Here is a 54,588-nt window from a genome sequence, read left to right as displayed (position 1 = left end):
GGCTGCGGTTGGGTATGGGGCCCGGAAGGCTACTTCCGTGACCGCGGCAGCGATTACCTGGAAGCGCAAGCAACCAAACCGATGCAACTGCCGCCTGATGTCAATGTCGCCAAGCGCCTTGACCCATTGTTGCCGATTCCACGCAACGTCGCCGACGACACGGTCAAGGGTGAGTACGTAGTGCCACGCCCACAGCCGATCATGGCCGTGGCCGATGCCAGCGACTACAGCCTGCAGAAAAGCGGCGACAACCGCTGGATCGTGGCTCAGCGTCCGCCTGCCGAAGTCTGGCCGGTGGCGGTGCAGTTCTTCCAGGACAACGGTTTCCGCCTCGACCAGCAACGCCCGCAGACTGGTGAGTTCACCACCGCATGGCAGCAAGGTCGCGAGCTGTCCGCCAACATGGCCCAGCGCCTGCTGGCGGGCGGTGTAGCCGCCGACAGCGAAGCCCGTGTGCGTGTGCGCATCGAGCCCGGCGTGCAGCGCAATACCAGCGAAGTCTATGTCGTCAGCGCCGAGCGGCCTGCCGGCAGCACGGCTGACGTCGACTTCACGCCGCGCTCGGTTAACACCGGCGTCGACGCCGCGCTGGTCGACGAGATGCTGGCCAGCATGAGCCGTATCTCCGAGAAGGGCGGTTCCGTTTCCCTGCTCGCCGCCCGTGATTACGACACCCCTAGCCGCGTCAGCCTCACCGAAGACGGCAGCGGTAACGTCGTGCTGAACCTGGGTGAAGACCTCGACCGTGCCTGGGCCAGTGTTGGCCGTGCGTTGGAGCAGGGCCCTTGGCGCGTTGAAGACATCAACCGCAGCCTGGGCCTGTACTACATCAACGTGGCTGAAAAGGCCGAGAAGAAAGACGATGAGCCAGGTTTCTTCGGCAAATTGTTCGGCAGCGCGCCGACCAAGGAAGAGATCGAAACCCGTGCCGAGCGTTATCAGGTTCGTTTGAGCAAGGTGGGCGACAGCGTGCAAGTCACCGTCGAGAAGAACATCAACACCGTCGCGCCAGCTGAAACAGCGCGCAAAGTGTTGGGCGTGATTCAAGACAACCTGGGCTGATCCTATGCGTTTTGCCGTTCTCGGCAGCGGTAGCCAAGGGAACGGTACGCTGGTCGCCCATGATGACACGTACGTGCTGGTCGATTGTGGTTTCTCCCTGCGGGAAACCGAGCGGCGCCTGTTGCGCCTGGGGGTTCACCCCACGCAACTGAGCGCGATTCTGGTAACCCACGAGCATGCCGACCATGTGCATGGCGTGGGTTTGCTGTCTCGGCGCTACAATCTGCCGGTGTACTTGAGTCGTGGCACGTTGCGCGGGATGCGCAAACCCATTGAGCCGGCAGGTTTTCTGGCCGGTGGCGAGCAACTGCAAATCGGTGCCCTGAGCATCAATGTCGTCGCGGTTGCCCACGATGCCCAGGAGCCCACGCAATACGTATTCAGTGACGGCCAGCGGCGTTTCGGCGTGCTGACCGACCTGGGTTCCTATTGCGCCAGGGTGCTGGACGGATACCGGGACCTCGATGCCTTGATGATCGAGTCCAACCACTGCAGGGATCTACTGGCACGCGGTCACTACCCTTACTTTCTCAAGCAACGGGTGGGCGGCGAGCTGGGACATTTGAACAACCACCAGGCCGCATACCTGGTGTATGAGTTGGGCTGGCAAGACCTGCAACACCTGGTCCTGGCTCACCTCAGCAGCAAGAACAACCTGCCGACGCTTGCCCGGCAATGTTTTGTCGACACCCTAGGGTGCGACCCGGACTGGCTGCAACTGGCCGATCAAGATTCAGGGCTCGACTGGCGACACATCGCCTAGCCCACCTTACTCAAAGCGGAGCCCATCATGGAAAAACGTGAAGAACTCTACCGCGGCAAAGCCAAGTCGGTGTACAAGACCGACGACGCCAACCGCCTGATCCTGCTGTTTCGCAACGACACCTCGGCGTTCGACGGCAAGCGCATCGAACAGCTGGATCGCAAAGGCATGGTGAACAACAAGTTCAACGCCTTCATCATGCAGAAACTCGAAGCGGCCGGTATCCCGACGCAATTCGACAAACTGCTGGGCGACAACGAGTGCCTGGTCAAGAAGCTCGACATGATCCCGGTGGAATGCGTCGTGCGTAACTACGCCGCCGGCAGCCTGGTCAAGCGTTTGGGCGTGGAAGAGGGCCTCAAGCTCAACCCTTACACCTTCGAACTGTTCCTGAAGGACGACGCCAAGGGCGACCCGTTCATCAACGAATCCCACGTCGTGGCGTTCGGCTGGGGCACCGCTGAGCAACTGGCGCGCATGAAGGAGTTGTCCCTCAAGGTCAACGACGTGCTGAGCAAGCTGTTCGACGACGCCGGCCTGTTGCTGGTGGACTTCAAGCTCGAATTCGGCGTGTTCCACGACGGCTCCATCGTCCTGGGCGACGAGTTCAGCCCGGATGGTTGCCGCCTGTGGGACAAGGACACCAAGAAGAAGATGGACAAAGACCGCTTCCGCCAAGGCCTCGGTGACGTGATCGAAGCCTACGAAGAAGTCGCCAAGCGCCTCGGCGTACCGCTGTAATCGACGCAAGCATCTGATAGCACGGAAAAAAATCGCTTCGGCGCTTTGCATCCATCAATCATGCTGTTATGATGCGCGCCGTTGGAGAGATGCCAGAGTGGCCGAATGGGACGGATTCGAAATCCGTTGTACCTTCACCGGTACCTAGGGTTCGAATCCCTATCTCTCCGCCATTATTGAATAAGACTAAGCCCCTGTAATCGTTAAAGATTACAGGGGCTTTTTCGTTTTTTCCGCTAGCGCTAGGGCATCTTTAGGGCATTTTTTTGCTCCTATATGCCGCTCAAGGACGCTCAGTGCCAATGGACGTCCGTATATAAAGCCATTACACATCACTCCAATGGCGTTTTTAGTGATGAGTGATAAAAAAATGCAATGGCGTATCACGTGGCCATCAGCTAAATTCTGGATGCGGGCAAAAAGTGGAATGTTTGCCGAATCATTCATGATCCGAAAGCTGGAACCATTCGTCGTAGCAATCGTCGGATAATATGAAGAATGTACGTTCGGTGCTTCAAATGCTTGTAGCCATTTGCTAGCATCGCGTACCAAATTTTTGGGCTCGTATGGATACGAGACTTAACAGGAGCTGCATATGCAAACAAATCGTACTGATTTCGAGGCTGGTTTCGCACTACTAGGGTTGAATCCTTCCCCTGGCGCTGCTTATCAGGGCGCACATAGCTACGCTCGTCAGTTCAAGAAATGTTCGATTCTGACTGAGGCTAGCGTGGGTTACGCTGCCACGTCTGCAGGCAGCTCGGCGAAAGTCATTTCCAAAAAGTAATCAAGATTCTTCTCAAAAGCCCGGTGTCATGCCGGGCTTTTTTATGGACGTTTATATGCCGAATTGGACTCAGGTTTTAGAAGAGATCGTTTTCAAAGCCCAGACGAGCACGAACGCTGTCGATGAAGTGCGTAAAAAGTACCTGGGGCTTTTGCATCAAAAAACAGGCCGCAATGTTATTGCTTACTACTCCGGCTTCCTTCAGAAGCCTGGGTATGCATTCGGTCAGGTCAATGATGATGATAAGAATGGATTTATGAATGCGGTTCATAGCCTAGATCGTAGCCAGGGATTGGATTTGATATTGCACACTCCAGGTGGTGACTTGTCGGCTGCGGAATCGATCGTTCATTACCTGCGGCAGATGTATGGTACCGACATTCGTGCCGTGATCCCGCAACTCGCGATGTCTGCGGGCACAATGATTGCTTGCGCTTGTTCTGAAATCGTAATGGGCAAGCAGTCGAATATCGGTCCTTTTGATCCTCAATTTGGCGGCATTCCCGCGCACGGTGTACTTGAGGAGTTTGAAAACGCCATCGAGTCAGTTAAGCGGGATCCGCTGTCCACGCCAATCTGGCAAGCAATCATCAATAAATATCATCCTACTTTCCTTGGTGAGTGCGAAAAAGCAATTGAGCTTGCAGATCTTATTGTAAAAAATTGGCTCGTGAGCGGCATGTTTAAGGGGGATGCGGATGCTGTTCAGAGAGCCGACAACATCGTGCTTGCATTGAATGACCACGCCGGTACCAAAACTCACTCAAGGCACCTGCATATTGAAGATGCAATAGGTTTTGGACTGAAGGTGGTGCAGTTAGAAGACGACCCAGATCTTCAGGATCTGGTGCTGACGGTACATCACGCTTACATGCATACATTTGCTAACTCACATGCAGGTAAGATCATTGAGAATCATAACGGCAGCGCGATCGTTCTCTTTTCTCAATGATTAGATCACGGACGGAATCCCAGCATGGTAGAGACCATACCTGCCATGCTCCTGGTGTCTCTTGGTATCCACCTACCATAGTGTTTTCTAACCATCGTTGTGTCAGCGTGGCCAAGCTGTCGGGCTACCCACTCAATTGGGACGTAGCTCGATAGCATCTGGCTGGCGAAGGTATGGCGACATTGGTTAGCACCTCGGTGTCGGACTTCCGCCTTTTTCAGGTGTGCGGTGAACCAGTTGCTCAGTGTCTTGCCGTTCCAGAGTAACCCGCTGGTCGAGCTGCGGAAAAGGAACCTGACTTTCATCTTCTTGGACGTGATGTTGTCGCGCTGGATAACGGTGATTTCCTCGGCCACCGCGTCCTTGGCGGCGGCAACTATCTCCCGCATCAGTGCTAGGGCCGGGTCTATAAGCTCGATGACTCGAACCCTGGAGCGCTCTTTGGGGACTTTGAACTCGCCCACGACCAATGCGCGGCGTACGTGCACCAAGCCGGCATCCAGGTCTACATCTTCAACGGCAAGCCCAATGAGCTCCGAAAGGGACATCCCGGCCCAGCAGTTGAACTCAATCATCCTGGTATCAGGTCGGCGGTCGGGGTCCGTCTTGCCGATCAATTCGATTTCGTTGCGACTGAAGGGGTCGGCATGCTCCAGGTCGACATCCGATCCGACGTTGCTGATCCTGTCTAGTGGGTTGGCCTTCAGGATGCCGTCGCCGAAGGCGTCCGCCCACACACCACGAACGACGGTGAAAATGTCGTTTACTGTCTTCGGGGCGAGGCCCTGCTTGAGCAGTTGTGCTTGAAACAACTCAATGTCGCTCTTGCTGATGTCGACGATTCGACGTTTGCCGAACTTCTTTTCTACGTGCACAGCCTTGCTCACGTAGTTGATGACAGTGCTCGACGCTTTAAGCGCGCGCTGAACCTCCAGCCAGCGCTCAATGCCTTCCTTTACAGTGCGCTTGAGCGAAGGGCCGCCGGTTCCAGTGAACATGACGGCCCTTGGCGAGTTGGGAAAGTGAGCCGCATAGTCGAAGCGGCCCTCTTTGATTTCCGCGAGAATGGTGCGCCGCTTGTTGTCGGCATAGGCGATCGCTGCCTTGTTTACTTTCGAGATCCCTTCCAGGGGTTCCCGGCACCGTTGGCCGTTGAAGATGAACCAGATGCGTAGCTGCTTGCCGTTCATCTCAACGCCTGTCGGCATCTTGTCGATCATGGCTGTCCTTCCATCCAGCGCTCGATGGCGGCACGGTTGTAGACGATTACGTTGGCCGGGTCATAACGCCAGTGCTTTCCTTCTAGCCACAGACCCCGTGTGCGGTATTTGCGAACCGCCTCGGTGGATAGTCCGAAGACCGGATATAACAGATCCTGCCGAAACCAGGCGCCTGGTGTGATGTGGAAGTCGAGTTTCTCTGCTGCGCTCATTGTGCTATCTCCCCAGCGCGCCGAGCGATGCTTTCGGCTTGACGCTGCTTGCTGCATTTTTGGTGGTTGCCATGGGCTCGTGACTTGTTGCACTTGTCACATATGGTGCATAGGTCGAGTGGGGCCATCTGTCCTTGGCGGATTCGGACTGTTCGGTGAAGGGCTGTCATGCGGCCTCCAGCTGTTCGGTGACGGTCTCGCTCATGTTTGCCCGAATCAGTGCTGCCATCGGCTGAGGTGAGACGGAGTTGCCGACCATCCGCACCTGGGCGCGCTTGGTGAACTTGCGGCCGTCGTGCCCCACGTCGATGACGTAGTTATCGGGGAAGCCTTGGGCGCGATACAGCTCGCGTGGGGTGAGCATTCGCATGCCGATATCGACGATCACATAAGGGGTGCCCTTGATCGTGACGGTTACAAGCGCCAGGCGATCCCGGGTTGTGATGGTCGCTGCTGGGTCGCGCAGGTCGTAGATGTTATCGGTGCCGTAATAACCCATCAGGAACGCGGCTACGCGCATTGCACCCTCCTGGTATTCCGGCGCCAGGGTGTACTCGACCAAGGCGTGGTGCTCGGCGCCGGCGGTGATAGTCGGCACCAGGCCATCCATGGGCTGACCAACGCAGTTTTTGCGGAGCGTGCACAGGTGTGCTGTGACCACGTTCTGCTGGCTGCCGCTTGTGGTGATCGCAGTCAGGGGCTTGCTCGGGTGGTGCCCGGGGGTAACGTTGTAGCCGCCGTTGTGTTGAGCCAGGTAGGCGACGGTCAGGGCGAAGTGTCCACCTTTGACATTTGCGCAGATGGCGCGCAACGGCGAGTCGCCGGGCATGTTGCGCTGGCTACTGCCGTTGGCATGCTCGGTGATGAAGGGGGCAAGCGTTGGGGCGACCAGCGCGAACCCATGGGAGCCAGTGATGGTTTTCGTAGGGATGTCGACTGAGTGAACGCGCGAGTCGTCGCAGCCCGAGTGGTTGACGCTGACGATGAAAGGGTCTGCGTGATCGATCACATAGCGCTTGGCGCCCTTGCGCAGACGCTCCATGGTCTTGTTGACCAGCGGGCGGCGCACACCAGCCGAGCGGCCTTCTTGCTTGTCGAGAAAGATGCTGGGGCAGGGGATAGACCAATCAATGCTACTGGCAGCGGTGAGCTGTGGCTTCTGTCCCTTTGCTGGTGCTTTCGCATGGGTAGGCTCGGGCCATTGAAGTGGCTTGCCGTCGCAGCGGGCCACCAGGTAAAGACGCTCGCGCAATGTTCCGGCGCCGAAGTCACTGGCTTTCAGCTTCCCGTGGCGCAGGTCATAACCCATGCTGCTCAGAATCGATTCGAACCGGCGCCAGGTTTGGCCTTTGCGTTTCGGATCGGGTATCAGGTATTGGTCTTGCACGGGCACCCGCTCGCCGACATCGGCAACACGCAGGTCGCGGCATATGACCCTGCCTGTGGTTGGGCAGCGCTTGGCGATTAGCGGTCCCCACTGGAGCACCTGCATCACGTTCTCCATGGTGATCATCTGCGGGCGTACCTGTCCCGCCCATTTGATGACTACCCAAGACAGCGAGCGGCTGGTGGTACTGCGCGGCTGGCCGCCGGCCGCGAGGCTGTGGTGGGTGCATTCGGGGCTGGCGTGCAGGTGCAGCACAGGCCGGCCACGGATGGCCTTGCGTGGGCATATCTCATACACATCGGTGATGTAGTGTTCGGCGCCCGGGTGATTGCGCTTATGCATGCTGATCGCATCGGGGTCGTGGTTGATCGCGATATCTACCGGCATGCCGGTTGCCATCTCCTGGCCCATCGTTGCGCCACCGCCGCCGGCGAAGAGATCAACGCGAATGCCGCCTACCAGGTTGAGTCCGAACTGAGTGTGGACTGCGCTGGTGATCGGGGTTGATTTGAAAACTTCCCTTTCGGCCTTGCTGGTGCGCTTGGATCTACGCAAACGCAGGTGGGTAGTGCCTGCGCAATCTGGCGAGAGTTGCGACTGGAAGGCAGTCACGCGACACCTCCTGCCAGTTTGGCCTGATCCTGTTGGTAAGCCTCGAGCAGCGCGGCGCGAATGTGCGAATAGCCTTCGGTATCAGCCTCCTCATGCGGGAAGCTGATTTGGCTGGTTTCGAACTCACACCACAAGCTTCCTCGGTGATCCAGCCAGTCAATTAGCTGGGTATCAGTGATGTCGTCAGGTAGATACATCCGGCCTGGGCTTGCTTCTGTTAAGTAATCCGCAGGCCTTGAGACGGGCGTATACCCCACGACAGGCTGCGCGAGCGGGCGTGTCTGAGCGTTTAGCGTTGCATCAGCGAGCGCTGCCCCGCGCAGCTTTTCGTGGGGTATAAGTGCCTCGGCAGTGGCGCTGAAAGGAGCAATAATGCCTGCTGCTGCGCAGCAGAGACTGTTTGTTTCTAGCGTGTTGACGCTGCTGGCAGTGCGGAGCAAAGCGGGCAGGGCATTGGCGTTGTCCTGGTGGTTCTTCATACCGCTTTCCTCCGGTGTTCGATAGCAAGTTGGTCCATCAGGCGCTGGTGGTAGGTGTTGCGTGCTTCTGCGGCTGGCCATGGACGAATGGTTTCAGCCATGGGCTCGATGCCGACCAAACAATCCCAGATAGCCGTATCGGTTGGCATGAGGTCGCGGCGCTCGGTGGCCAGCGCAATCAGGTCAGCCTGGTGTATGCATGCGGGTAGATCGAAGGCCAGGTCGAAGCGCTCACAGATGCGCCCCCACACGACGTCCTCAAATCCTCGGTAGTCGGGCATCCACTGTTTAAGTGGCCGGGTCATATCGCCCAGGTACGCCTCGGTCGCATCGTGGAGCAGGGCCGCCAACTTATGTTCTTCCGGCACCAGCTCGGCGACGATGCAGCTGTGTTGTGCCACGCTGTAAAACTCGCGAGTGTGGCCGTTGAAGCGACACAGGTGGGCCAACGAGTGCGATATGTCCCGTGGGTCGATCATGTCGACTTCAGGCTCATAGACGTTGAAGTGCTTGCCGGTGAAGGTGAAGATGAAGTTCATGCTGCATCCTCCAGCGTGAACGGATCCATCAGAGCAGCCATGCTCAGAGCCTTGTCACGTAAGGCAAGTGCTTGCGTTGCCTGGCTCTCGGATCTCACTGCTCGGAAGGTGTCAGCCGCAAGCTTGAGCTTTTCGGCGATGGCTAACAGAGTGAGTCGATCTTGTGGTTGAAGATCCAAGATAAGTTGCAGGCGCCGGCATCGTTCGGTGACTTGCTCAAGTTCGGTAGAGCTTGCTGACCCGCCCTGGTCCATCCCTTCCATAAAGCCCTGAGCATGGCCATCCTCATAGCCCTCAGCTCGACCATCCGTTAAGCCGCCCTTGTAGCCGACCCAGTAGAGGATCCCAAGCGCTATAACGATGCTGATCAGTGCGTATATTTGAATTGCAGTCATGTGGTGTGCTCCTGGTGTTGTTGGCTGGTGGTGGCAGCCGTTGGGGATTACTAGCCTTGCTCGGTTGAGTCGGTTTTTGGTCGCGGCATATCTTCATCCGCCCTATAGGCGCGAATGTCTATTAGCGAGGCCACATGCTTGATGTGGGCGTACTTCGGTGCCTTGCGGCTGTTGACCAGTGTTGTCACGGGCAATTGAATTCGGCCTGTGGTAATTGCGTCGGCAAAAGATCCTTCGTTGAGGTTCCGGAAGTACCGTTCGCGCAACTTTTCCACCGGGATCAGAACGTCACCAAAGGTCCGGTACAGAAGTTCGACTGTCACCGGATCGGGTGCGGGCAGCAGTCTTAGTGGCTGTTGTTCAGCGTGTGCAGTCATTGGGTTTCTTCCGTTGAGGATGATTCCAGGCATTCAGGCAATGGCGTTTAGTCAGCTCCCGCAGATGCTCCGGCACTTCGAGGAGCGCGGCGTTGCGCTCCTCGCGTGTGCGCATGGCGACGATCTGGCGGGCGTACTCCCTAGGCCACGTCACGGTTATCAGCCGGGATGGCTGGTAGTTCGAGGCCGAGCTGTTCGGCCAGCCAGCGAATACCGGCTTGCCGAACCTTGGTCGACTGGCTGTACTGCATGCCCGCTTTCTCGTGGTACCAGTTGCTGTCTTTGATCCGCAGGTACTCCCGGTCACGCATGGGGAAAGCCGGCAGGTTGCGGTCGTTGAGCAAGCCCCTGTCACGCATGAGCGCGATCAGCTTGGGACGGGTCAGGCCGAAGTACTTGGCGGTTTTTTGGAGGTCACGTTCCATCACGGCCTCCTAAGCTGCATGCGCGGCAGGGGTCGCCACGGTAGCCAGGTGAGTGATGGATTCTGCCACCATGGAATAGATATCCACGTCACTTCCGCATACGGTGAAACACTTGGTGCGCGGCTTCTTCACGCCGATGCTCATGATTGTGGTGATTCCTGCGCGGGTCTTGTTACGGTGGATTGCCAAGTTGATCGGCAACTCAAAACCCATATCGAGACTGAGTGCGCCGCCGGTGCGGATCAGCTCGAATACCTGCTGCTTGTGTTCAGTCTGGAACAGGCCATAACGGCGATCAGCGTGCGGCGGAGACGAAGGATCGACGGAAGTGGTTGGCCCGTTGACGATCTCCTCAATGAAGTCAGCAAGCTTGAGGTGCATCTTCTTGCTGTTGGTCAAGGTCAGTGTGTGGCGTTCGCTGCCCAGCTCAACGGTGAAATGCGTGTCTATTTTTCGGCGTTCGACCTGCAGTCGGAAGGCCATGACGTCGCGTTGCGTTTCGGCGCGCAGATGGTGGTTGAAGGTTTCGGTCAGACAGACCTGAGCCTTGAGCAGTGTCAGGGTGCGGTTGTCGAGTTTGTACTTCTTCATGCCGCGTGCCCTCCGCCATTTGGATCGAATGGCACAGTCGCGGAGCGCTGTTTCAGCTTGGGTTTGGAAGCGATGAAAGCGCAGCCGCAGTGTTGTGCCAAGCGGCGGATTTCGAAGATGCGAGAGGGGTTAGCAGCGGCCGGGTGGACGTGCAGGGTGGCAGTGGTGTGCATGGTATTGCCTCGCTCTGTGGTGGAAGAGTGAGACAAGTAAACAACATGTTTGGTTTTTGGTCAAAACATTTTGTTTGGTTTTAGATTAGAGAGGGGCCTTTCAATGGGCGTATCGATGACCACCAGAAAATCCGCCCCAAAATCACAACGCGTTGAGCCATTATTTGATCAAAATCGTAGTCTTCGTCAGCGTACTCGTCGGAATTGAAGCTCCTCATTTTTACCCCATTAGGGGTGCGCTGAAGAAATTTGATGCGGAAGTGCCCATCGTGATCTATCGCGTATATTTCTCCATCAATTATTCTGGTCATTCCCTTATCGATACCGACAGTGGCACCAGAAAGAATCAGTGGGTGATTGCTGTTGCCGCTATTTGTGGCGAACACTGCGTTCGAAGGATCAACGCCACAACTTCTCATGGTTGCCCTCGAAAATCGCAGTTTTGGTCCAGTAATCTCTTGAACCTCAGTGCGCGCAACCTTTCCTGGTCCGGAAGAGAGTTCGACTTCCTTGTATAGCCTCAACTCAACCTCATCCTCTTCAAGTGGGGTGTTTGAATCCCAAGGGGCCATGGGTTCAAGGACATACAGGGGGGAGTCATTAGCCGCTTGTGGCGCTTTCCCTCGTGCAGTATTCGAGGTCCGCATAGGGACATCTTTCCCCTCAAGCCAATCGCGTTCAACTACCAAAGTCATAGCGACTTGGCCCGCCATGTAGGCAGGGACACCTCTCGCCTTCCAGTTGGTGACGTTCTGATCGTTTTCCAGATCAAGCAGCCGGGCGAGTTCCGCGCCAGAGAGTCCGGAGTCTTCCAGGGCTTGACGAAAGCGCTGGCCTTTTAGGCGTTGTGGTTGTTTGTTCATAAACAGAATGTTACAGCCCTTGCACAAAAATGATAACAAACGTATTGTTTGGTTATGTCATTCGTTTTGTTTGCATAAGGTGATGTCATGACTACGCCTGACCAGGTGTTCGATTTGATAGTGCTGGTCGCTGAGCGGGCCGGTAAAAGCCCCTCGCAACTCGCAAGAGAATGCGATGTAAGCCCTCAGCGCTTTTTCAATTGGCGACATAGAGGGGTTCCTGTTGCTCAGGTTCGTCCCCTTGCGAAAGCTTTGGCATGGGGACTTTTGCCTCATGAGTTGAGACCTGATTTGCCAGATATTTTTCCAGTGCCGGTTCAAGTTGTTTCGGCACAGGCGGCATAGAGCGCGAAGAAAAAAGGCGACCTTAGGGCCGCCCAGTTCCTCCCGGCACACACCACCACAGTGCTGTCGGGTCGCGACGAAGGTAGGAGGGCACACCACATGCAAACCACCTCCCTTTATCGCGCTGCCAAGACACGGATGTCTTGGGTTGCTGCCTTTTCCACCACAGATTGGGCAGCTGTTGCGCCAGAGGTGAGAGACGGATCACTCACCTCGGCACGGTGCCGGTTTCGATCTTGAGGATCTTGCCGGCGTTTGGGCCCTTTCAAGCCACGCGGCAAATGTAACACCACTGCACGCCGCGCGGCACTGGCAACTTATAAGGATTAATGCCATGAGCCGAATTGCTCTGAGTTGCGTTGATCGAGCACAACGGGAAGTCCTGACGCTCGAATTAGCGCTGTACCACGCCGCACGGGATTATCCAGGCGGCGCCGCTGCAATTGCAGCCACTACCGGCCGTAATGCCACTACTTTGCAACACAAGCTGTCTCCCACCCACCCTTCGCACACCGTAAACGTCCAAGAGTTCGGCGAGATTCTCGAACTGACCAAGGACCGTCGAATTCTCGACGCTGTGCACGGCCTTGTTGGCGACACGATCTGGCAGGAGCTGGCCGAGTCGTACACCAATGACATGCCCGAAACCCTTACCACCGGGATTGCGCAGTTCTTCCGGCAGGTAGCGGACCTGTCCGAAACTTGGGCCAAGCATATTGGCGACGGCAAAGTCGACGACGGTGAGTTGGCTGAGATACGCCAGTTGGTGTTTCGCGGCATCCAGGGTTTGTTGGGTATGTACAACCGCGCCCGTTACGTCAACCAGACTACTCGTGGGGCGGAACGTGGCTGATATTGCTGATTTTGCAAATGACCTGGTGCAGGAACGACTTGATCAGGCTTTAGCTGCTCGCGCAGCCCAGCTTTCTGGCACGACCCTGCATTCGTTGATGTTCTGTGATGAATGCGATGAGCCAATCCCAGAAGCTCGTCGGTTGGCACAGCCCGGTTGCACCCACTGTGTTGATTGCCAATCCGCAGACGATCTAAGGGCCTCCCGTTATGCTCGATGAGGTAATCAATCAGTTCGCGGATTATGGCCTTGAGCCTGATCAGCCGTTGGTTTTCGGCAAGCTCACTCGCTGCAAAACTACCCAGGATAAGGGCAAGGAAAAAAACGGCTGGTACGTGGTCCATGAACACCGGACCGAGAAAAACGAGATGCTGATCTTTGGCAGCTTCGGTGACTGGCGCTCCGGCGACACCCAAAAAATCAAGGTCAAGGCCGGGCGGATGAGCCCTGAAGAGCGCGAAGTCATGCGCGCTCGCCAAGAAGATGCCAAGCGCAAGGCAGCCGAGATCGCGGCCAACGCATCACGCCGAGCGGCCAACCGTGCTGCCAGCCTGTTCAGGCGCATGCCCGAAAAGGGTAAAAGCGCCTATCTGGATCGAAAGCAGATCGTCGGCTTCAGGGTTCGCTATGCGCCACGTACCGGCGCACTTCTAGTCCCCATGTGCAATGTGCGCGACCAAACTGTCGGCCTGCAGGTGATCTTCCCCGTCAAGCAAGAAGACACTGGCCGAGATAAGCAGTACTGGCCGCCCGGAATGTCTAAAGAGGGCGCTTTCCATTTAATCGGCCCGCACCCTGAACCCGGCGAGCCGGTGCTGGTGTGTGAGGGCTACGCCACGGGCGCAAGTCTGCACATGGCGACTTCGCTCCCTGTCGCCATCGCCTTCGACGCGGGCAACCTGCTTCCGGTCTCCAAAGCGATGCGCGAGCGCTTTCCTGGCTGTCCGCTGATCATCTGCCGGGACGACGACTGGAAAACTAAGCGTCCCAACGGTGACCCTTGGAACCCGGGCGAAGAGAAAGCCAACAACGCCGCGCTGGTCGTTGGAGGTCAGGTAGTCGGCCCTGTGTTCTCCGGCGAGCGCGAGATCAAGTGGACCGACTTCAACGACCTGCATGTTGCCGAGGGATTGGAGGCTGTCCGCCGCCAGGTGTTGGCGGTGGTCAAGCCTCCTGCAGCTGGTGGTTGGAAAGATCAATTGGCCCGAACTGAAAACGGCTCCCTGATAGCGCACATGCAGAACGTCGAATTAATCCTCGGCAACGATGAGCGTTGGGCTGGAGTGATCGGCTTCAGCGCCTTCAGCTCAAAAATCGTTAAGTTACGTGCTGCCCCATACGGTGGCGGTGTCGGCGACTGGGCGGATATCGACGACATGCTTGTAATGAAGTGGCTCGCACAACAGTACAACCTTCGGGTCAAGGCCAGCAGCGTGATCGAAGCGGTTAGCGTGGTTGCTCATGATCATGCCTTCCATCCTGTACGCAATTACCTCCACGGACTGGAATGGGACCGTGTTCCACGGCTGGCTACCTGGTTGACTGACATCATGGGCGTTGAAGCAACTGACTACAGTTCGAAGGTTGGTAAGCGCTGGATGGTCTCAGCGGTCGGGCGCGTGATGCAGCCAGGTTGTAAGGCTGACTCGGTGATGATCCTCGAAGGGGCACAGGGCGCCGGTAAATCAACAGCAATGTCTGTGCTTGGCGGTGCCTGGTTTATGGATACACCTTTCGCCCTGGGCGATAAGGATGGCTTCCAGGCGATCCGTGGTAAGTGGATCATTGAGCTGGGGGAGCTGGACAGTTTCAACAAAGCTGAGTCGACCAAGGCGAAGCAGTTCTTCTCTGCGTCGACTGACACCTATCGCGAGAGCTACGGCCGAAGAACGATGGACGTGCCACGCCAGTGTGTTTTTGTGGGTACGACGAACCAAGACGAATATCTCAAAGACGCCACGGGTAACCGGCGTTACTGGCCTGTCGCGTGTACCAAGGTCGATTTGGACCAGTTGCGCGAAGTCCGCGACCAGCTCTGGGCTGAAGCGATGTTCTGTTATCAGTCCGGTGACATTTGGTGGGTCAATCGGGATGAGGCGCCACTATTCGCCGAAGCGCAGGAATCGCGCTTTGTCGTGGATGAGTGGGAAGGGCCGGTCGTCAAGTGGTTGGAAGAATCTCAGATCGGCGCGACAGCGAGCGGAGAGGATATTTTAGCTGGCGCGCTGAAACTCGATTACGGCCATTGGGGTAAGCCCGAGCAAATGCGCGTGGGGGCAATCATGCATCGCCTCGGATGGCGAAAGGTGCGACTGCCGGCGTTGCCGAAAAGTGGTATTCGGCCATATGCCTACAAGAAGCCAGATGATTGGGGCAATGCATCAGCGCTGCAGGTTGATAGCGAACGGGACGAGGAGCCTTGCTTTGATTAAGCGAATCGATGAAATGCTCAAGCTCTGGGCGCAGGATCTGCATTCGCCGGTTCCGGAAGGCTCTGGCGGGCCGAGTGGCGGCAACATGATTGCCATGCTGATGGAGTGCAAAGGCGAGCTGATACGTGGTACTCGCGGTAGTCGGATCTTGTTGGATGAGTCGGCGGATATTGAGCTGATCGTTAATAAACACTTGGCGCCTGAGCTGGCGGTGGTGGTGTGGGAGCACTACTGCAATCAGGAAAGCTTCCTCTCCCAGAAAATGTTGCATTGTGGGTGCAGCGCGCCAACGTATTACCGTCGATTGCACGATGCCCATGTGAGCATTGATGGCTTCCTCATGGGCAAAGCCGCATGAGCCTGGGCATTACTCTACCAATATGTGTCCTACTGTCCGGCCTTGTCCTACCTTTAATCTGCAAGGTAGGACAGCCGCAGGCCGCGCAGTCCGTGGCCTGTCCTACTACCCTACCTCTTATTGCACTCCGCACATGTGAGCGTAGCGCGATGCATCACGCGCCCTGGGCGCGCATGCGTGTTTTTAGTTTTCTCTCTTTACACGAGAAAAAGTTAAAAGAGGTAGGGCAGTAGGGCAAGGCCCCGAATTCAGCGGGCTCAAGCTGTCCGACCTCCATTTAGAATAGTGGGGCAGGTAGGACAGCGCCGGAGGCGCTGGAAGCCGAAATAAAGATATTCACCGACATTGCCTAGCCGTAGCCCAGATATTCACCGGGTGGCATTAAAACGGGGTTGCTGCCATGAGAATCCACCTGTAAAAAGTAGTCATCTTCGATAGGTGCGACCGCGAGCAGCGGGACACACCACCACACTAGACCCGGCCATTGCGCCGGGTTTTTGCGTTTATGGGGTAGGGCGATGACAAACGAGCAGCAAGCGCTTATTGAGATGCCGATCTGGATGGTGATCCTGCTATCCCTGATCGGCGGTATTTCCGGAGAGGCATGGCGGGCCGACAAAGCGGGGGTAAGCGGCTGGTCATTGGTTCGCCGCTTGCTGCTTCGATCCGGGGCCTGTGTGGTCTGCGGGCTCTCCACCATGATGTTGTTGCACGCATCGGGCATGTCCGTCCTGGCGGCGGGGAGCATTGGCTGCCTCACCGCGATGGCCGGCGCCGATGTCGCCATTGGCCTGTACGAACGCTGGGCCGCCAAGCGGTTGGGCGTGTGCGATGTGCCGCCCTCGGGCAGCGGGCAGGCTTGATGCTCTGGAGGCCCCGAAATACGTGGCTTGTAGAGGCTTGCATCAAAATGGTGCGCCGAAAAGTCGCCGGGGACCCTGGCAGCATTCGAGGGACACGGGGCATGAAACCCGCGGGAAAGCGTTAGCGGCAGGCCCACCAGCTTACTGAAATTCAATCCATTGAAATTGAAAGGTTTCCATTGAAAAGCCGTTGAAAAGGAGGGCTTATGACGGATCCACTGTTCCTGTCTAAAAGCGCTTTCGCGGTTCGCATCGGCAGGACGCCGAGTTACATCACCTGGCTGAAAGACAACAACCGCCTGGTGCTGTCGCCGGATGGCAAGAAGGTCGACGTGCTGGCAACGGAAGCGCTGATCCTCGAAACCGCCGACCCCAGCAAGGCCGCTGTCGCGGCTCGACACCAACAAGACCGGCTCCAGCGTGACGTTTACAGCCAACTGTCCCCCATGGTCGAGCCGACTAACACGGCTGCGCCGCCGCAGCCTGCTGGCGCGAAGAGCGGGCAACCCGACTTCCAGAAGGCCCGCGCACACCGCGAGTACTACCTGGCCCAGTTGGCCGAAGCCGAGTTTCACAAGGTGCAGGGCTCGCTGGTGGATATGAAGGCGGTCACCACCGGGGCCTACAACGCCGGACGCATGCTGCGCGATCAGTTGCTCAGCATGCCCCCGCAATTGGCCCCAGAACTGGCGGCTATGTCCGACCCTTGGGAGATTGAGCAGCACCTGACCAAGGCCCTGCGGCTGTCCCTGGAAGAGGCCGAGCGCATGTCTTCGGCTGACCTTGAACGCGATCTGATCATAACGAGTTAATCCATGCATACGGAAAAACCTGACGGCGCTGAGGTGTACCGTGAGGCGTATTTCCGTGGGCTGCGTCCAGACCCCAGCCTCTGGGTGGATGAGTGGGCCGACGAGTACATGCGCATCCCGCGTGATACTGGCGCCGCCGAGCCAGGGAAATATCGCACCGTGCGAACGCCCTACGCACGCGAGCCGATGCGTTGCCTGTCACCGGCTCACCCATGCAAGCGTGTGGTCACCATGGTTGCCTCGCAGCTGATGAAGACCCAGATTGCCTTGAACTGGATCGGCGCGTTGATTCACATGGTGCCGTCGAACATCCTCACGCTGCTGCCAAGCCTGGGTCTGGCAAAGCGGGTGTCTTCGCGTATCGGCAAGACGATCAAGGCCACCCCGGTGTTGCGCGAACGTGTGGCGGCGAGCCGCTCGCGGGACTCGCGCAACACCATGGACACCAAGGAGTTCGAAGGCGGATCGCTGTATGTCACCACAGCCGGCTCTGCGGCCAACTTGGCCGAGCTGTCGGCGCGCTACGTGTACGGCGATGAAATTGACCGCTGGGAAGTCGACGTAGGCGAAGAGGGCGACCCTATCGAACTGGCGGAAACGCGGGGCAGTACCTTCGGCCGCAATGCCAAGTTCTACTTCTCCAGTTCGCCGACCATCAAGGGCGCCTCGCGCATTGACGATCTGTTCGAGGGTAGTGACCAGCGTTACTACTACGTGCCGTGCCCAACTTGCGGGCACATGCAAACCCTGGAGTGGGAGCGGTTGCATTACTCCCAGGACTTCAGCGTAGTGCATTACGAGTGCGCCGCGCCTGACTGTGACGTGCTGATCGAGGAACATCACAAGGGCGACATGCTCGCGCGTGGTGAGTGGCGTGCCCATGCCAAGGGCGATGGAGAGACGGTTGGCTTCCACCTCAACGCACTGTATTCACCGTTGGGTTGGACAGGCTGGAAGTCGCTGGCGAAGCAATTCGAGAAGGCGAAAAAGGCCCAGGCCAAGGGCGACCTTGAGCCCATGCAGGTGTTCTACAACACCCGTCTGGCTAAGGTGTGGGACAGCGCGCAAGAGCAGACTAAGGCTTCGGTGCTGATAGAGCGGGCGCGTAAAGAAGGGTTCTCCCTCGGTGCGATGCCCGCCGCCGTGATGATGATCACGGGCGCCGTCGACGTCCAGGCCGACCGTCTGGAATTCATGGCGATGGGCTGGGGCGTGGGCATGGAACGCTGGGTCATCGACCACAGGGTGATCGCGGGCGACCCGTCAGACGAACGCACCTGGGCGGTGCTGGATGAACTGCTGAAAGAGCGGTACCGGCACCCTTGCGGTGTGGGCCTGGGCATTCTCGCGGTCGCCGTCGACTCCGGTGGTCACCACACCGACGAGGTTTACCAGTTTTGCCGCGTGCGGCGCTGGCGCAACATCTTCGCCATTAAGGGCGCGAGCAAGCCCGGTAAGCCGGTAATCGCTCAGCGACCGTCCATGGTGGATGTGACCTGGAAGGGTCAGACCGAGCGAGGCGGCGCCGAGCTGTGGTTTGTCGGTACCGACACTGCAAAGGACTGGATCTACAACCGCTACCCGTTTGAATCCGGGCCCGGCGCGCTGCACTTTGCCAACGATCTACCGGACGAGTTCTTCGCCCAGTGCGTGGCCGAGCGCAAGGTCGCCAAGTACGTGCGGGGTCACAAGCGCATCGAGTGGATCAAGGGCAAGGCCGAGCGCAACGAAGCCCTCGACCTGATGGTGTATTGCCTGGCGATGGCGCATTACCTCGGCATCAACCGGTATCAGGAACACGACTGGGACCGGGTACGGAACTCGTTGGCACAGGCCGGTTTGTTCGATGAAAAGGTGGTCGCTGCTGAGCGTGTAACGGTTGCCGCACAGGCTCCCGCGACACCGCAAGTGGCGCCGCAACCAGTTGCCCCGGTCGCCCAACCGCGACCCGCTGCACCCCCACAACGCCGCAGCTCCACCAGCGGTTACCTGAAGAGACGCTGATATGTCGTTTACTCCGAAGCACCTCGAAGCCATCGAGCGCGCCATCGCACGCGGTGAAAAGACCGTGCGCTACAGCGACCGCACGGTGGAATACCGTTCCATTGACGAACTGCTCAAGGCCCGCGACGAGATACGCACGTCGCTGACCAACGCCGCCGGGCCCCGCTCTCGCGTGGTTCGGCTCATGCATGGAGGCAAGGGACTCTAATGGCACGACACTATCCGACGCTGACTCGTAATGGATTCTTGCTGCCGTCGAACATCAAGGCCAGTTACGAAGGCGCGGGTGAGGGTCGACGCTCGGCCAGTTGGGAAGCCACCGACAACGGCATCAACAGCATCAACACCCCGGCCCTGCGTAACCTGCGGGCGCGTTCACGGGCAGCGGTGCGCAATGACCCGTACGCCTTCAATGTCATCGACAAGCGCGTCAGCAACCTGATCGGCACCGGCATCACGCCCAGGCCGTCCACCGATGACGCGGAGCTGCGCAAACTCCAGCAGCAGTTGTGGGACGACTGGGTTGACGAAGCGGACGCTGATGAGCTGACCGACTTCTACGGCATGCAGACACTGGTGGCGCGCACGGTTGAAACGGCAGGTGAGTGCTTTGTGCGGTTGCGGCCGCGCAGCCTCAGTGAGGGGTTAGCGGTGCCGCTACAACTGCAGGCGCTGGCACCTGAGTTCGTCCCACATGACAAGTTCGAGACGGCCAAAAACGGCAACGTCATCCGCGCCGGGATCGAGTTCAACCCGGCCGGCAAGCGTGTGGCGTACTGGATGTACTTGTCGCACCCACGCGATTCGTCGTCGTTAAACGTCGGCTACAACCAGCTGGTGCGCGTGCCGGCGACGCAGGTGCTGCATATCTTCGAACCGATGGAGCCAGGGCAACTGCGCGGCGTGCCACGTCTGGCCCCGGTGTTGAAGCGCCTGCGCAGCCTCGACAATTACGACGACGCGGTCCTGTTCCGTCAGGAGGTGGCGAACCTGTTCGCTGGTTTCATCAAGCGGCCGGCCCCAGACGCGGGGCAGCAACCTCGCGACCCTGTCACGGGGCAATTGCTGACCACCGACCGTGACGGCTTCACGCCGATGGTCGCCCTGGAGCCCGGCACCATGCAGGAGCTGGGGCCAGGTGAAGAGGTGGAGTTCTCCAAACCACCGGACGCCGGCAACAACTACCCGGACTTCATGCGGCAGCAGCTGATGGCTGCGGCGGCGGGTTCGGGCACGCCCTACGAGATCCTCACCGGCGACATGCGCGAGGTCAACGACCGGGCGCTGCGGGTGGTGCTCAACGAGTTCCGGCGGCGTCTGGAGCAACTGCAATTCGGCGTGTACGTGCATCAGCTGTGTCGCCCGGTGCGCGCTGCCTGGATGGACATGGCGGTGCTGTCCGGCGCCCTAGTGCTGGATGACTACGCACAACGGCGGCGCGAATACCTGCGCACACGCTGGGTGCCACAAGGCTGGGCCTACATTCAGCCGGTGCAGGACGTCCAGGCGCGGCGGATGGAAGTGCAGGCGGGCTTCGGTTCACGCAGCGAGATGTGTCTGCGCAACGGCTACGACGCGGAAACCATCGACGCGGAAAACGCCGCCGACCTCGCCAGGTCCACCGACCTGGGCCTCAACTACACCACGCTTGATGCCATCGAGCCGATTGATGACAAGGAACAACCATGAGTAAAAAAGCGATCCCGCGCATTTATGACAAGGCTGGCAAGCAGGTAAAAGTCGCGGATAAAAGTTGGTACACCTTCCAGGCCAGCGGCGAAGCCGAGCAACAGACCATTGAGGTCTTTGTATACGGCGAGATCGGCACCTGGGGTGTCAGCGCTAATCAGTTTGTTCAGGACCTGCGGGCTATGGATGACGGCGCTTCCCCGGTCGTTGTGGCGTTCAACAGCATCGGCGGCGACCTGTTCGACGGTCTGGCTATTCACAACGCACTGTCGCGCTTGGGCGAACGCTGTACCGGGCGCATTGATGCGCTGGCGGCCAGCGCGGCCAGTGTTGCCGTGTGTGGCGCTCACCGGGTGGTCATCGCGGCCAATGCCATGCTGATGATCCACAACCCTTACACCTTTACCGGCGGTGATGCCGAGGACTTCCGGCGTGTCGCCGACGTGCTGGACCAGACGCTGGAAGCGATTATTGCGGCCTACAAGTCCAAAGCGCCGGACATCGACGAGGCCGAGCTGCGGCGCATGGTCAACGCCGAAACCTGGCTTACGGCCAACGAAGCAGTGGCCCTGGGCTTGGCCGATGAAGTGGGCGACGGGCTGAAGGTGAAAGCCTGCCTCGGTCAGGGCAGCGTGTTGCAGCGCTTCCAGAATGCCCCGGCTGAATTGCTGGCCCAGTTGGACGAAGAGCCGGATGTTGAGCCGACTGATCCTGTAAACCTTCCGGATCCAGCTCCCGTATTGGACGCTGCCGGATTGGCGTTGATGGTTACCAAGGGGTGTGCGGCGGCAGGCATCAGCAACCTGGTGGACCCGATACTCGCTTCGACGAAGCTAGAAAGCGAAGCGGTAGTCACTGCGGCGCTGACCAAGGCAAAAGCGCTGCACGGCTTGTGTGTCGCGGCACGATTGCCGGAACTGACCGGCGAGTTCCTGGCGGCTGGCTTGGATGAAGCTGCTGTCAGGGCGCGCCTGTTCGACAAGCTGGTGAGCAGCGGCGGCGGCTTTGAAATCAACAATAGCCTACCGCTGGACGATGACCCAGCCCTGACGGTCAAGGCCAAACAGGTCGACACTCACTCAATCTGGGCCACCCGTCAGGCGGCACAGAACGGAACCTCGAAAGGAGCAAGAGCATGAAAATTGAATCGATGCACGCAGGCGAGTTCCTGCTGTCCGAAGGCGCCGGCAACATTTCCCGCGAAGCGATCAACGTAGCGGCCGGGCCTGCCCTGGAACCGGGCCAGATCCTCGGTCTGGTCACTGCCACCGGTGAGTTCGCGCCGTATCACTCGACAGCCGAGGACGGCACCGAAAACGCCGTCGCGATCCTCTATGGGCCTCTTAGTGAATCCGAGGTCGTGCGACGCGGTCGCGCCATCGTGCGGCTGGCTGAGGTCAGCGAGGCTCATTTGACCGGCCTTGACCCCGCCGCCGAAAAAGCACTGAACATCCAGCACGTGATCGTGCGCTAAGACGCTTACCCCATTAATCCATCCCGCCAAATGCGGGATTTTTTGTTTCTGGAGAGTACCCCCATGGCCGATATCGCCATTTTTGAAGACGATGCGTTCAGCGTTTCTTCGTTGACTGCCGCAATCAATGAGCAGGAATACCTGCCGGGCCGCATCAGCAGCCTTGGCCTGTTCCGCGAAGAGGGCATCAGCACGCTTACCGTGCAGATCGAGAAAGACGGCGACACCCTGGCCCTGGTGCCATCGGGTGAACGTGGTACTTCTGGTCTGGTGGTCGGTGCGACTAAACGTCAGCTGATCCCGTTCAACACCGTGCACCTGCCGGAACGTTTCACCATCAAGGCTGATGAGATCCAAGGGATTCGCGCCTTCGGTACCCGCAGCGAACTGCAGGCCGTGCAGGATGTGGTCAACAAGCGCCTGGCGAAGGCCCGCCGGCAACTGGATGCCACCCACGAATTCCAGCGTATGGGCGCGTTGAACGGGCAGGTGCTGGACGCCGATGGCAAGACCGTGCTGTTGGATATTTATAAATCCTTCGGCGTTAATCGCCAGAAACTGCCGATGGGCTTGAACAGTCCAGATACCGAGCTGCGTGTCAAATGCGGCGAAGCGCTGGATATGCAGGAGGAAGCACTCGGCAGCGTCACCAGTACCGGCTCCCGCGCTTTGTGCGGCAAGAACTTCTGGAACAAGTTCATCGTCCATAAGTCGGTCAAGGAAACTTACCTCAATACCATGCAGGCCGCGTCTCTGCGTGGCGATGCTCGTGAAGCCTTCGAGTTCGGCGGGATCGTCTGGGAGCGTTATCGCGGCAAGGTTGCCGGTGTTGCGTTCGTCCATGACGACAAGGCGCTGCTGGTCCCCGAGGGCGTCCCTGATCTGTACATCTCGTCCTTCGCACCGGCCGACTACATGGAAACGGTCAATACCCAGGGCATCCCGTACTACAGCAAGATCGAGCCACTGCCTTTCAACAAGGGTGTGGCCGGCGAAGCCCAGTCCAACCCGCTGCATTTGTGCACGCGGCCTCGGGCGCAGATCTTGCTGGAGATGTGATCGTGGCCTTCCGCGATCTGATCGACGACATCGACGCCGTGGTCTTCGAAACACTGGGCGATAGCGCACGGATCGAGGGCCGCGAAGAGCCGGTGCTTGGTATGTTTGCCGCGCCCTGGTTGCAGCCGAAGCTCGGCAAGCTCAATACCGGCTTGCGTGAGCCTCGGTTTGAGATCCGCGTCAGCGATTCGGAAGGCTTGAAACGTGGGCTTTTGGTCAGCGTCGACTTGCCCGCCCTGGACGGCGGCGGCGATTACGACTTGCTGCAACTGGAGCCGAGCGGCGACGGTCTGGTCGCCTTGATCCTGAGGTTGCGCCCATGAGCATCGGTAGCTACGTCAAACCCTCGGCCGGCGGCGGGATGATCTCTATCCAGTCGTCAGCTGCAGATCTCCAGGCTTTTCAGGACTTCGCCAAGTTGGTGCCCAAGGCAGCTGCTGCCGCCCACCGACGCGCGATCAACAAGACGTTGGGCTGGTTGCGCACGCACATTGCCCGTGCAGTCAGCAGGCAGGAGCGCATTGCTGTCGCGGCAGTACGTCAACGGTTGCGCAGCTACCCAGTGTCCGGCGGGGCGTCCAGCGGCAAGCTGTGGTTCGGCTTAAATGCCATCGAGTCCAGCCGGATCGGCCGGGCGCGGCAAACTGGCAGCGGTGTTTCGGTCGCGGGGCGGCGTTACCAGGGCGCGTTCCTCAAGAAGGTCTACGGCAATAAGCCAGACATCTGGATTCGTACGGCGAGCAAACACTTCAATGCCGATGATTATCCCGACAGCACCGTGTCACCGGGTCGTGGGCCTAGTTCGGGGTGGGTCGCGGAGAACGGTAGCCGCTTTCCGTTAGCCAAGGCCAAAGTGTCTCTGGAACAAGCCCGTCCTCACTTTGAGAGCTGGGTAAAAAAGGCCGATGAGCGCTTGCTGGAGATCCTGAAACAAGAACTCAACTTTGAGCTGCAGAAGCACCTCAAGAGGATCGGGTAATGGCTGACGAACCTTTTAGCCTGGACCAGCTTTACCAGGCGGTCGAGCAACACCTGGTGAGTCATCTGCCAGGGGTTCAGACGGTAAGTGCCTGGCCGAACATTCAGGATCGCATTGCTTTACCGGCAGTGTTTTTGGAGCTGGCCGAGATTGAGCCCGGTACCGATATCGGCACGGGCGAAACCACATTGGTTTGTAAGTTCGAGGCACGCGTCGTCGTTGACCCACTCCATCCCCAACATCAGCAACAGGCGGTGCAGTTGGCAACTCAACTCGCCGTACTACTTCGGGCTCAGACCTGGGGGCTGGAAGTTGAGCCGGCAGAGTTCGTTCAGGCGCTACAGGACTGGACCCAGCCAGTGCTGGATGGTTACACCGTCTGGCTGGTGGAATGGACGCAGCAGGTGTACCTCGGTCCTGAAGAGTGGCCCTGGCCCGATCAGCCTCCCGGCATGCTGTTGTTTGGCTTCAATAACGACGTCAAAGAGGACTTTGTTCCTGCGGAGGATTTGTGAGCGGCTACGTTGCTGCCCAGCACGACCGCATGCTTGCGGGGGTGGTCAAGGATTGCTTTGTGGTTGCGGTCGACCTGGCTGCCTCCCCGCCGGTGTGTCGGGTCTCGGATGGCGAATGGACTAGCGCATGGGTGCGTTGGCACAGTATCGCCGCCGGCAAGGCCAGGCATTGGCGGGCACCGTCTATGGGCGAGCAGGGGACACTGGTTAGTGCCAGCGGTGACGTGTCACAGGGCACGTTTATACCGGGCTTGTATGGCAACGCCGGTCCGCCGCCGGATAACCGAGATCATGTGGAAGTTTGGCGGTTTGATGATGGCGGCTCGCTGATTTACGACTGGCAGGCCAAGAGCTACAGCATCACTTTGCCCAGCGGCTCGGTGACGATTAAAGTCGCCAGCACGGAGGCGGTCATTAGCGATAGCGCCGTCACCGTCACGACGGGGAATATCAACCTCAAAGCGGCGGTGATGATCGACGGAGCGTTACACGTCACGAAAGGCATCACCAGTGCCGGTGCGATCATCGACGCCGGTGGCAACAGCAACCACCACACGCATTAATTTCAACTAATAACAGCTCGCCCGGTGCGGGCTTTTTTTATGCCTGGAGAAACACATGGCCAAAATCGTCGACGCAATTGTCACCGACGAACCAGCGTTTGCACCACAGGTGCGGGAACCGCTGTTGCTCAAAACACCCGCGACATCGGAAGTCCTGAAGTTCCGCGACAAGGTCTTCACGTCGCGGCTGCTGATCGTTCCCGGTACCGACCGCACCCTGCCGGTGATCAAGGCGGTGGTAGAGGTTTCAGTGTCGGACACCGACGCGGTCAAGTTCCTGAAAGATAACGCGGAATTCGAGCTGTTGAAGGAGTGATTTAGATGATCGGAATGGATCGCCACACCGGCCAACCCATTTCCGGCATTGCGCACTTGCGCCAATCCGTCCCAGACATTTTGGGCACGCCGTTGGGCAGTCGCCGGCATCGGATGGATTACGGCAGCAAGCTACGGCGGTTTGTTGACTTGCCTGTGACTGAGGGCTGGAAAAGTGCGGTACAGGCTGAAGTCGCCCGCGCCCTAGGGCGCTGGGAGCCGCGTTTGAAACTGGATCAAGTGCGTGTCGTTTCCGTTATCGGCGGGCAAATCAACCTGAAAATCGTCGGGCAGTACCTGGGCGACAGCGTCACGCTGGAGGTGGCCGTATGAGTATCGTGGATCTGTCGTCGTTGCCTGCGCCGACCGTGTTGGAGCCGCTGGACTTCGAAGAGGTATTTCAGGAGGGATTGGGGGTCTTTCGTGGATACATGGGCGGCAACTGGACTGCCGCGCTGGAGAGCGATCCGGTGCTTAAGGTGCTGGAGGTTGGCGCTTACATCAAGGTCGGCAACCGCGCTCGGGTCAATGACGCCGGCAAGGCGGTATTGCTGGCGCATGCCATACGTGGCGACCTCGATCACCTGGGGGCTAACGTCAACCTGAAGCGCCTGGTTATTCAGGCCGAGGATCTCCTGGCGGTTCCGCCTGTTCCGGAAGTCAAAGAGGATGACGATCCGTTCCGAGAGCGCATCCAGTTGGCCTATGAGGGGCTGACCACAGCCGGCCCACGTAACAGCTACATCTTGCACGCACGCAATGCCTCGGGGCTGGTAGCGGATGCCACAGCCGAAAGCCCGGCGCCTTGTTACGTTACGGTAACGGTGCTGGGTTTAGACGGCGAAGGTGAGGCGCCTCCGGATCTGCTCGCCACGGTGTCTGCCGCGCTGAATGACGAGGATGTGCGGCCGGTGGGGGATCGTGTGACGGTGCAGAGCGCCCAGGTGATCCGTTACCAAATTGAAGCCATCCTGCACATGACCAGCGCTGGCCCCGAGGCTGATGCCAGTTTGGCCGAGGCGAAAAGTCGATTGGCGGCGTGGATCAACCCGCGCAAACGGCTGGGTATTGAGGTGGCACGCTCAGGCGTAGACGCCCAGTTGCACGTTGCCGGCGTTTCCAGGGTTGAGCTCGTCGGATGGCAGGACCTGGCCCCGACCAAGGCTCAGGCGGCGTTCTGTACGGGATACACCGTGACGCTGGCGGGCTGACATGAAAAGCCTACTGCCGATCAACAGCACGCAACTGGAACGGGCCATGGAGGCGACGTTCTTCGAAAAAACAATTGTCCCACTACGCGACCTTTACAACGCTGATACCTGCCCGGTGCATTTGTTGCCGCACCTGGCATGGGCATGGTCGGTGGATCGCTGGGACTACCGATGGACCGAGGCGACCAAACGTGCCGCCATCAAAGCCTCTTATTACATTCATGCCCACAAAGGCACCATCGGCGCGTTACGCCGCGTGGTCGAGCCGCTGGGCTATCTAATCGAGATTATCGAGTGGTTCAACATGAGGCCCGAAGGGGTGCCCGGCACCTTTGCATTAAAAGTCGGGGTGTTGGACACCGGTATCACCGAGGAAATGTATCAGGAACTGGAGCGGCTGATTGATGACGCCAAGCCGGTTAGCCGGCATCTAACCGGGCTGGCTATCAGCCTAGAAACCACCGGCTCTATAAACGTCTTCGCAAGTGCTTATGACGGGGACGAAATTGACGTTTATCCGCCGGTACTCCGGGATATCGAGACAACCGGCGTTATCGGTGGTGGCGGTCGCGAACACAGCATAGATGAGCTTGAGGTTTATCCGCTGACACCTTCCTTTATCTCGGTTGATTGTTATGTCGGTGTTCCTGGCCGCGAACATTCCATAGACCTTTTGGACGTATACCCATGATTGATGCCAATTCGCAGTTTTTCGCCATCCTGACGGCCGTGGGGGAGGCGAAGCAAGTTAAAGCCGATGCTGGCTTGATGACTTGGAAGTTAACCCACATGGCCGTGGGCGACGCTAATAACACTGATCCAATACCTGATCGTTTGCAGAAGGTGTTGATCAACGAGCGCCGCCGTGCGCCGCTGAACATGCTTGGCCCTGATCCGGCTAACCCCGGCATCCTTGTAGCCGAGCAGATTATTCCGTCTGACGAGGGCGGTTTTTGGATTCGGGAGTTGGGGTTGTTCGACTCCGACGGGGATCTGGTGGCGGTAGCCAACTGCGCGCCGAGCTTCAAGCCGAAGCTTTCCCAGGGCGCCGGCCGGACGCAGACCGTCCGCATGAACTTCATCGTCAAGAGCTCCACGAACGTGGTGCTGAATATCGACCCTTCGGTTGTGACGGCAACGCGCAGGTATGTGGACGAATCCATAGCCGGCGCCATTAACAAGCTGGATTTTAAACAGTCGGTGTTGGTTGCAACCACGGGCCCCGTGGTTCTGGCTGGTATTCAAGCCATCGACGGTTTAGCGGTGCCTGCGGGATCGCGGGTGCTGGTAAAAGATCAGGTGCAGGCGAAAGACAACGGTTTGTACGTGGTTGGTCCTGATAGCTGGGTGCGTTCTGGCGATGCCGATAGCAGCGACAAAGTAACGCCGAACCTGATGGTGGCAGTGGAGCGTGGCACGGTAAACGCCGATACCCTCTGGCAGCTCGTCAGCGACGGCCCGTTGGCGCTCGGCACAACGCCTTTAGCCTTCCAATGGCTCGGTGGGCAGAACGCTCCTACCCAGCCAGTGGATGACCGTTCTAAGCGCGTAGCCAACACCGAATCGCTCAGGGCTCAAATTGAAAGCCCAAAGCAAGAATTTCCGATCCACGTCTACCGTAAAAATCGGTTGATTAATGCTGCGTTCCAAATCTGGCAACGCGGCAAATCTGGCGTAGTGGGAAAGGTCGGCGGTGGTCCGGAACAAGTGTTCGGTCCTGATCGTTGGATGGTCTACAGCCCTGCTGGAGCAGTCTGCAACTGGAGCCAGTTGCCGCTGGAGCAGGGCGCAAATATCAACGAGGCGAAATACGGACTGCGCCTTTCAAGGCAAGGGGATGGTCAGGGTTGGAATCTAAGCCAGCGCATAGAGAATGTTGAAACTTTAGCGGGTGGGAAAGTAACCGTTTCGTTTTATATGAAAACCACCGTGCCGCATACTTGCGCGGTCATTCTTCGACAAAATTTCGGAATCGGATCAACTGATTCGAACGTCGATGTTGGGACTTCAGTAGAGCTAACGACGGCGTTTAAAAAGTATGTGGTTACTTTAGATTTGGGGTCTGTGGCGAATAAAAATAAGGGAGCGGCTAACGATTTTCTAGAGTTGATCTTCGCTAGTTGGGGGACAGGGGCGCATGTCACTGATATCACCAACGTGCAAGTAGAAGGCGGTAGTGTAGCAACACCTTTCGATTATCGAACGCAGTATGAAGAGAGCCGCGCATGTATGCGGTACTTTGAAAAGTCGTTCCTTATGGATCATCCAACCAAATCCAATAACGGCCCGCAAACCTGTATTGCAACATTCACTCAGTCCGCAGCTGCCCAAAGTTCTCAGTCAGGTTTGCGCCTGGACTTCCGTGAAATTAAACGGGTTGTCCCTACGCTTAAGCTGTTCTCACCAGGAGAGGATACAGCGCAGATTTGGGCGCAATCTTCAGTGAAGCCTTGTACGGGCACCAACATTCAAAGTTTGTGGGCGACAGGCTTTTCTTTGTCCTGCATTCCTCCGGCTGGCTCGGTGCCTGGGTACACCTTGCAAGTTGAGTGGACTGCTGAAGCCGAAATTTAAAGGAGCGTTTCGTGGACAAGATCCAATACAAGCTTAGTCCTGCAGGCGTTCAGCGCTTGTCTGATGGTGTATTTATTCCCCAGGACCTGGGAAATAAAGACTGGAGCGCCTATCTGGAATGGGTGGCCGAAGGTGGTAAGACACAGCCGATATCGACAGCTGAAGAAGTTGCCAGCGCGGAGCGCCGGTGGCGCGACGGTGAGCTGGAAAGCGTCAAATGGTTGCGCGAGCGTCACCGTGATGAGGTGGAGCTGGGCGGCGCTACATCGCTCACGGCTGACCAATACGGCGAGCTGCTGGCTTACATGCAATCACTGCGTGATTGGCCCCAAGCTACGAAATTTCCTGGCACGAAATACCGTCCCACACGGCCAGCCTGGATAGACCAGCAAAGCCAATAACGCCCCGCATCGTCGGGGCGTTTTGTATCCCGTTATACGTAACACGAACACCCCTCCCGGCCTCGCTTAAGCGGGGCTTTTTCGTTTCTGGAGAATGAGCTTTATGAGTTTCTTTCACGGCGTTACCACTACAGATATCAAGACAGGCGCGCGCACTATCTCCCTGCCGTCGTCTTCCATCATCGGACTTTGCGACACCTTTGTGCCGGGCGCCCTCGGCGGCGGTACTGCTAAGGCCGGCGAGCTCAAATTGATCACTTCTGAGCGCGAGGCTATTGCTGCCTTCGGTGCTGACTCGGCGATCACCAAGGCCTGTAAGGCGATCTATACCAAGGCCAAGGCGGTGATTGTTGCCATTGGTGTGCCGAAGCTGGAGGACGCGGCGCTGCAAACTTCGGCGATTATTGGCGGTGTTCTTGCCTCGGGTCAGCGTACTGGCCTGCAGGCTTTGCTCGATGGGAAAAGCCTGTTCAACGCGCAGCCGCGGCTGTTGATTGCTCCGGGTCATACCGCCACCCAAGCGGTGGCTACCGCGCTCGATAGCCTGGCGCAGAAGCTGCGGGCAATCGGCATTCTTGACGGACCTGGAACCACGGATGAGGCGGCAATGCTCTACGCCGATAACTTCGGCAGTCGCAACTTGTTCATGGTTGACCCTGGTGTTCAGTACTGGGACACCGATCTCAGCAAGACGGTCGATGCGCCGGGTTCGGCCTGGGCGGCGGGCTTGTTCGCCTGGACTGATTCCGAATATGGCTTCTGGGCCTCGCCGTCGAACAAGGAGTTCACCGGCATCACCGGCACAACCCGTGCTGTCGAGTACCTGGACGGCGACGAGACGTGCCGGGCCAACCTGCTGAACAACGCCAATATCGCGACGATCATCCGCGACGACGGCTATCGCTTGTGGGGTAACCGCACACTGTCGAGCGATCCGAAATGGGCGTTTGTCACCCGTGTTCGCACGCTGTTCATCCTCATGGATGCGGTGCAGGCCGGCCACAAATGGGCGGTGGACCGCTCGATCACCAAGACTTACGTCAAGGACGTGACGGATGGGCTGGATGCGTTCATGCGCGATCTCAAAGCCCAGGGCGCAATCATCAATTTTGAGGTGTACCCGGACACCGAGCTGAATACGGCCAGCCAAATTGCCCAGGGCAAAGTGTATTGGCGAATTCGTTTCACCGACGTGCCGCCAGCAGAAAACCCGAATTTCCTTTTCGAAGTCACCGATCAGTGGATGACCGAAGTTCTCGAAGCAGCCTAAGGGGCCTAGTCAATGATTCCTCAAACTTTGTTTAACACGAACCTGTTTGTCGACGGCGTGAACTTCGCCGGCGATGTGCCGAGTCTGACCCTGCCCAAGCTAACGGTTAAGACCGACGAATATCGTGCCGGTGGTATGGCCGGTGCAATTGAGATGGCCCAGGGTTTGGAAAAACTGGAAGCGTCCTTTGTCACTAAGGGTGTGCGTCGAGAGTCGTTGAAGCACTTCGGCCTGGCCGATGGCACGGCCTTCAATGCGACGTTCCGAGGGGCTTTCAGGGGACAAAAAGGGGCAGTGACGGCGGTGGTCGCCACCCTGCGAGGTTTGCTTAAAGAGGTCGATCTTGGGGATTGGAAAGCCGGTGATCCGGCTGAGATCAAGCATGCCGTTGCGCCTTCTTACTACAAGCTCGAAATCGACGGTCGCGTCATGTACGAGATCGACATGGTCGCGGGCGTTCAAGTAATCGACGGTAAAGATCAACTCGCTGACATTCGCACCGCGCTCGGCCTCTAAGGGAATAGATCCAAATGAATAAAGCAACTTTTAAAGAAGCACCGGCCTGGCTGTCGCTCACTGCACTCGCTGCCGTCGTGACGCTCACGCGGCCGAGCAATGCCAACGGCGTGCAGGTCGAGACCTTGACCTTGCGTGCGCCGCTTGTGCGTGAAGTGCGGGCAGCCGACCGCGCCTCTAACGGCGACGAAGAACAGCGTGAGCTGATGTTGTTCGCGGGATTGGCAGAGGCGGGCGTTAAGGATCTGGAAGGGCTGAAGCTTGCGGACTACCGCCGTCTTCAATCTGCCTATTCGCACTTGGTACCCGACACTGACTATTCGGCGTCGATGCCATCGTGGTTGTCGGTCACCACCGACCAGGCCGTGGTCACGCTTTCCTGTCCGAGTGAAATCAACGGTGTGACGGTCGATAAGTTGGCTCTGCGATCTCCTACGGTGGGCGATGTTCGCACGGCCAATCGCGAGTCGGGCGGGGATGACGAACAGCGCGAACTGGTGTTGTTTGCTGCGCTTGCCGGTGTGCCTGTCGCGGATCTGGAGGGCCTAAAGCTGGTGGACTTTAACCGCCTGCAGGCCGGCTATTTTCGTATGGACCAAGACGACGGGGTTTGACCCTGGCGTCATAAAAATGGCCGCGAAACGTCTAGCGGCGGAAACAGGATTTTCCGCTGCTGAGATTCTGTCGATGCCGTTTGCAGACATGGTGTGGTGGCTCACGGATTGAGCTGCCATCGGTAAGGCTGTGCAAATGAGGGCCATGACATGGCGAACAAAATCGCCCTCGGGCTGGTGATCGGGGGCGCCGTCAGCGCGACTGTCGGTTCTGCGTTCAAAGATGTGACGGGGCGTATTAAACGTCTTGAGGCGGAAGGCCTAAAGGCACGCGTTCTGCAGCGTACTATCGGCGACACCATACGCTTGCGTGACGAATGGAAGAAAGCCCACGACAGCGGCGCAGAGGGGGCGTCTAAGCTGTTGGGCCGGTTGAACTCCAACCTCGACAGTTTGAAAAAGCAGGGGATTGAGGTCGGCCGGTTGGAGAAAGCCTATCGGTCCTTGGGGCAAACGGCCAACAAAGCGGAGCTTAAAGCCAAGGGGCATCAGCAGCTTGATGCCGGTAAGAATGGCATGAAAAGTACAGTAGGCGCTGCTGTCGTCGGTGTGGGCATGCTGGCTGTTCCGACCAAGGTCAGTGCGGATTTTGGGGCTATTGTTCGTGACATTGCGATCAAGGCCGGCATTGCCAACAAACCGCAAGAACAGGAGATGTCGCGCAAGATAATCGATACTTCGCGTGACACTGGCATGGCGCGCAATGACGTGGCCGACGTGGTTAACCAGTTGGTCGGCGCCGGTATGGAGTTGAGCAAGGCCCTGGAATATGCGCCGGTCGCGGCCAAGTTTGTAGTGGGTCAAGGCTCAAACGGTGTCGATACGGCCAAGATGATTAACGCGTTGGGGCAGAACGCCAAAATCACCGACCCCAAGCAGATGCAGCAGGCTCTTGAGGCTATTGCTTACCAAGGGCAAGCGGGTAGTTTTGAAGCGGCCGATATGGCTAAGTGGTTCCCTGAGCTGTTGGCGAACATGGGCAGCCTCGGCATCACCGGCATGGATGCGGTGACGCAGCTGGGGGCCATACTGCAAGTGCAGATGAAGTCTGCCGGCGGCGCCGATGAGGCGGCGAACAACCTCAAGAACTGGATGAGCAAGATCGGCTCCGGCGACACCGTCAAGGCGTATGCAAAGGCTGGTATCGACTACAAGGGATCGATGCAGACCGGTTTGCAAAACGGTATGTCGACGCTTGAAACCAGCATGTCGCTGGCGCAGAAGTATATTCAGGCCACTGATCCGAAGCGCGCGGCTGCAATGGCTGAGGCGACTGCAAAGATCAGTAAGGAATCCGACCCGGAGAAAGCCAAGGCCATGATGGCCTCGTTAGAAGAGTCACTGCGCACTGGTGACCTGTTCGCTGACATGCAGGTGAAGGCTGCGCTTTCTGCCTATATGCAGAACAAGGCGTTGTACAGCCAGCTCAAAAACGATTCGCGTGACGCAACGGGCATTCTCGACAAAAACCTCAGCGAGCGGCGTGAGGCGTCGTCGCAGAAGTGGGCCGAAATGGCTCAGTCGATGGATGATGCAATGCGTAGCGTTGGGGATGCCCTGCGCCCGGTCACGGACACCGTGGCTGAAGCATTGACCAAAGTCACCAAGGGCATTACCTCGCTGTCTGACAGCGCGCCTGGGGTGGTGACTGGCATCGTGGCGGTCGGTGGCGGGCTTGTCGCGCTCAAAGGGCTGCTTAGTTCATTCAAAATCGCTAAGGGATTGCTCAACGTCGCGCGGGGCTCGCTGGGTGGTAAGTCCGGAGAAGTGCAAAAAGTCTTTGTGACCAACTCCAAGGATGGCGCCGTGGGTGGCGAACCCAAAGGCAAAGCCGGGAAAGCCTTGTCATTGGTTGAGACCGGTCTCAAGGCGGTTGCTGCGCTCAAGGGTGAGCCAGCCGATGGCGGGGGAAAGGATGACAAGAAGCCCGGCAAGTTTGACCTTGTCGCGACTGGCCTTAAGGTCGTTTCGCTAGCTAAAGAGGCGGCGTCTGGGGACAACGAAGGCACTGGCGGGGTCGATTCAGGGGCGGGCGAGGGTGTCGTCCAAAAGGTTTTCGTAGTTAATGCGAGCGCAATGGGTGGGCTCACTGGCGGGCCGGACGAATCACGCCGGCGTCGTCCCGGTTCAAGACGTAATCCTTCGCGTCGTAGGCCGTCACCGCCTCGTGCGGGTGGCCCGCCGCGTCCTCGTGTGGCGGCGCCGCGTCCGCCAGTGCCTCGGCCTGCGTTACCGGCCCCGCGTCCATCGATGCCACGGCCTGCGCCTGCGATGCCGGCACCGCGTCCACCGATGCCACGGCCTGCGCCTGCGGTGCCGGCCCCGCGTCCACCGATGCCACGGCCCGCGCCTGCGGTACCGGCCATACGTCCATCAGTGCCAAGTCCTGCGGCGCCGGCCTTGCATCCGACAGTGCCACGGCCCCCGGTGCCTGTTCCTGTCCCACGTGCGCCTATTCCGTCAATTTCTGTTCCCAGTGGCGCGATGGCTAAACTGGGCGGGGTCGTGCAAGCGGTCGGCAAGATCGGCAAAGCCGCCAAGATGATACCTGGTGGCTCGCTGATGGAGGCCGGCGCCATGGCCTTCGACACCTATGAAAATGCCAAGACCAAGGACGAAAAGGCCGAGGGTTACGGCGCTGCCGCCGGCAATCTTGCCGGCACCATGGCCGGAGCTGCGGCAGGGGCGGCTATTGGCTCGGTGGTGCCTATCATCGGCACCGCTATTGGCGGGCTGGTGGGCGCTTATTTGGGCAGCATGGGTGGTTCGGCGCTGGGTGGTGCTGCGGGTAAGTCGTGGTTTGGAGGTGAAGATGAAAAACCTGCACCACCGGTAACGCCATTGCTGATGGCGCCTCGGCCGGGCCCAGCTATTCCAAGCTTGGCCGCCATGGGCAAGTCGTTCAACAGCGCAAACGGTTCGGGTGCGCTGCTGATGGCACCTGCACCGCAAGCGCCGATCCTGGGTGATGTTGCCCGCTCTCTAGCGGTGTCAGCACCGACCAAACCGGCGGCAGTAGCAATCCAAGCAAAAGAGCCGGAAAAGGCTGTACCGGCCAAAGTGGATCAAAAGTTCGAGTACTCGTTGACCATGCCCATTACGGTGCAAGGGGATGTGAAGGACCCCCAGCGCTTGGCGCAGGACCTCATGCCGCACATGCGGCTAATGATGGCGGATGCGGCGAAACAAAACGCCGCGAAGCTGTATGACGAACCGCACCTGTAAGGAGGCCCCATGGCTTATATGGAACAGATGCAATCGGGCCTCAAGTACCTGGTCGAAGCAGGGGAGGCTGGTAGACGTAGTGCAGACGGCATGCTTGGACCGGTCAACGGCGCAATCAGGGAGTTAACCGGCGCCGCGTCAGAACTGGAAAACATCCCGTTCGTGGGGCCTGTTGTCGGTGCCAAGTTACAACGGGTGATGCGCGGTGTGGATGCAGCACAGGCCAAGGTCGGCCAGGTGGCGTCCGTTTACGGCCGGGCGACGAGGGCGGCCACCGAGATTCAGGAACGGATGGGCGTGCTGAAGGAACAGGCAGGCAAGGCTGCGACGGCGATCAACAATGTCGCCGGCAAGGTCAGTCCTTCATTGGCGAACATCGTGCCCACCAGTGCCTTTGCCAAGGATGCCACGCCGGCACCGGAAGCGGTGAAGCCGTTCCCGCACCTGCTGATCATCCAGCCCAGGGACCCAAAGATTCAGCCGTATTATTTCAACTTGGACACTGCAGCTTTCGACGAGCTGAGTCGCTCAACTGAATTCCGTTGGGCTTCCCAGGAGCGACTGTCGCGGCGACCGGCGCAGCAGGCCGTGGGCCTGGGTGAGGAAAAGCTCATACTCAAAGGAACGATTTACCCAGGCTTCAAGGGGGGCCTCAAGCAGCTGGACACCTTGCGCACCATCGGCGGCCGGCTGCAGCCGCTGACCCTGACCACTGGCTATGGCGAGGTGATCGGTACCTGGTGCTTGAAGACAATCAACGAGGAACAGGGCGCGCTGTTGCACGGCGGGATTCCCCGTAAACAAGGGTTCACTCTGGAGTTTGCGCGCTATGGCGACGACATGCAGAACGTCTGAGGGGGACATGCTCGATGTCATCTGCCATAACGTTTACGGCCATCTAAACGGCAGTGTCGAGGCGGTGCTTGATGCCAATCAGGGGTTGGCAGACGAGCCGCAGCCTTTCCGTACTGGTGTTGTGATCGTGCTGCCGGATCTGCCCAGTCCGACCGAGGAAGGGATTAGTTTGTGGGATTGACCCTGGACGACACCGTCGGCAGCCAGTTGCGTTAACCGTAGCGACACTTTGTGTTTTGACCCGCCTTGCGCGGGTTTTTATTGGAAAAAATCCATGACTCCTACTTTTCGAATCGTTGCGGACGGCGCCGATATTACAGCCAAGATCAATGATCGACTCTTGTTGCTGCGCACCTCTGACAAGCCGGGCATGGATTCCGACGAGTTTGAATTGCGTATTGATGACCGTGACGGCCAGGTGCAGTTGCCTCGGCGGGGCAGCTCAATCGAGATCTACCTGGGCTATGCCGAAACGTCTCTGATGCGCCTTGGGCGTTATGCGGTGGACACGGTCGAAGTGTCCGGCCCGCCGGACACGATTGTGATCAAGGGCAAGGCCAGCGATATGCGCGGCAGTGGCAAGACCATCCGCAGCGGAAGCTGGGAGGACGTGCCGCTGTCGAAGATCGTGGCCGACATCGCGGCGCGCAATGGCTGGCAGGCAGTGTGTCCGGTGGCGACGAAGGTCGCCCGTGTGGATCAGCTCAACGAGTCCGATTTTAATTTCATCACGCGCCTAGCCAAGCAATACGACTGCACGGCCAAGGTCGCGGACGGCAAGCTGTTGGTGATGCCGCGTCAGGGAAGTCAGACTGCCAGCGGCAAAACGTTCGGCGCAATCACCCTGACCCGTAGCGACCTCAGTCGCTGGCAGTTCAGCCTGGGGGATCGCAACTCGCACAAGGCCGTGTCGACCAAGCATCAGAACAAGAAAGACGGCAAGCTGGCGGTGGTCACCATCGACAACGACGATGCCCCGGATGGCTTGCCGGCGGTGCATACAGATCGACATATCTATCCGAACAAGACCGCCGCCGAGGCTGCGGCCAAGGCGCGGTTGGCGGCGTTTAATCGCTCGACCGCCGATGTGCGTTTCGAGATGCCAGGCCGCACAGACATTTTTGCCGAACGCCTGATCAACGCCCAGGGCTTCAAGGTCGGTCTCGATGGCGAATACCTGGCGGATTCGGTAGAGCAGGTGTTTACCCAATCCGGCTGGTCGACCACAGTCGAGTGCAATGCCGGCAAGAAAGGTAAATCCAAGGGCAAGAAAAAGAAGGAAACGAAGCCGCTCAAGGTTGTGAGCGTTGAGAAGCTGTAGTGGATCCCATCGCCGCCTGAGTGCGGCTTTTTTATGTCTGGAGTTTTTATGTCGGTCACCGAACAACAGCTGCAACGCATCATGCCGAACGCCCGCCGCCAAGCGGGCGTTTTTGTATCTGCCCTCAATACGGCGATGGTCAATCGCCAAATCAACACACCGAAGCGTCAGGCCGTGTTCCTGGCCCAGGTCGGTCATGAGTCGGGTCAACTGCAGTACGTTCGCGAGCTGGGGGGCGATCAGTACCTGAGCAAATACGACACCGGCAACCTGGCTACGAAGCTCGGCAACACCCCGGAAGCCGACGGTGATGGTCAGCGCTACCGTGGCCGTGGACTGATCCAGATCACCGGCCACGACAACTATCTGCGCTGCAGCCTGGCACTGTTCGGCGATGAGCGATTGTTGCGCACCCCCGAGCTGCTCGAGCAGCCGCAATGGGCGTCAGAGTCAGCGGCTTGGTTCTGGTCGGTAAATGGGCTGAATGCGCTCGCAGATCAGGACCAGTTCAACACCATCACCCGCAGGATCAATGGCGGCCTTAATGGCCTGGAGGATCGGCTGCAGCTGTGGGCCAGGGCGAGGGCGGTGTTATGCGTCTCTTCGATCTGATCCCTGCGCAGTTCCGTATCGCTGCCGTCGGCGTGCTGTTGTTGATGGTGATTGCCGGATTTGCTGCGTTGGCCTGGACAGCCCAGGACTGGCGTTATGGCCGCGTGTTGGAGCGCCAGGCCCGGCTGCAGGCGGACACCCTTAACGAGTTTGCCCAAGCGTCTGCCGCCCTGCAGCGCACCGAGCAGGACAAGCGCCTGGCTCTAGAGCAGCGCCTGCAGAACAACGACGAAACCCACTACAAGGAATTGACCGATGAGCAAACCAAGCAGGCTCGTCTGCGTGATCGCCTGGCTACTGCTGATCTGCGGCTGTCAGTCGTACTCGCCGCCACCGAAACCACCGGCAGCTGTTCAATGTCAGCCACCACCGCCACCGGCCGCGTGGTTCATGGCACCACAAGAGCCCAACTTGACCCAGCGCATGCTCAACGAATTATCGGCATCACCGATGCCGGTGACCAAGGACTGATCGCCCTGCGGGCCTGTCAGGCCTACGCGAAAGAAGTCTCTACACCGAAGTAAAAGGAGCGGCCGGGCAGGATGCGTCAACATCCAACCAGGCCACCTTCCCCGCAGAACGTCCCTGCAAGTCCAGCCAAGGCTCCTGCTTCGTGCACAAAGCGGAGCGAGCCTAGCACTGTTTATCCATACAGCAAAGGTCTTGCTTTTATGTCTACACCCATCATCCCTTGGATGGGCGGCAAACGCCGCCTGGCCGACCGCCTTATCCCGCTCTTCCCACCTCACGAATGCTACGTTGAAGTATTCGCCGGCGGCGCCGCGCTCTACTTCATGCGCCCCCAGGCAGCGCCAGTTGAAGTCCTCAACGACATCAATGGCGATCTGGTGACGCTGTATCGCGTCGTGCAGAACCACCTGGAAGAATTCGTGCGCCAGTTCAAATGGGCACTCAGTTCTCGGCAGGTGTTCGAATGGCAGAAGATGACCCGCCCGGAAACCCTCACCGACATCCAGCGCGCCGCGCGATTCTTTTACCTGCAGCACCATGCCTTCGCCGGCAAAGTGACGGGGCAGACGTTTGGTACCGCGACTACCGGTCCGGCCATCAACCTGCTGCGGATAGAGGAAAACCTATCTGCAGCGTGGCAGCGGTTGTCCGGGACCTACGTCGAAAATCTCCCCTGGCTTGAATGCGCAGAACGCTACGACCGCGCTCACACATTCCACTACATGGATCCGCCTTACTGGCAGACGGCCGGTTATGGCGTGGATTTTCCCTTTGAGAATTACGAGCGTATGGCCGACTTCATGCGGCGTTGCAAAGGGAAGGTGATGGTCAGCATCAACGATCACCCGGACATTCGGCGAGTGTTCGAGGGCTTTCATTTTGAGACAGTAGATATTCGGTACAGCACCGCGAACGCGCGGCAGGGCAAAACCGAGGTCAGCGGAGAGCTGATAATCATGAACTGGGAGCCAGCAGCGTTGGGAGGCCTGTTCTTTTGAGTAGTCGATTGCAAATTGCTATCTGCTATTCGAGCGCGACGACGCATGCCTGCCTCGCCGGATGCTTACCGACGACTTAAAGTAGGTGGCGTACTGCGCTTACTGAACTAAAGTTATTCCTCTAGATCGTATTGCAGTCTTTTAATCTCTCATTGGTAGCGGATGGACAAGCGCCTCGCAGGTCTTTCATTTCTGCTTACCCTCGGCTGGGTCGTGGGCGTGGTCTTCGTCATGTGGTTTTTCAGCTGATGGATCCGGCTCTATAAGCTCTGGACCCTGATTCCTGACGTTGCCCACGGCTTTGCCGATAGGGAACCACTCAAACTCCTCGGTCGACTGGCACAGCTCTTTTGCGATTTCCTCCGCGCGCAACGGCGAGAGGTCCGGGTCGAGCCATTCGTTGGCGTGCTCAGGCGCCAGCACCAAAGGCCGGCGGTCGTGAATGTCGACCATACCCTGATCGCTGGCAGCAGTGATAATGACGAAGCCGTCGCCCTCTTGCGGTTCTAGACCTGGATGTACTTGGGCTAAAGCGCCAAAGAACATCGGTTTTTTACTTTTCAGCCGGATGAAGTAGGGCTGCTTTCTCTTCGGATCGTTAGGGTCTTTGACCCACTCATACCACCCTTCACTCGGCACCAGGGCTCGGCCATTCGGCCAAAGTTGCTTAAAGAACTTCCCCGTGGTGACCGTCTCTACGCGTGCGTTGATCGGGTCGGGGCGTTTGCCCTTGGCCCAGAACGGCGCCCATCCCCATTTGACTGCATCGATATGCAGCCCATCCTCTGCGGTGTGCAGCAACTGAACCCGTGTCGACGGCGCGACGTTGTAGCGATCAATCGGCTGAGCGTCATAGCCGCTGAACAGCTCTATTTGGGGGCTCAGCTCTTCAATGAAGATTGCCATCCCTTCGTACTGCACAAATCGTCCGCACATACACCGTTCTCCGTCTGTCGAAATCCCCTACAGAAAAATTGACCGCAACCGTCCTACAAAGTTAACTGTACATTCGTACAGTGCATGTAAAAGGCCGCATCATGAGCTTCACCATTTTAGGTCCTATCGCCGAGGCAGGCGCGAAGCTGCCTATGTGTTCGTTCCAGGTTCCGGCCGGCTTCCCTTCGCCGGCAGCGGATCATATTGAGCAGCACATTTCATTGGATGAGGTCCTGAATATCCGCGCACCGCATGTGTACCTGGTAGCCATCACCGGGGAAAGCATGCAGGGGATTGGTATCTTCGAAGGCGATCTCGCGGTGGTGGATCGTGCCATTGAGCCGGCGCACGGGCATGTGGTGGTGGCTCTGCTGAACAACGAGCCCGTCTGCAAGCGCCTATGTAAACGCGGCCGGGAGGTTGTCCTTCTGTCAGAAAATCCCAAATACCCGGCGCGGTACGTTCTCGAAGGGGATGAGCTGTCAATCTGGGGTGTGATCACCAGCACAGTGCGCAGCCATGTCTAAGCAGCAACCGACCTTCGCGCTGGTCGACTGCAACAGCTTCTATGCCAGTTGCGAGCGGGTATTCCGGCCGGACTTGGCGAAGGTGCCCATCGTGGTGCTGAGCAATAACGACGGCTGTGTCATCGCGCGCAGTTACGATGCGAAGCCTTTCATCAAGATGGGCGAGCCGTATTTCCAGATCAAGCACAAGCTCAGGCAGCACGGCATTGTGCCGTTCTCCTCCAACTACGCACTGTACGGCGACATGAGCGAGCGCGTGATGAGCCTGATCGAGTCATTGGTGCCGGCAGTTGAGGTTTACAGCATTGATGAGGCATTCGCCGATCTGACCGGTGTCGGTGGGTTGGATGGCTTAGGCCGACAGATCCGCGCCCAGGTACTTCGCTGCACTGGCATACCTGTTGGTGTGGGTATCGCTCATACAAAGACCCTGGCGAAGCTGGCAAACCACACCGCGAAGCGCCTGCAATCGCAGACCGGTGGTGTGGTCAATATCACCGACCCGGTTAAGCGGGACTGGGTGCTGCGTAATACTGACGTGGCTGAGGTGTGGGGCGTTGGCCGCAAGATGAAACTTCACCTCGATGCTATGGGCATCCAGTCTGCAATGGATTTGGCTAAGGCCGACCCATGGACGCTCCGCAAGAAGTTCAGCGTTGTGATCGAGAAGACTGCCAGGGAGCTGGGCGGCACGCCTTGCTTGGAGCTGGACGAGCCGGATCCGCCAAAGCAGGAGATCTGCTGCAGTCGGATGTTCGGGCAGCGGCTGACGGAGCTGCCGCCTATCAAAGAGGCGGTGGCCACCTACATGATGCGAGCTTCTGAGAAGCTTCGCGCCCAGAACTCGCTGTGCAAGAAGGTGCGCGTAAGCATCCGTACCGGCATGTTTAATCCTGAAGAGGCGAAATACGCTAACGGTGTGGTGGTAGACATGCCCTACCCAACTGATGACGTTCGCCTGCTCACCCAGGCTGCGGTAGGGACGCTTGATCGCTTATTTCGACCTGGCTTCAAATACAGCAAGGCCGAGGTAATGCTGATTGACCTATGCCAGCCTGGCGAGTACACCGATGACCTGTTCGCTAAATCACAGCCGGCAGAGGCAACACGGGTGATGACAGTTCTGGACCAAATCAACGAACGGTGGGGTAGGGGGACATTGCGATCAGCCAGCGTGCCCGTCAACCCTGAATGGGGTATGCGGCGTGAGATGATGAGCCAGAGTTATACAACTCGGCTGGATCAGCTTTGGAGTGTTGAATGTAGATAGCCGCATAAAAAAATTAACGTCTCAATCTGCCCGCGTAAAGCAAGGTGGTTTGTTGAATGCTCGCATTGGCATCGAAAGTCTCATAAATATTTCATATAGTCCTTTTGTCAATAACGCTGAAGGTTAGAATTTTAGTTCGTATGTCTAAAAACTCGTATATGGCTTGCCCTTTTTTAATCATTCCGATATCTGATGAATAAAGGGTGTCAGCGAAAGAAGCTAATGCTGTGTGATTTGCGTCACTAGTAGCAGCGGTGAATCTACGGCTGAGCTTTAAGTTGCTGTCGGTATGGTAGCCAACCACATTTAGCACGTTGTAAGCAGAAATTATTTTGCTTGATGTAGGGATGCTTCCATTTAGGTTTGGTAGGATGTAGCTTATTCCTAGGAAATCCTCAATGGAAAAATTCTGATTTTTATATCCATCAAGTGTTTTGTGAAGATTCCATATCTGTTCAATTATTTTTGGCCCTTTAATGTTGTTTAGCTCCTTGGGCCCTATTCCTACCGCTGCTCTGTAAGCGTTTACTATTGAAGAGTGGTCGTCGGCTTGGTAGTTCAGCATCATCATAGTCGAGTGTTCTTGAAGAGTTTTTTGATGCCGAAGGGTTCTCGATATGTAATCTTTAATGGTGTGAAGTTGCTGATCAGTGAGTTTGTCAGTTTTAGACAAATCCCCTACCAAGGTTTCTAAAATTTTAGTGAAGTCAAAATTTTGTTGGTCGTTCAACTCATCAATTGTCGGTAGAGATGTGTCTCCATAGAATTTTCTCAAAGTGCTGTTGGTTGCGGTGTAGATTTGTTCAGCTATGTGCATCTCACTGCATGCTCTCTCATAATGCTCGAAAGGATCTGCATCTGAAATGATCGCTTCATTAGTGTTTTGATGATTGTGGTCGACAAAGATTTTGAAGTGCATCGCACCAAGTTTTTTCAGAACATTTAGAAAATTCTTTTCTTCTCCTTTGCTTCGTTTGATTTCTCTGAGTGTTTCATCGGAATAAACTATTTGGTGTTCGTCGAAGATTTTCTCGAGTGCGGAAATTTCGGGGTAACGTATGAAGTAATTTAAAACGTTGTGATCTAAGTATGCGGTTGGTTTTCCCACATAGGTGCGATTGGGTTTTATCATAATGAGCCCTACGGGAGGTGTTTATGGTAGCTTAAGGCTAGCACCTTAGGCGTACGACAGGGACAGTATCATGTTACGAATGCTTGTTTTTTTGCTCGTGGCTTTTGGAATTGTTGGCATTGTGAAGGCCGACGGTGTTTCTCCATGGGAGCCAGGCCAAGATATTGAACGGTTTTACACTGACTTTTGCTTAGCGCCAAATTTGGAAAAGCATTACTTCCCATCGCTTAATCCAAAAGAGTTGGTGGGGATTACTCGACTGATTTCAGAGGTTATGTGGGCTGACGTCTCGGAGGTACTGGTAAGGCGTCAAGGTGCCTCCGAGCAGGTTGTAGATCGATTGCGGGCGTTAGAGCTCCCTGTGGCCTCTTCATTTACTAACGTGGTTCAGCAGGCGGCAAAAGAGCCAATGCGTAGCAAGTACGTGTATGTGTACAACACCAGTGCGGAACAGCGAGCGTACGCCGTTGATGCATTTGGAAAAATGGGTACGAGCGATGCTCGGTTAGGGGCGGCAATGTTGGTCGTACTTGAATGTCGGATCATTCGAAACGTGAAATTCATGGATCCGTTTGTAGCCCAGCGGGTCGATCAGATTACAGCTATGTCTCTTCCTAGAACTACGACACGCTCGAGCAGCGTTAGGTCTGATAGAGGTTCCTCTGAGCCAGACTGCAGCTGCGGTGGCGGAAATTTTTGTTACGGACCTCGAGGTGGGCATTACTGCATCACCTCGGGTGGAAAAAGGGCTTATGTGAAGTATTGATAGATGCCAGAGGGGCTATTTTATAGCCCCTTTTCGGGCTTACTGGAAGTGACAGATCGTCAGACGGGAAACGATTGGAATGGGGCAAAAATGGGGCAAACCATACGCCAATCTATGCCCCCTAATGCCCAATATGCATTTATGCAACCTGACGTGGAAGAGCGTCACGGCCAGCAACCACGGGCCTATCCCCCAAAATCCCCCACATACTCCTACACAATCGGCGTATGAGCGATGCGACGTAGCGAGAGGCTGCTTACGTCCAAAATCGGATCTTCACAAAGGTCCATTCTTAAATCGGCTATTCAGAAAAGTTATTAGAACGGCGTGCTGGAAAAGCTAAATTGGCAAATTATAGACAAGCTTAGCTTCAAGCGGGAATAAGCTTCTTAAATACAAAGTCCATGAATTGCTTAGCTACTGACCGTTGATCCTCAACATTGTTGTCTTGCCAGGTATGGTGAGTGGGATTTAGCACTAACCGCCATTTATCCGCTTCTTGAGCAATTTTCATGGATATAACCCCATGCTCTCTTAACTTATTAATCCTATCCGAGAGATTAGGCTCAAAGATCTTAGTGGCTTTAATTTGCTGCGCAAATCGAAACGAAATTTCCTGCTCGAAAAAAACTCTTAAATCGCCAGCGCTGTGGGAATTGGTTTCCCCGTAGATAAATTTGAAAATCAGCTCTCGTTTTTTTTCATGATCACCACTAACAAAACTATCAATATCCAAAACCTCAAGATCAGATGAACTCTTGTTTTTTACTATAGAAAGGAGTCTAACTGCAGCTTGATTCTTAAAAACATTCAGATAAGCTGTGACCGCTTGATCATAATGACTCAGAACTATAATTTGGCGCGTGGTCAGCGACAGGTCGTGAATTTCTTGGTGTGCTAAAGACATTCTATTGCAATCAAAAGACGTAATTGGATCATCAAGCACCACTACTGCATTTTTTCTTTTATCTTCATTAAGACAGGTGACTCCCGCCCAAAAAACTGAAAGTGCCAACGCTCGGCGATCTGACTCGCTAAATACCTGCTCAAGGTTGTTTTCCGAAACTTCAAAGCCACGAAATTTAACTCTTAGGTAAAAAACTGGTGTATGTCCGCTTATGTCTTCACCTTTACTTAATTCAAAGTCTTCGCTTCCGAATCGGCTAAAATGCCTATTTAAGTTCAAGTAATAGCTTTTGAGAAAATCGCTTTGCTCCTCTCTCAACTCATTATTCATACGAGGTATTTCGGCGCGCAGCCTCTCAAGCTCTTTATTTATTTCAATAAATTCATCACACTGATCTCTCAGCTTAACTCGCAGTATCTTTCTTTCTATCAGCTTGCCTTCGAGCTCTTTATTTGCGATCTTGCTGTCTATTGTTTGAGCGGTTATCTGCTCCTTAAAATTCGCTATCACCAAATTCAAATCAAGAGCTAGAGCATTGTATCGCTCGCAAAGATGTTTTAGATTGGCTTCAAGTGAAGTTATTTCACTTCCGTCGACAGGTGGCAAGGGGGCTTGAGGAGCCTCACGCTTTCTTTTGATTAGATTGGAGATCTCTTCCAGCAACGGTTGTAGCTTAGTATCCCATCTATGCAAGGTCTCAGATAAATCATCTGAGACCTTGCATAGAAGCTCAACCAATTTAATGAAATACTCCCCACCTTCAAGTTCTGGGTAGCTAACTACAGCCTCTTTATTTCCTTCTAGCTCGAGCCTTAACGAGTCGGTAAGTGCGCGTTTAAGCTTCGTCTGGGCCGCTGAAAGCCTTTGGCTGATATCAGCTGCATTATCCTTGTAGGATGCATCGAAGGTTTGCTCATATATTGAAAGAAGATCAAGCGCCTCAAAAGTTAGATATTGCCCACAAAATTGACAATTTTCACCCTTCCGATATGAGAGACCTTGTCGAAGCCAAGCCTCTGCTCCCCGGTCGGTAGAGAAGTGATTGGTTATATGTTCTGCTACTGCACTCCTTGCCGCTTCGTGATGTGGTTTCAACGACGAACCAAGGGCGACATTCAAAGCAGCCAACTCAACGCCAGCTTCATTATGCCAATTTATCGACCGAAACTCTTTTCTGCTTAAGATTTTTGCGGAAGTGCTTTTCTGCTTTCTAAGTTCTACATACTCATTTCTTAAAAACGCTATTCTCGACTCCAACTCTAATAAGTTTGTTTCTGGAACTGAATTTAGAAATTCGGCCAAATTAGGTACTTCATTGAAAACATTCTTCTTAAGCTTTCCAGCCTCTCTAGTAAGATCACCCTTTCGCTTGTTTTTTTCTGAGATTTCTTGAGCTTTTGATACTCCCTTCTCTCCCAACACGAATGAACTGAAAGCCTCTTTTGTTGCACGTGTGAACTGGCGCGCCGAGAACAAATTATCATGATAAAAACCATCGTCAAAAACGTGTAGATTTACTTCGGCGGGGAGTTTGTTCTGCCAGCTGCCGCTTGAATAAACGACATTTGATTCATTCTTGCCTTCAGACAGAAAACTTAGTGTAATTTCTTGCTTTGAATCATCGCCTGGGATTGTTTTCCTTGCTTTTATTGCAGACGTTTTTCCGGTTCTTAGGCTTGAGAATATATCACCGAGAGTAGATTTACCGTAAGTGTTCAAACCATAAATGAAAGTAATCTTTCCAAACTCTACCGCTGCCGGCTTGCATGATTTGAATTTACCTACGTTTTGGATCGATTTAATTCTTTTTAGCATCGAGACACTTCCTTTGTATTTTGCATCGAGCCGCCAATCATGATGGCAATATGCTCTAGGCGCACACTCATAGGCAAGCATCAAAAATCGATTGATTGTGGTGCAGAGTGTGAGCGCGAGGCCCAAAGGTTCAAGGACTCAAAAAATTAAGGCAGAAAGAGTGTAGGGGCCACATTTCTATGCCCAGACAGTCCGCTGTTGCCCGATTGCTGCCTACGAGCACCTTACGCTGCTCGCGTTTGGATTACCGGCTGCAAACCTGAGATCGCTTAGGCTCGGCCGGATCTCGAGCCCTTGAGCTTGGCTAAGCCCTGTTTGATGTAGCCGGCGTTTTCACCGATCACGAACAGAGCACCACGTACGTTATCACCGACCTCGCTCAAGCCTTGCTTCTCGCTTTGGAGGGCCAACTCCATCACGGCAGCTTCCAACGCAAGCTGATTGTCGTACATTCTTTCGAGCAAATCCGGTAATGAGTATTCCCCTGACATGTGCACTGCTCCGTCGAAAATAGCGAAGCATAGCAGTGGTCCGCCAGATTGCAGATTGCTTGGAAATAGCTTGCAGATCGGCCGCTCCACGTTTTGCGATTAGCGATAGCGGTAGGGCTGCGTCCGATTCGTCATCGGACGACATGGGAACTCGAACTGTCTACGATTTTGTGCATTGCGGCGGACGACACACTTGCATTGAGTCTCGCAATGCGGCTTCCATATGCGCGCTCAGTCTTAGGGCAAATTTAGGGCAAAACTCAGGCCGCTGTAGACCGTTTCTGCCCTTGCAGCCCACCCAAAACACAATACAATTGCGGCCTGGAGCGGGGTGTGGGGTTTGCAGGTCGGGTTCGAATCCCTATCTCTCCGCCATTACATAGAAAAAGCCCCGTAGCTGAATAAACTGCGGGGCTTTTTCGTTTTCAGCCTTTATTAACGGCTGCTTCAGGGAATTGTTGTAGTCCTGCCTAACGCTGAACAAGGCGCTCAGACGCTTTGCGATAAGCCTGATCTCGTTCACGTTTATCGACGGCGACCACGAACACCGTAACTTCCTGATCTATCACTTGATACACCAGCCTGTATCCGCTGCTATGCAGTTTGATCTTGTAGCAGTCAGGCAGCCCATGTAGGCGGTTAGCCTCAATACGTGGGTTGTTCAGGACTTCGACCAGCTTCTTCTTGAGTTGCTGACGGAGGGTGTCGCCGAGTTTCTGCCATTCCTTCAATGCACGCGCATCAAAATCAAGGCTATAGGTCATCCAAAGAAACCCTTACGCGTTGAGGCGATGCAAGACGCTCACGTACGGTCGCCATCAAGGCTTCATCCTCTTCAGTCATCAGCACAGGCTTAAATGGCAACTGGCCGCGTTCGGCAACATATTGCAACGCCTGACGTATCAGTTCAGAAGGTGTGACACCGAGTTTCTCCAGCTCTAGGTAGGCACGAGCTTTCAGGTCGTCATCGATACGGATGTTGATAGATGCCAAGAGATAGCTCCTTGTGTAATGACGTTGGTCATTACATTGGAGCAATCGGGTTTCATTGGCAAGTCTGTCTGGACATACGGCAGTCGCTCTCATCTGTTAATCCTACTTCTTGGCCGTCGGCTTTGCCGGGCGCTTTTTATCGGTTTCCTTCACCGTTTCCCTTGGTCTTCTCTTCGCCTCTTGCTCTGTTACGTATTCACCAGTGACCGCATCGCGATATCTCGTTGGCATATCAGCACCCTTGACAGTATGTCGCCACGGCGGCGACCTTTTGAGGCTAGCTTGCAGGCTTATGCACACAAGGTTCCTGGTGGGGTTCTGGTTACCAAGCTTTTCCGAAACAGGTGCTTACGTTGTGCAGGTTCGGCAGTTTTCGTGCAGGGTTGCGTTGGCTGGGGTTACATCATGAATAAGATCACCGCTGATTCTACCGAAGGGCACGCACGCAAAATCTTTTGCGTAGCCGATGATGTCGGCACCGAAGAAACCCTTATAAACGCCACCGAAACCCTCTCATCCGCCCTTCAATCCGCCTACCAATGCGCCGAAGATCCAGTCAGCACGCAGTCGCCCGTGATCATGGCCCTGGCTCAATTGATTGAGAACGCGCAAGCCTTGGTGGACGCTGTCTTGGAGCGTGATTTCCCCACGGCCAAATAAATACCTGCTCCCGAAACGAAAAAAGCCTGCTGAACTCAACGCTCAGCAGGCTTTTTTGCGCCTACAACCCGGTCAGGCAGGCTGCGCCACCAGGCTATTACTCACCTTGCGCCCCAACACCAGCACGGTCGCAAACCCCAACCCCACCAACACCGTGGCCAGGCTCAACAGCACCGAGCTGCCCATTTGGTCGACGATCCGCCCGCCAAAGAATGAACCCAGGGCGATGATCACCTGAAACAGCGCCACGAACAGCGGCATGCCTCGTTCCACATCCTTGGGCGCCACCACGAACATCCAGATGCTGGCGCAGGCCGGGAAAGCGCCAAAGGCAAAGCCCCAGAGCGCGATCAGCACCACGGCGCCTGTCATACCGGTGGCGAAGTAGGGGAACAGTGCAGTGCTGGTACCGATCATCAGCGCGACCAGCAGCAGGGTGTTGCGTACGCTGCGGTTGGCGGCGAAGCCGGCGAACACATTGCCCAGCACGCCCGCCACGCCATACAGCAGCAACAATGAGCCAATCGTTGGCCCGTCGAAGCCGGAGCTGTGTTTAAAGAACGGCGCGACATAGGTATACGCAGCAAAGTGCGCCAGGCCGATCAGCAGTACGGCGATCAACCCGACCCGTGCTTGTGGGTTGATAAACAAAGCTGGCAGGTCACGGATCTGAATGGCTTTCTCAGGAGTGAGTCGCGGCAGCAGGAAGATTTGCGCCAACAGCACCGGAATGCCCACCAACGCCGTGACTAGGAAGGTCATCCGCCAGCCCATCAGGCCGCTGAGCCAGGTACCCACAGGCACGCCCAGAACGGTGGCCAGGGTCACGCCCATCATGATGATCGAGGTGGCCTTTGCTACGCCCACGCCCTTGGGCGCCAGCCGCCCGCTGAGGGCAATGGCCGTGGCCCAGAAGCCGCCGATGCTGATGCCGAGCAATACGCGGCCGAACAGCAGCAGGCTGAAATCATTAGCGAAGGCCACCACCGAGTTGGCGATGATCATCACCAATGTCAGGCCGATCAGCAAGTAACGACGGTCCATGGCGCCAATGCTGACCGACAGAAACGGCGCGGCGAGGGCAGCCATGATGCCGGGCAATGTCACCATCAATCCGGCGTGACCGGCACTGATGCCCAGATCGCTGGCGACGTCGTTGAGTACGCCCACCGGTAGGAATTCACTGGTCACCAGGGCAAAGGCACCCACGGCGACCGAAAGAATCGCCAACCACTGCTGTTTGACGCTTTGTTGATTATGTTCAGGATGCCCGCTAGGGGCCTGGCTCGCGCTTGGCATGGGATTGGGTTCCGGGAGGAATGTCGCCTGAAGCCAGGCGAGGAGGGAATGTGGGGCGATTATAGGAATCAGTGTCGGCAATCGTTCAGGCGCTCGTTTCGATAGTAATCATCAGTGCTATCGATGTGAGCAATCATTTTTCGGCCAACCGTTCCAGAAGGCACTCAATAAACACCCCCTCCGCCCGACTCAACTTCTGCTCCCGGTTCCACAACAGATGAATATCCACATCCGCAATCCCCTCATCCGGCGGCAACCGCCACAGCAGCCCGCGCTCCACATCGTCCGCCACCACATGAGTGGGTAAGCAGCCCAAGCCAAACCCGGCAATGACCAATCGCCGCACTTCTTCCAGGCTGGAGGATGACGCCACGATCCGCCCGCCAAACCCTTGCTGATCACGGAAAATAGTCAGCGGCGACAACATGCCGCCAATCTGGTCGCTGGTAAAACTCACGAAATTCTCCGATTGCAGATCCCCTTCGACTAACCCTGTGCGTCCGAACAATGGGTGGTGTTTTCCACAAAAGAACGCATAACGCTGACGCAGAAACAGATGCTGTTCCAGGCGCGGTTGTGGCCGGCGATTGAGGCTGAGCCCCAGGGTCGCGGTTTTTTCCAGCAGCGCGGCGACAATGTCGGAGCTGCGCATCACTTCTACTTCCAGATCGACCCGTGGATGTTCGCGATGAAAACCCGCGAGAAAGTCATCGAAAGTGTCGGAATTAATCCGGCTGATCATCAGCAAGCGCACTTTGCCGATCACTTCATCACCCGGCTTTTGCAGGGCGTTGCTCATCTGCGAGACCTGGCCGTACATCTCTCCGGCAATGGCGAAGATCTGCTCACCGGCTTCGGTGAGCACGAAGCGCGGGCCACGGCGCAGGATGAGCTGGCAATCCAGCTGTTCTTCCAGGCGCTTGAGCGCCTGGCTGATGGCCGGTTGCGTCAGATGCAGGCGGGCGGCGGCGCGGCTGATGCTCAGTTCCTGGCCGATCACGCGGAAGGTGCGCAGCAGGTTCCAGTCCAGGCGGTCATTGAGCAGAGGGTGAATATCGCGGCGGAATTCGGGCATGGCGGCGCTCGATAATAAGCAGTTCTTATAATCAAGATAATAAATAGAAAATTGACTAATCATAGCCCCTGGCCGAAAAATCGGGTTTAACGAGCGCCACCAGAGCGCACCGGTTTGACTTTCTCCTGCCAAAAAAATAACCAAAGGAGCCAGCCCCATGAAGCCTTCCGCTTCGCCGCAGCCTCGCCGTGCTGCGGCCGCCGCCTTTATCGGCACCATGATCGAGTGGTACGACTTTTACATCTATGCCACCGCTGCAGCGCTGGTATTCGGTCAACTGTTCTTCCCCTCCGACGATAAATTGTTCAGCACCATGGCCGCGTTCGGCACCTTCGCCGTTGGCTTTTTTGCGCGGCCGTTGGGCGGCATCGTGTTCGGTCATATCGGCGACCGCATCGGCCGCAAGAAATCCCTGGTGATTACCCTCGTGATGATGGGCGTGGTCACGGTGTGCATCGGCCTGTTACCGACCTATGCCCAGATCGGCGCTGCCGCACCGGTGCTGTTGATCCTGTTGCGAGTGGTGCAGGGTATTGCGGTTGGCGGTGAGTGGGGTGGGGCGGTGTTGATGGCTGGCGAGCACGCGCCGAAAGGGCGGCGTAATTTCTTTGCATCCTTCGCGCAGTTGGGCAGCCCGGCCGGTTTGATTCTTTCCTTGCTAGCGTTCAGTGCCGTCACTCGTTTACCTGAAGAGGACCTGCTCAGCTGGGGCTGGCGCCTGCCGTTCCTGGCCAGTGCCTTGCTGTTGATCGTCGGCCTCGCGATTCGCCTGGGTGTAAACGAGTCGCCGGAGTTCCTCGAAGACAAGGCCCTGGCGGAAAAAGCGCGAGCGATCAAGCAGGACCAAGCCCCCGTGCTGGAGGTACTGAAGACCGCTTGGCGTCCATTGTTGTTGTGCATTGGCGCCAATACGTTGGGAATTGCCGGCGTGTATTTCACCAACACCTTCATGATTGCCTACAGCACTCAGCAACTTAACCTGCCGCGCTCGTTGATTCTGGAGTGCCTGTTCTTCGTCGCCATTATTCAGTTCTGCGTCCAACCGCTGGCCGCCTGGGTGGCGGAGAAGATCGGCGCTACCCGATTTTTGTGCGCCATGTGCGTGCTGGCAATGGCCTCGCCGTACCCGATGTTCGTCCTGGTCAGCAGCGCTCAGGCACCGTTGATCATCCTCGGCATTGCCCTGGCGGTGGTGTGCATGGCGTCGTTCTACGCCGTCATCGCAGGTTTTGTCAGCGGCCTGTTTGAAACCCGTGTGCGCTACACCGCGATCTCCCTGGCTTACCAGGTATGCGGCGCGCTGGCCGGCGGCCTGACACCGTTGATCGGCACCTGGCTGGCCCATCAATACCTGGGCCAATGGTGGCCGATGGCAGTGTTTTACAGCGTGATCGCGGCGGTTTCGTTGGTGTGCGTACTGGCCTTGTCCCGCCGCCATGCCACGGCCCACCGCCTGGAAATGGCACACAGTTGAGGGAGTCAGCAATGTTGAAGATTAATGGCGAGCGCCTGTGGCGTAGCCTGATGGACATGGCCGAGATCGGCGCGACCGCACGCGGTGGCAGCTGCCGCCTGGCGTTGAGCGCTGAAGACAAGGCCGGTCGTGAGCTGTTCAGCCACTGGTGTAAAGCAGCCGGCCTGACGTTGAGCGTGGATGCCATCGGCAACCTGTTCGCCCGCCGCGCGGGCACCGACAATGACGCCGCCCCGGTGATGATGGGCAGCCACCTGGATACCCAGCCCGAAGGCGGACGCTTCGATGGGGTGTACGGCGTGTTGGCTGGCCTGGAGGTCATCCGCAGCCTCGACGACCACGGCATCCAGACGCGCAAGCCGTTGGAAATTGCAGTGTGGACCAACGAGGAGGGCGCCCGTTTCACCCCGGCGATGCTGGGCTCGGCAGTGTTCACCGGCACGCTTGCCCTGGACATGGCACTGGCAACCGCTGATGTAGACGGTATCAGCGTGAACGAGGCGTTGCGCACCACCGGCTACAACGGTGAGCGCCCGTTGGGTGGCGCAGTGGATGCGTATTTCGAAGCGCATATCGAGCAAGGCCCGATTCTGGAAGACAACGCCAACAGCATCGGCGTAGTCACCGGTGGTCAAGCGATTCGCTGGCTCGATGTACGGGTCGAAGGCATGGCCGCGCACGCTGGCACCACGCCGATGCCGTTGCGTAAAGATGCGCTGTACGGCGCGGCAAAAATGATCCAGGCCCTGGAAAACCTCGCTGCCGATTTTGCCCCGCAGGGCCTTACCACTGTGGGTGAACTTAGCATCGCCAAGTCGTCGCGCAACACCATCCCCGGCTTGCTCAACTTTACCGTCGACCTGCGCCATCACCGCGACGCCGACATCGACGCCATGGAGCAGCAAGTGCGTGCACGCCTGCAGGCTATCGCGGACAACCGTAGCCTGAGCGTCACCATCACGCCTCACTGGATCAGCCCGGCTACGCCGTTCGACGCTGAGTGCGTGGCTTGCGTGCAGGCTGCGGTGGACGGCTTGGGCTACAGCCAGCAGACCATCGTCAGCGGCGCCGGCCACGATGCGATTCACCTGGCGCGCTATTGCCCCACCGCGATGATCTTCATCCCCTGCGTCGGCGGCCTCAGCCACAACGAAGCCGAGGATGTCTTGCCCGACGATGTGCGCCAGGGTACCGATGTCTTGCTCAACGCCGTCTTGAAACGCGCCGGGCATGTTCATTTCTAAAGGCCGACGCCGCACCCCTGTGGGAGCTGGCTTGCCTGCGATAGCGCACTGTCAGAGAACAATTTACTGCCTGATTCACCGCTATCGCAGGC

The 54,588-nt window shown here is 57.0% G+C and carries 60 protein-coding genes and 1 tRNA gene (1 of these 61 only partly in view); 43 read left to right on the top strand and 18 right to left on the bottom strand.

The genetic code is table 11. The annotated features are described in order from the left end of the window. The 5 genes from bamC to AC1RAC_RS06480 all read left to right on the top strand — a co-directional run. Window positions 1-1,062, top strand: the 3' portion of a protein-coding gene (gene bamC / locus AC1RAC_RS06500) for an NlpB/DapX family lipoprotein (protein ID WP_034126579.1). The gene continues 54 nt to the left of window position 1, outside the view; 1,062 of the gene's 1,116 nt are visible here — the last part of the coding sequence; the start codon falls outside the window, past its left edge; the stop codon is at window positions 1,060-1,062. A gap of 4 nt (window positions 1,063-1,066) precedes the next feature. Further along, entirely contained in the window at window positions 1,067-1,825 is a 759-nt protein-coding gene (locus AC1RAC_RS06495) for an MBL fold metallo-hydrolase (protein WP_054897606.1), read from the top strand. A gap of 27 nt (window positions 1,826-1,852) precedes the next feature. Then, window positions 1,853-2,566 (top strand): phosphoribosylaminoimidazolesuccinocarboxamide synthase, encoded by a 714-nt coding sequence (purC, locus tag AC1RAC_RS06490; protein ID WP_027604309.1) that lies wholly within the window; start codon window positions 1,853-1,855, stop codon window positions 2,564-2,566. 83 nt (window positions 2,567-2,649) lie between these two features. Next, window positions 2,650-2,739 (top strand) — tRNA-Ser (locus tag AC1RAC_RS06485). A gap of 669 nt (window positions 2,740-3,408) precedes the next feature. Continuing rightward, window positions 3,409-4,305, top strand: a complete 897-nt coding sequence (locus AC1RAC_RS06480; protein WP_492616442.1) for an SDH family Clp fold serine proteinase — start codon at window positions 3,409-3,411, stop codon at window positions 4,303-4,305. Between the two features lie 5 nt (window positions 4,306-4,310). Here the strand turns inward: AC1RAC_RS06480 and AC1RAC_RS06475 are convergent, their stop codons facing one another. The 10 genes from AC1RAC_RS06475 to AC1RAC_RS06430 form a co-directional block, all read right to left on the bottom strand. Continuing rightward, entirely contained in the window at window positions 4,311-5,525 is a 1,215-nt protein-coding gene (locus AC1RAC_RS06475) for an Arm DNA-binding domain-containing protein (RefSeq protein ID WP_492616441.1), read from the bottom strand. After that, window positions 5,522-5,737, bottom strand: coding sequence for an excisionase family protein (gene xisR, locus AC1RAC_RS06470; protein WP_032892978.1), 216 nt, complete (start codon window positions 5,735-5,737; stop codon window positions 5,522-5,524). The genes AC1RAC_RS06475 and xisR overlap by 4 nt, the downstream gene beginning before the upstream one ends. 166 nt (window positions 5,738-5,903) lie before the next feature. Next, the gene (locus tag AC1RAC_RS06465) at window positions 5,904-7,736 is read right to left on the bottom strand and encodes a DNA cytosine methyltransferase (protein WP_492616440.1); all 1,833 of its coding nucleotides are present in this window, start codon (window positions 7,734-7,736) and stop codon (window positions 5,904-5,906) included. After that, window positions 7,733-8,215 (bottom strand): hypothetical protein, encoded by a 483-nt coding sequence (locus AC1RAC_RS06460; RefSeq protein ID WP_492616439.1) that lies wholly within the window; start codon window positions 8,213-8,215, stop codon window positions 7,733-7,735. Before AC1RAC_RS06460 ends, AC1RAC_RS06465 begins: the two co-directional genes overlap by 4 nt. After that, on the bottom strand, window positions 8,212-8,754 hold the full coding sequence (locus AC1RAC_RS06455; protein WP_492616438.1) for a phosphohydrolase: 543 nt from the start codon (window positions 8,752-8,754) through the stop codon (window positions 8,212-8,214). The genes AC1RAC_RS06460 and AC1RAC_RS06455 overlap by 4 nt, the downstream gene beginning before the upstream one ends. Further along, window positions 8,751-9,149: a hypothetical protein gene (locus tag AC1RAC_RS06450; protein ID WP_492616437.1), complete on the bottom strand. Its 399-nt coding sequence runs from the start codon at window positions 9,147-9,149 to the stop codon at window positions 8,751-8,753. Before AC1RAC_RS06450 ends, AC1RAC_RS06455 begins: the two co-directional genes overlap by 4 nt. 50 nt (window positions 9,150-9,199) lie before the next feature. After that, the gene (locus AC1RAC_RS06445; RefSeq protein ID WP_492616436.1) at window positions 9,200-9,526 is read right to left on the bottom strand and encodes a pyocin activator PrtN family protein; all 327 of its coding nucleotides are present in this window, start codon (window positions 9,524-9,526) and stop codon (window positions 9,200-9,202) included. A gap of 140 nt (window positions 9,527-9,666) precedes the next feature. Further along, the gene (locus tag AC1RAC_RS06440; protein ID WP_492616435.1) at window positions 9,667-9,951 is read right to left on the bottom strand and encodes a phage antirepressor KilAC domain-containing protein; all 285 of its coding nucleotides are present in this window, start codon (window positions 9,949-9,951) and stop codon (window positions 9,667-9,669) included. A gap of 9 nt (window positions 9,952-9,960) precedes the next feature. Continuing rightward, window positions 9,961-10,542 (bottom strand): hypothetical protein, encoded by a 582-nt coding sequence (locus AC1RAC_RS06435; protein ID WP_059397080.1) that lies wholly within the window; start codon window positions 10,540-10,542, stop codon window positions 9,961-9,963. Window positions 10,543-10,795: 253 nt separating this feature from the next. Further along, entirely contained in the window at window positions 10,796-11,578 is a 783-nt protein-coding gene (locus AC1RAC_RS06430) for a S24 family peptidase (protein WP_056845586.1), read from the bottom strand. A gap of 87 nt (window positions 11,579-11,665) precedes the next feature. On the opposite strand from AC1RAC_RS06430, the gene AC1RAC_RS06425 reads away from it, so the two are divergent. From AC1RAC_RS06425 to AC1RAC_RS06265, 33 genes are all read left to right on the top strand, one after another. Continuing rightward, a complete protein-coding gene (locus AC1RAC_RS06425; RefSeq protein WP_492616434.1) occupies window positions 11,666-11,923 on the top strand; it encodes a helix-turn-helix domain-containing protein in 258 nt (85 codons plus the stop codon). A gap of 334 nt (window positions 11,924-12,257) precedes the next feature. Further along, on the top strand, window positions 12,258-12,776 hold the full coding sequence (locus AC1RAC_RS06420) for a phage regulatory CII family protein (protein ID WP_492616433.1): 519 nt from the start codon (window positions 12,258-12,260) through the stop codon (window positions 12,774-12,776). Continuing rightward, window positions 12,769-12,996: a TraR/DksA C4-type zinc finger protein gene (locus AC1RAC_RS06415; protein WP_082363216.1), complete on the top strand. Its 228-nt coding sequence runs from the start codon at window positions 12,769-12,771 to the stop codon at window positions 12,994-12,996. The genes AC1RAC_RS06420 and AC1RAC_RS06415 overlap by 8 nt, the downstream gene beginning before the upstream one ends. Continuing rightward, entirely contained in the window at window positions 12,986-15,208 is a 2,223-nt protein-coding gene (locus AC1RAC_RS06410) for a VapE domain-containing protein (RefSeq protein WP_492616432.1), read from the top strand. The genes AC1RAC_RS06415 and AC1RAC_RS06410 overlap by 11 nt, the downstream gene beginning before the upstream one ends. Next, window positions 15,201-15,566, top strand: a complete 366-nt coding sequence (locus tag AC1RAC_RS06405; protein ID WP_059397078.1) for a PA0613 family protein — start codon at window positions 15,201-15,203, stop codon at window positions 15,564-15,566. The genes AC1RAC_RS06410 and AC1RAC_RS06405 overlap by 8 nt, the downstream gene beginning before the upstream one ends. A 518-nt stretch (window positions 15,567-16,084) precedes the next feature. Further along, window positions 16,085-16,429 (top strand): phage holin family protein, encoded by a 345-nt coding sequence (locus AC1RAC_RS06400; protein ID WP_003172128.1) that lies wholly within the window; start codon window positions 16,085-16,087, stop codon window positions 16,427-16,429. A 206-nt stretch (window positions 16,430-16,635) separates the two neighbouring features. After that, window positions 16,636-17,241, top strand: coding sequence for a terminase small subunit (locus AC1RAC_RS06395; protein ID WP_492616431.1), 606 nt, complete (start codon window positions 16,636-16,638; stop codon window positions 17,239-17,241). Between the two features lie 3 nt (window positions 17,242-17,244). Continuing rightward, entirely contained in the window at window positions 17,245-19,245 is a 2,001-nt protein-coding gene (locus AC1RAC_RS06390) for a phage terminase large subunit family protein (protein ID WP_492616430.1), read from the top strand. 1 nt (window position 19,246) lies between these two features. Next, on the top strand, window positions 19,247-19,453 hold the full coding sequence (locus tag AC1RAC_RS06385; RefSeq protein ID WP_056783432.1) for a phage head-tail joining protein: 207 nt from the start codon (window positions 19,247-19,249) through the stop codon (window positions 19,451-19,453). Then, a complete protein-coding gene (locus AC1RAC_RS06380; RefSeq protein ID WP_492616429.1) occupies window positions 19,453-20,934 on the top strand; it encodes a phage portal protein in 1,482 nt (493 codons plus the stop codon). Before AC1RAC_RS06385 ends, AC1RAC_RS06380 begins: the two co-directional genes overlap by 1 nt. Continuing rightward, window positions 20,931-22,073: a head maturation protease, ClpP-related gene (locus tag AC1RAC_RS06375; RefSeq protein ID WP_492616428.1), complete on the top strand. Its 1,143-nt coding sequence runs from the start codon at window positions 20,931-20,933 to the stop codon at window positions 22,071-22,073. The genes AC1RAC_RS06380 and AC1RAC_RS06375 overlap by 4 nt, the downstream gene beginning before the upstream one ends. Further along, window positions 22,070-22,408, top strand: a complete 339-nt coding sequence (locus AC1RAC_RS06370) for a head decoration protein (protein ID WP_492616427.1) — start codon at window positions 22,070-22,072, stop codon at window positions 22,406-22,408. Before AC1RAC_RS06375 ends, AC1RAC_RS06370 begins: the two co-directional genes overlap by 4 nt. A 63-nt stretch (window positions 22,409-22,471) precedes the next feature. Further along, a complete protein-coding gene (locus AC1RAC_RS06365) occupies window positions 22,472-23,467 on the top strand; it encodes a major capsid protein (protein ID WP_492616426.1) in 996 nt (331 codons plus the stop codon). Between the two features lie 2 nt (window positions 23,468-23,469). Next, on the top strand, window positions 23,470-23,790 hold the full coding sequence (locus AC1RAC_RS06360) for a head-tail joining protein (protein ID WP_492616425.1): 321 nt from the start codon (window positions 23,470-23,472) through the stop codon (window positions 23,788-23,790). Continuing rightward, the gene (locus AC1RAC_RS06355; protein ID WP_492616424.1) at window positions 23,787-24,446 is read left to right on the top strand and encodes a hypothetical protein; all 660 of its coding nucleotides are present in this window, start codon (window positions 23,787-23,789) and stop codon (window positions 24,444-24,446) included. Before AC1RAC_RS06360 ends, AC1RAC_RS06355 begins: the two co-directional genes overlap by 4 nt. Beyond that, window positions 24,446-24,961: a hypothetical protein gene (locus AC1RAC_RS06350; protein ID WP_492616423.1), complete on the top strand. Its 516-nt coding sequence runs from the start codon at window positions 24,446-24,448 to the stop codon at window positions 24,959-24,961. Before AC1RAC_RS06355 ends, AC1RAC_RS06350 begins: the two co-directional genes overlap by 1 nt. A 29-nt stretch (window positions 24,962-24,990) precedes the next feature. Next, a complete protein-coding gene (locus tag AC1RAC_RS06345; protein WP_492616452.1) occupies window positions 24,991-25,524 on the top strand; it encodes a phage baseplate assembly protein V in 534 nt (177 codons plus the stop codon). Between the two features lie 55 nt (window positions 25,525-25,579). Then, complete coding sequence (locus AC1RAC_RS06340; protein ID WP_492616422.1) at window positions 25,580-25,840, top strand: hypothetical protein; 261 nt, start codon at window positions 25,580-25,582, stop codon at window positions 25,838-25,840. A 5-nt stretch (window positions 25,841-25,845) separates the two neighbouring features. After that, window positions 25,846-26,172 carry a GPW/gp25 family protein gene (locus tag AC1RAC_RS06335; RefSeq protein WP_492616421.1) on the top strand — a complete coding sequence of 109 codons (327 nt, stop codon included), beginning with the start codon at window positions 25,846-25,848 and terminating at the stop codon, window positions 26,170-26,172. Then, window positions 26,169-27,050, top strand: a complete 882-nt coding sequence (locus AC1RAC_RS06330) for a baseplate assembly protein (RefSeq protein ID WP_492616420.1) — start codon at window positions 26,169-26,171, stop codon at window positions 27,048-27,050. Before AC1RAC_RS06335 ends, AC1RAC_RS06330 begins: the two co-directional genes overlap by 4 nt. Window position 27,051: 1 nt before the next feature. Further along, the gene (locus tag AC1RAC_RS06325) at window positions 27,052-27,741 is read left to right on the top strand and encodes a phage tail protein I (protein ID WP_492616419.1); all 690 of its coding nucleotides are present in this window, start codon (window positions 27,052-27,054) and stop codon (window positions 27,739-27,741) included. Next, window positions 27,738-29,624 carry a phage tail protein gene (locus tag AC1RAC_RS06320; RefSeq protein WP_492616418.1) on the top strand — a complete coding sequence of 629 codons (1,887 nt, stop codon included), beginning with the start codon at window positions 27,738-27,740 and terminating at the stop codon, window positions 29,622-29,624. The genes AC1RAC_RS06325 and AC1RAC_RS06320 overlap by 4 nt, the downstream gene beginning before the upstream one ends. Before the next feature lie 11 nt (window positions 29,625-29,635). Then, on the top strand, window positions 29,636-30,025 hold the full coding sequence (locus AC1RAC_RS06315; RefSeq protein ID WP_492616417.1) for a phage tail assembly chaperone: 390 nt from the start codon (window positions 29,636-29,638) through the stop codon (window positions 30,023-30,025). Window positions 30,026-30,128: 103 nt separating this feature from the next. Further along, entirely contained in the window at window positions 30,129-31,295 is a 1,167-nt protein-coding gene (locus AC1RAC_RS06310) for a phage tail sheath subtilisin-like domain-containing protein (RefSeq protein WP_492616416.1), read from the top strand. 12 nt (window positions 31,296-31,307) lie between these two features. Further along, complete coding sequence (locus AC1RAC_RS06305; RefSeq protein ID WP_492616415.1) at window positions 31,308-31,811, top strand: phage major tail tube protein; 504 nt, start codon at window positions 31,308-31,310, stop codon at window positions 31,809-31,811. Between the two features lie 14 nt (window positions 31,812-31,825). Next, a complete protein-coding gene (locus AC1RAC_RS06300) occupies window positions 31,826-32,425 on the top strand; it encodes a phage tail assembly protein (RefSeq protein ID WP_492616414.1) in 600 nt (199 codons plus the stop codon). Between the two features lie 150 nt (window positions 32,426-32,575). After that, window positions 32,576-35,650, top strand: coding sequence for a phage tail tape measure protein (locus tag AC1RAC_RS06295; RefSeq protein WP_492616413.1), 3,075 nt, complete (start codon window positions 32,576-32,578; stop codon window positions 35,648-35,650). 9 nt (window positions 35,651-35,659) lie between these two features. After that, window positions 35,660-36,505, top strand: a complete 846-nt coding sequence (locus AC1RAC_RS06290) for a phage tail protein (protein WP_492616412.1) — start codon at window positions 35,660-35,662, stop codon at window positions 36,503-36,505. Continuing rightward, window positions 36,480-36,686 carry a tail protein X gene (locus tag AC1RAC_RS06285; RefSeq protein WP_492616411.1) on the top strand — a complete coding sequence of 69 codons (207 nt, stop codon included), beginning with the start codon at window positions 36,480-36,482 and terminating at the stop codon, window positions 36,684-36,686. Before AC1RAC_RS06290 ends, AC1RAC_RS06285 begins: the two co-directional genes overlap by 26 nt. A 93-nt stretch (window positions 36,687-36,779) precedes the next feature. Beyond that, on the top strand, window positions 36,780-37,826 hold the full coding sequence (locus tag AC1RAC_RS06280; protein ID WP_492616410.1) for a phage late control D family protein: 1,047 nt from the start codon (window positions 36,780-36,782) through the stop codon (window positions 37,824-37,826). Window positions 37,827-37,874: 48 nt separating this feature from the next. Then, window positions 37,875-38,438, top strand: a complete 564-nt coding sequence (locus AC1RAC_RS06275) for a glycoside hydrolase family 19 protein (protein WP_492616409.1) — start codon at window positions 37,875-37,877, stop codon at window positions 38,436-38,438. Continuing rightward, entirely contained in the window at window positions 38,420-38,962 is a 543-nt protein-coding gene (locus tag AC1RAC_RS06270; RefSeq protein ID WP_492616408.1) for a lysis system spanin subunit, read from the top strand. Before AC1RAC_RS06275 ends, AC1RAC_RS06270 begins: the two co-directional genes overlap by 19 nt. Before the next feature lie 147 nt (window positions 38,963-39,109). Further along, window positions 39,110-39,907, top strand: a complete 798-nt coding sequence (locus AC1RAC_RS06265; protein WP_492616407.1) for a DNA adenine methylase — start codon at window positions 39,110-39,112, stop codon at window positions 39,905-39,907. Between the two features lie 186 nt (window positions 39,908-40,093). Here AC1RAC_RS06265 and AC1RAC_RS06260 read toward each other — a convergent pair whose 3' ends face one another. Beyond that, window positions 40,094-40,843 carry an SOS response-associated peptidase family protein gene (locus AC1RAC_RS06260; RefSeq protein ID WP_492616406.1) on the bottom strand — a complete coding sequence of 250 codons (750 nt, stop codon included), beginning with the start codon at window positions 40,841-40,843 and terminating at the stop codon, window positions 40,094-40,096. Between the two features lie 101 nt (window positions 40,844-40,944). On the opposite strand from AC1RAC_RS06260, the gene AC1RAC_RS06255 reads away from it, so the two are divergent. Both AC1RAC_RS06255 and umuC read left to right on the top strand, forming a co-directional pair. After that, window positions 40,945-41,370, top strand: a complete 426-nt coding sequence (locus AC1RAC_RS06255; RefSeq protein ID WP_169918365.1) for a LexA family protein — start codon at window positions 40,945-40,947, stop codon at window positions 41,368-41,370. Then, entirely contained in the window at window positions 41,363-42,640 is a 1,278-nt protein-coding gene (gene umuC / locus AC1RAC_RS06250) for a translesion error-prone DNA polymerase V subunit UmuC (protein ID WP_492616405.1), read from the top strand. The genes AC1RAC_RS06255 and umuC overlap by 8 nt, the downstream gene beginning before the upstream one ends. A 91-nt stretch (window positions 42,641-42,731) precedes the next feature. Here the strand turns inward: umuC and AC1RAC_RS06245 are convergent, their stop codons facing one another. The 5 genes from AC1RAC_RS06245 to AC1RAC_RS06225 form a co-directional block, all read right to left on the bottom strand. Further along, complete coding sequence (locus AC1RAC_RS06245; protein ID WP_492616404.1) at window positions 42,732-43,772, bottom strand: hypothetical protein; 1,041 nt, start codon at window positions 43,770-43,772, stop codon at window positions 42,732-42,734. A gap of 1,136 nt (window positions 43,773-44,908) precedes the next feature. Further along, a complete protein-coding gene (locus AC1RAC_RS06240) occupies window positions 44,909-47,260 on the bottom strand; it encodes an AAA family ATPase (protein ID WP_492616403.1) in 2,352 nt (783 codons plus the stop codon). A gap of 269 nt (window positions 47,261-47,529) precedes the next feature. Then, window positions 47,530-47,751 (bottom strand): hypothetical protein, encoded by a 222-nt coding sequence (locus AC1RAC_RS06235; RefSeq protein ID WP_492616402.1) that lies wholly within the window; start codon window positions 47,749-47,751, stop codon window positions 47,530-47,532. Window positions 47,752-48,221: 470 nt separating this feature from the next. After that, window positions 48,222-48,515, bottom strand: a complete 294-nt coding sequence (locus AC1RAC_RS06230) for a type II toxin-antitoxin system RelE family toxin (RefSeq protein ID WP_034126587.1) — start codon at window positions 48,513-48,515, stop codon at window positions 48,222-48,224. Continuing rightward, window positions 48,505-48,744: a type II toxin-antitoxin system RelB/DinJ family antitoxin gene (locus AC1RAC_RS06225; RefSeq protein ID WP_014717442.1), complete on the bottom strand. Its 240-nt coding sequence runs from the start codon at window positions 48,742-48,744 to the stop codon at window positions 48,505-48,507. Before AC1RAC_RS06225 ends, AC1RAC_RS06230 begins: the two co-directional genes overlap by 11 nt. A gap of 405 nt (window positions 48,745-49,149) precedes the next feature. On the opposite strand from AC1RAC_RS06225, the gene AC1RAC_RS06220 reads away from it, so the two are divergent. Continuing rightward, window positions 49,150-49,404: a DUF6124 family protein gene (locus tag AC1RAC_RS06220; RefSeq protein ID WP_019818461.1), complete on the top strand. Its 255-nt coding sequence runs from the start codon at window positions 49,150-49,152 to the stop codon at window positions 49,402-49,404. Between the two features lie 72 nt (window positions 49,405-49,476). Here the strand turns inward: AC1RAC_RS06220 and AC1RAC_RS06215 are convergent, their stop codons facing one another. Together AC1RAC_RS06215 and AC1RAC_RS06210 are read right to left on the bottom strand one after the other, a co-directional pair. Then, entirely contained in the window at window positions 49,477-50,703 is a 1,227-nt protein-coding gene (locus AC1RAC_RS06215) for an MFS transporter (protein WP_197900773.1), read from the bottom strand. A gap of 133 nt (window positions 50,704-50,836) precedes the next feature. Continuing rightward, window positions 50,837-51,778: a LysR family transcriptional regulator gene (locus AC1RAC_RS06210; RefSeq protein WP_034126590.1), complete on the bottom strand. Its 942-nt coding sequence runs from the start codon at window positions 51,776-51,778 to the stop codon at window positions 50,837-50,839. 157 nt (window positions 51,779-51,935) lie between these two features. Here AC1RAC_RS06210 and AC1RAC_RS06205 point away from each other — a divergent pair, with 157 nt between their 5' ends. Continuing rightward, window positions 51,936-53,252, top strand: a complete 1,317-nt coding sequence (locus tag AC1RAC_RS06205) for an MFS transporter (RefSeq protein WP_492616401.1) — start codon at window positions 51,936-51,938, stop codon at window positions 53,250-53,252. Window positions 53,253-53,263: 11 nt separating this feature from the next. Beyond that, entirely contained in the window at window positions 53,264-54,496 is a 1,233-nt protein-coding gene (locus AC1RAC_RS06200; RefSeq protein WP_492616400.1) for a Zn-dependent hydrolase, read from the top strand. The last annotated feature ends 92 nt before the right edge of the window (window positions 54,497-54,588 follow it).

It is taken from the genome of Pseudomonas sp. GW823-FHT02F05 (assembly GCF_058797315.1).
Note: the sequence above shows the minus strand (reverse complement) of the source record. Positions and strands in the feature narration are given on the sequence as shown.

Coding starts and splice junctions, on each gene's coding strand:
- AC1RAC_RS06475 (WP_492616441.1), bottom strand. CDS start 5,525: ATGATCGACAAGATGCCGACAGGCGTTGAGATGAACGGCAAGCAGCTA.
- AC1RAC_RS06290 (WP_492616412.1), top strand. CDS start 35,660: ATGGCTTATATGGAACAGATGCAATCGGGCCTCAAGTACCTGGTCGAA.
- AC1RAC_RS06355 (WP_492616424.1), top strand. CDS start 23,787: ATGAGCATCGGTAGCTACGTCAAACCCTCGGCCGGCGGCGGGATGATC.
- AC1RAC_RS06270 (WP_492616408.1), top strand. CDS start 38,420: ATGCGTCTCTTCGATCTGATCCCTGCGCAGTTCCGTATCGCTGCCGTC.
- AC1RAC_RS06455 (WP_492616438.1), bottom strand. CDS start 8,754: ATGAACTTCATCTTCACCTTCACCGGCAAGCACTTCAACGTCTATGAG.
- AC1RAC_RS06230 (WP_034126587.1), bottom strand. CDS start 48,515: ATGACCTATAGCCTTGATTTTGATGCGCGTGCATTGAAGGAATGGCAG.
- AC1RAC_RS06255 (WP_169918365.1), top strand. CDS start 40,945: ATGAGCTTCACCATTTTAGGTCCTATCGCCGAGGCAGGCGCGAAGCTG.
- AC1RAC_RS06240 (WP_492616403.1), bottom strand. CDS start 47,260: ATGCTAAAAAGAATTAAATCGATCCAAAACGTAGGTAAATTCAAATCA.
- AC1RAC_RS06275 (WP_492616409.1), top strand. CDS start 37,875: ATGTCGGTCACCGAACAACAGCTGCAACGCATCATGCCGAACGCCCGC.
- AC1RAC_RS06480 (WP_492616442.1), top strand. CDS start 3,409: ATGCCGAATTGGACTCAGGTTTTAGAAGAGATCGTTTTCAAAGCCCAG.
- umuC (WP_492616405.1), top strand. CDS start 41,363: ATGTCTAAGCAGCAACCGACCTTCGCGCTGGTCGACTGCAACAGCTTC.
- AC1RAC_RS06390 (WP_492616430.1), top strand. CDS start 17,245: ATGCATACGGAAAAACCTGACGGCGCTGAGGTGTACCGTGAGGCGTAT.
- AC1RAC_RS06295 (WP_492616413.1), top strand. CDS start 32,576: ATGGCGAACAAAATCGCCCTCGGGCTGGTGATCGGGGGCGCCGTCAGC.
- AC1RAC_RS06410 (WP_492616432.1), top strand. CDS start 12,986: ATGCTCGATGAGGTAATCAATCAGTTCGCGGATTATGGCCTTGAGCCT.
- AC1RAC_RS06435 (WP_059397080.1), bottom strand. CDS start 10,542: ATGAAGAAGTACAAACTCGACAACCGCACCCTGACACTGCTCAAGGCT.
- AC1RAC_RS06495 (WP_054897606.1), top strand. CDS start 1,067: ATGCGTTTTGCCGTTCTCGGCAGCGGTAGCCAAGGGAACGGTACGCTG.
- AC1RAC_RS06445 (WP_492616436.1), bottom strand. CDS start 9,526: ATGACTGCACACGCTGAACAACAGCCACTAAGACTGCTGCCCGCACCC.
- AC1RAC_RS06430 (WP_056845586.1), bottom strand. CDS start 11,578: ATGAACAAACAACCACAACGCCTAAAAGGCCAGCGCTTTCGTCAAGCC.
- xisR (WP_032892978.1), bottom strand. CDS start 5,737: ATGAGCGCAGCAGAGAAACTCGACTTCCACATCACACCAGGCGCCTGG.
- AC1RAC_RS06460 (WP_492616439.1), bottom strand. CDS start 8,215: ATGAAGAACCACCAGGACAACGCCAATGCCCTGCCCGCTTTGCTCCGC.
- AC1RAC_RS06395 (WP_492616431.1), top strand. CDS start 16,636: ATGACGGATCCACTGTTCCTGTCTAAAAGCGCTTTCGCGGTTCGCATC.
- purC (WP_027604309.1), top strand. CDS start 1,853: ATGGAAAAACGTGAAGAACTCTACCGCGGCAAAGCCAAGTCGGTGTAC.
- AC1RAC_RS06325 (WP_492616419.1), top strand. CDS start 27,052: ATGAAAAGCCTACTGCCGATCAACAGCACGCAACTGGAACGGGCCATG.
- AC1RAC_RS06440 (WP_492616435.1), bottom strand. CDS start 9,951: ATGGAACGTGACCTCCAAAAAACCGCCAAGTACTTCGGCCTGACCCGT.
- AC1RAC_RS06305 (WP_492616415.1), top strand. CDS start 31,308: ATGATTCCTCAAACTTTGTTTAACACGAACCTGTTTGTCGACGGCGTG.
- AC1RAC_RS06265 (WP_492616407.1), top strand. CDS start 39,110: ATGTCTACACCCATCATCCCTTGGATGGGCGGCAAACGCCGCCTGGCC.
- AC1RAC_RS06285 (WP_492616411.1), top strand. CDS start 36,480: ATGGCGACGACATGCAGAACGTCTGAGGGGGACATGCTCGATGTCATC.
- AC1RAC_RS06345 (WP_492616452.1), top strand. CDS start 24,991: ATGCTTGCGGGGGTGGTCAAGGATTGCTTTGTGGTTGCGGTCGACCTG.
- AC1RAC_RS06385 (WP_056783432.1), top strand. CDS start 19,247: ATGTCGTTTACTCCGAAGCACCTCGAAGCCATCGAGCGCGCCATCGCA.
- AC1RAC_RS06220 (WP_019818461.1), top strand. CDS start 49,150: ATGAATAAGATCACCGCTGATTCTACCGAAGGGCACGCACGCAAAATC.
- AC1RAC_RS06260 (WP_492616406.1), bottom strand. CDS start 40,843: ATGTGCGGACGATTTGTGCAGTACGAAGGGATGGCAATCTTCATTGAA.
- AC1RAC_RS06335 (WP_492616421.1), top strand. CDS start 25,846: ATGATCGGAATGGATCGCCACACCGGCCAACCCATTTCCGGCATTGCG.
- AC1RAC_RS06330 (WP_492616420.1), top strand. CDS start 26,169: ATGAGTATCGTGGATCTGTCGTCGTTGCCTGCGCCGACCGTGTTGGAG.
- AC1RAC_RS06350 (WP_492616423.1), top strand. CDS start 24,446: ATGGCTGACGAACCTTTTAGCCTGGACCAGCTTTACCAGGCGGTCGAG.
- AC1RAC_RS06400 (WP_003172128.1), top strand. CDS start 16,085: ATGACAAACGAGCAGCAAGCGCTTATTGAGATGCCGATCTGGATGGTG.
- AC1RAC_RS06215 (WP_197900773.1), bottom strand. CDS start 50,703: ATGCCAAGCGCGAGCCAGGCCCCTAGCGGGCATCCTGAACATAATCAA.
- AC1RAC_RS06245 (WP_492616404.1), bottom strand. CDS start 43,772: ATGATAAAACCCAATCGCACCTATGTGGGAAAACCAACCGCATACTTA.
- AC1RAC_RS06450 (WP_492616437.1), bottom strand. CDS start 9,149: ATGACTGCAATTCAAATATACGCACTGATCAGCATCGTTATAGCGCTT.
- AC1RAC_RS06375 (WP_492616428.1), top strand. CDS start 20,931: ATGAGTAAAAAAGCGATCCCGCGCATTTATGACAAGGCTGGCAAGCAG.
- AC1RAC_RS06300 (WP_492616414.1), top strand. CDS start 31,826: ATGAATAAAGCAACTTTTAAAGAAGCACCGGCCTGGCTGTCGCTCACT.
- AC1RAC_RS06370 (WP_492616427.1), top strand. CDS start 22,070: ATGAAAATTGAATCGATGCACGCAGGCGAGTTCCTGCTGTCCGAAGGC.
- AC1RAC_RS06200 (WP_492616400.1), top strand. CDS start 53,264: ATGTTGAAGATTAATGGCGAGCGCCTGTGGCGTAGCCTGATGGACATG.
- AC1RAC_RS06210 (WP_034126590.1), bottom strand. CDS start 51,778: ATGCCCGAATTCCGCCGCGATATTCACCCTCTGCTCAATGACCGCCTG.
- AC1RAC_RS06380 (WP_492616429.1), top strand. CDS start 19,453: ATGGCACGACACTATCCGACGCTGACTCGTAATGGATTCTTGCTGCCG.
- AC1RAC_RS06205 (WP_492616401.1), top strand. CDS start 51,936: ATGAAGCCTTCCGCTTCGCCGCAGCCTCGCCGTGCTGCGGCCGCCGCC.
- AC1RAC_RS06365 (WP_492616426.1), top strand. CDS start 22,472: ATGGCCGATATCGCCATTTTTGAAGACGATGCGTTCAGCGTTTCTTCG.
- AC1RAC_RS06320 (WP_492616418.1), top strand. CDS start 27,738: ATGATTGATGCCAATTCGCAGTTTTTCGCCATCCTGACGGCCGTGGGG.
- AC1RAC_RS06310 (WP_492616416.1), top strand. CDS start 30,129: ATGAGTTTCTTTCACGGCGTTACCACTACAGATATCAAGACAGGCGCG.
- AC1RAC_RS06420 (WP_492616433.1), top strand. CDS start 12,258: ATGAGCCGAATTGCTCTGAGTTGCGTTGATCGAGCACAACGGGAAGTC.
- AC1RAC_RS06280 (WP_492616410.1), top strand. CDS start 36,780: ATGACTCCTACTTTTCGAATCGTTGCGGACGGCGCCGATATTACAGCC.
- AC1RAC_RS06425 (WP_492616434.1), top strand. CDS start 11,666: ATGACTACGCCTGACCAGGTGTTCGATTTGATAGTGCTGGTCGCTGAG.
- AC1RAC_RS06340 (WP_492616422.1), top strand. CDS start 25,580: ATGGCCAAAATCGTCGACGCAATTGTCACCGACGAACCAGCGTTTGCA.
- AC1RAC_RS06235 (WP_492616402.1), bottom strand. CDS start 47,751: ATGTCAGGGGAATACTCATTACCGGATTTGCTCGAAAGAATGTACGAC.